We start from the raw sequence: 50,381 nt of genomic DNA on the forward strand, positions 1-50,381 counted from the left end.
CTCGCTCGATCAACGTCACGGACAGCCCGCCGTTCAGGGCGGCAGTTGCGATCCCTGCCCCCATCAACCCACCTCCGACAACGGCGATCCGTGTTATGTCACGGGCGGCCACGTCTTTGATCAAAGAAGGTTTGGACACGGCCCGTTCAGCAAAAAACGCGTAGCGCAAAGCGCGGCTTTCCGGGCTTTGGCGCAACTCCAGATGGCGCGCGCGCTCTTTCGGTTGTGCGGTGGCAAATGGCTCAACCGACCAACCAAGCGCCGTCAGGTTTTCCAACGGCGACTTCTGCCCCTTGGCGCGTTTCTTCAAAGCCTCGCGGCTCGTCTCCAACAGATCCGGCGCAAATTCCGCCACAGCACGCTGGCTGACGGGTATTGGGCGTTCGGGCAGATCCGCTACCAAGTCCAGAACAGCAGCCTTGGGGTCTTCGGCGACAAGGTCGACACCGCCAAGCTCGGCCAGTGTCTCTGCCTTGAAAATTTTGCCCGAACAAGCCATGTCAATTGCAGCCTGCATCCCGACAAGACGCGGCAATCGTTGTGTGCCCCCTGCCCCGGGGATCAAGCCCACATTGACTTCCGGCAGACCAAAACCCGTTCCCGGCGCTGCGATCCGCCACGCACAGGCCATGGCGATTTCGAACCCACCACCCAGCACGTTGCCATGCATGCAGGCAATGAACGGAACCTCGCTGTCTTCGATTTTCTGAACCACGTCGGGCAAGTGCGGCTCGACCGGCGGCGCATCGAATTCGGACATGTCGCCGCCTGCGACAAAGGTTTTTCCAGCGCAACACAGCACCGCCACCCGCGCCCCCTTGACCGCATCAACGGCGTCAGACAGCCCTTGGCGAACTCCTGTCGACGTCGCGTTTACCGGCGGGTTGTCAACGGTGACCCACGCCACGTCGCCCTTAAATTCAACGCTCACCAGCGACGACTGCGACATTTGCAATCCCTTTGATCGGTTCAGATTCGGTTCGGGTTTATATATTGACCAACCGTTCGGTTAATGCAATGATTAAGTTGAAACGAGACCAGATGAGACAGTCATGAGCGATACGATTCTTGTACAAGACAACGGGAACTGGGCCGAAATCACCCTGAACCGCCCGGACAAGCTGAACTCGTTCAATGAAGAAATGCACCTGGCGCTTCAGGATGCGCTGAAAGCCGCGCGCGACGGCGGGGCCCGCGCGATATTGCTGACCGGTGCCGGACGAGGCTTTTGTGCCGGTCAGGACCTCGGCGATCGCGACCCGTCGAAAATGGATGGCCCGCCGGATTTAAGCAAAACGGTACGCAGATTCTATGCCCCTCTTGTCCGGTTGATCCGGTCAGTGAATATCCCGGTGATCTGCGCCGTGAATGGAGTAGCCGCCGGGGCGGGTGCAAATCTGGCGCTGGCCTGTGATATGGTTCTGGCCGCGGAAAGTGCAAAATTCATTCAGAGCTTTTCCAAGGTGGGCCTGATTCCCGACACGGGCGGCAGTTGGCACTTGCCGCGCCTGTTGGGCGAGGCGCGCGCCAAGGGGCTGGCCCTGACAGCCCAACCCCTTCCGGCCAAGCAAGCCGAAGATTGGGGGCTGATCTGGAAGGCGGTGGCCGATGATCAATTGATGACCGAAGCGCGCGCACTTGCCGCGCAATTGGCAAACGGCCCAACCCTCGGGCTCGGGCTGACAAAACAGTGCATTCAAACCGCTGCCACCACGTCGCTCTCGGATCAGCTTGAGATCGAAGCAGACGCAATGAAGACCTGCGGGGAAAGCGCGGATTACGCCGAAGGCGTATCCAGTTTTCTTGAAAAGCGGACACCGAATTTCCAGGGACGCTGATGATGACACCCAAGGAACGTGCCACGAAATCCGCTGAAGCGATGTGGGCGAATGACCAAGCCAGCAAATGGTTCGGGATGGATCTGGTCGAAGTCGACGAAGGCCGTGCAGTTCTGACCCTGACAGTCGGGGACCATCACTGCAACGGGCATGGCATTTGCCACGGGGGCGTCACTCATGCCCTGGCCGACAGCGCGTTTGCCTTCGCCTGCAACAGCCGCAACGTGGCAACCGTCGGCCAGCATACGATGATGAGCTACCTCGCGCCCGGAAAAAAAGGGGACCATCTGACCGCAACCGCGTCAGAGGTTGCCGTCACCGGCCGCAGTGGCATCTATGACGTGCGCGTCACCAACCAAGACAACACCCTGATCGCCGAGTTTCGCGGAATGTCCCGCGCGGTCGGCGGGCAGAATTTTCAGGAATAGCTTCGCGACTGGAGGAGTGACGCGATGGAAGACCTTTCCCCAAACAAAGCGGATCTGGACCCGATCGAGATCGCCTCGATCGACGAAATCCGCGCGACGCAGCTTGAACGCCTCAAATGGTCCGTTCGCCACGCCTATGAGAACGTTCCGATGTACAAGCAACGGTTTGACGAATCCGGTGTGCATCCCGACGATCTTCAGCAGCTTTCGGATCTGGCGAAGTTTCCGTTCACGTACAAGACTGATCTGCGTGACAACTATCCGTTCGGCCTGTTCGCCGTTCCACGCAGCCAGATCATTCGCCTGCACGCCTCGTCCGGTACGACGGGCAAGCCGACTGTGGTGGGCTACACGAAAAACGACATCGACAATTGGGCGGATCTGGGCGCAAGGTCCCTGCGCGCATCGGGCTTGCGTAAAGGTGACATGGTGCACAATGCCTATGGTTACGGGTTGTTCACCGGCGGTCTTGGTGCACATTACGGGATCGAGCGGCTTGGCGCGACCGTCGTCCCCATGTCCGGCGGGCAAACCGAAAAGCAAGTCAACCTGATTAACGATTTCCGCCCCGACGGGATCATGGTTACGCCTTCCTATATGCTCAATATCCTTGAACAGTTCCACAAGGCCGGACTCGACCCGCGTGAAAGCTCGCTGAAGGTTGGCGTATTCGGTGCCGAGCCCTGGACGGACGCCATGCGTGCCGAAGTCGAGGATGCGTTTGATATGCATGCGGTCGACATCTATGGCCTGTCCGAAATCATGGGGCCCGGGGTGGCCAATGAATGCGTTGAAACCAAGGATGGCCCGGTGATCTGGGAAGATCACTTCCTGCCTGAAATCATTGATCCTGCAACCGGAGAGGTCCTGCCCGATGGCGAAACCGGCGAGTTGGTGTTCACGACCCTGACCAAGGAAGGGTTGCCGATGATCCGCTATCGCACGCGCGATCTGACCTGCCTGTTGCCGGGGACAGCACGATCCATGCGCCGGATGGCCAAAATCACCGGTCGCAGCGACGACATGATGATCCTGCGCGGGGTCAACGTCTTTCCCAGCCAGATTGAAGAACAGGTCATGGCGACGGGGGGCCTTGCCCCTTATTATCAGATAGAGCTGTACAAATCTGGCCGCATGGACGCCATGCGGGTTTATGTTGAATCGTCCCCGGATTCCACCGACGAACTGTCCAAGACGGCCGCGGCACGGATGCTGACCAAGCGGATCAAGGACGTCGTTGGCGTCTCAACGGAAATTGTTGTAGGTGACCCCGGCGACGTCGAACGCTCTCAGGGCAAGGCGAAGCGCGTCGTCGACAATCGCGATAAGGAATAAGCCGTGGCCCGTACAATCGCCAAAGATCACGACCAGAAGCGGAAGCAAATCCTGAAAATGGCCGCCAAAGTGTTCGCCGACCAAGGGTTTGATCGCGCCTCGATGACCCTGTTGGCAAAAGAGTGCGGGATTTCCAAGGCAAACATCTACCACTATTACGACAGCAAGGATGCCATCTTGTATGACATCCTTGAAACCTACCTGCGCGAGCTTCGCGACCGTATCTGCAATGTGGATCTGAACGGTCTTACGTCTGAACAGAAGCTGCGGAAAGCGGTGCGCGAAATCCTGTTTGCCTATCAAGGCGCAGATGACGAACACCGGGTGCAGATCAGCGGCATGAGCGCCTTGACCGAGGAACAGCAGAAACTTCTGCGCGGGTATCAGCTGGAATTGGTAAATTTTGTGCGCGACATCCTGAAAGAGCTGGCCCCGACAGCCTTCAATGATGACAAGGACAAGCTGCGCGGCACCACGATGTCAGTTTTTGGGATGCTGAACTGGTATTACATGTGGAACACCGGCGCGGGCCCCAAAGCCCGCGAAGACTATGCCGATCTGGTCAGTACGCTGACCGTCCATGGTATCCACAAGCTCTAGTTGTGGCCTTTCGGGCAAAACCGTTTCAAATCCAACGCAGGTGTGCCTGCCTTTGTCCTGTTGCCACAGAGCCGGATTCAGGGCCGCAACGTGTTTTCCTCATCCTGACCAATCAATGCGGAACTCTTCCCGAAACGCAAAACGCGCCAGATGAGCCTCGATGACCTGTTGCCATCGGGCCAGATCACCGCGCGCCCGGGTGGCGGCGGTTACGGTCAGGCTGGTATCACCTGCCGAAAGCGTGACGCGGTTCCCGTCCGGAAAGCTCACGCTGCCTTGCGTTTCATCAAATGTTACCTGAGCCTTGCGCGACCAGTGTTTGCAAAGCTGTTGCAGGTATTTCGACGCCGCGCCTGTCTGTGCGCTTCCCGAAGCCACCTGATCGGGCAGCAGGCTGAGCCCATCAGCAGCAGCGGCCCGGATTGCCTTGGCGAACAAAGTCACATCGATGTCCGTGGCCACGAATGTTGCCCCCAGATCCAGGCATTTTCGCTGCATGACCGGGTCCAGTGACAATATCCCTGCCGGCTTGCCTGCCGCAACGATGCGCCGGATCGCATCAAGAACGGCCTCGATCACGTCCGGGTGCCCGGCATCGCCGATATGGCCCATATCTGCGGCCAGATCCGACGGGCCGACGAACACCCCATCGACGTCGGTCGCCAGTATGTCGTCCAGCGCCTCCAGCCCAAGCCTGTTTTCGACCTGCACCAAAAGACAGATCTGCTCGTCCGCCGTTTTCAGATAATCCGGGATAGCCGCAAAACGCGAAGCCCGCGCCAAAGCGGAACCTACGCCCCGAACGCCACGAGGTGGATACTGCACGGCCCGCACCAGTTCGCGCGCCTGATCGCCGCTTTCCACCATCGGCACCAGTATGTTCTGCACACCGGCATCGAGATATTGCTTGATCATCCAGGTTTCGCCAATCGGCAGGCGTGCGACGGGGATACTGCCAGATCCTTCAATCACCCTCACCTGCTCGAGGATCGAGCGCAGATCGTTTGGTGCATGCTCTCCGTCAACCAGCAGCCAGTCAAACTGCGCCGTTGCGGCGATCTCGGCCGTATAGGCATTGGCCAGCCCAACCCAACACCCGATCAAAGGGGTTCCCGCCCTCAGCGCGGCCTTGAACGTATTGCTTGGCGCGGGCATTGGCGTTCCTTTCAGGCGAAACGGATATCGACTGAGCCGAACGGTCCGAAATCAGCTTGGATTTCCGTTCCCGAGGGGCATTCGACCGGGCGGATGAAGCTGCCGGACAGAACGACCTGGCCCGGCGCGATGCTCTGACCGTATTGCGCCATGCGACGCGCCAGCCACACGACGCTTTCGACCGGATCGTTCAGCACCCCCGCGCCCAGACCGGTTTCCTCGATCTCGCCATTGCGGAAGGTGAGTGCCCCGACCCAGCGCAGATCAAAGGCATCCACCCTGTGGCGGTCGTTGCCCAAAACGATACCGGCATTGGCGGCATTGTCACTGATCGTGTCAAAGACCGTGCGCGCCTTGCCGGTTTCGGGATCCACGCGTTCAATCCGGGTATCCAGAATCTCGATGGACGGCGCGACGCATTCCGTCGCCGCGATGATATCTTCGCGGGACACGTTGTCCCCGCCTATGGCAGACTTCATGACAAAGGCAATTTCGGCCTCGATCCGGGGCTGGATGAATCGCCCGGCCGGAACGGTGGCACCCTGTGCAAACACCATGTCGTCAAACAGAATTCCACTGTCAGGAATATCGATGTTCAACGCGTATTGCATGGCTTTCGAAGTCAGGCCGATCTTCCACCCGATCACCTTGCGCCCTTCGGACAGTTTCTGGCGACAGATGGCTTTCTGCACCTCGTAAGCGTCATCCATGCCTATCTCGGGGTGGCGCAGGCTGAGCAGGCCAATCTGTTCATGCGTTCGTTCCGCCTGCAACAGATCAGCGGCCGCGCGCGCATGGTCTTCGGGCGTCATACTATTTCATCCTCAACCGTGTTTCGCAGAGTACCGATACCGTCGACCGAGACCTCGACCACATCACCGGGTGCCAGGTATTTCGGCGGATCGAACCGCGCGCCCGCCCCGGTCGGTGTACCGGTCACAATGATATCGCCGGGCTGAAGCGTCATGAAAGTCGAGATGTATTCAATCTCGCGCCGGATCGGGAACATCATGCGGTTCAGCGTATCATCCTGCCGCAGCTCGCCATTCACATGTGTCTGAATACGAGCGTCATCCAACTGGGCCGCATCCGTGAAGGGAACCAGCCACGGGCCGATGGCCCCAGAGCGGTCCCAGTTCTTGCCTTGGGTGACATTGAACTTGGCGTGCCGAACCCAGTCGCGAATGGTTCCTTCATTGCACAATGTCAGCGCGGCGATGTGATCATACGCGTCTTCCTGTGGAATGCGGCGGCCAGCCTTGCCAATCACGATGGCCACTTCGCCTTCGTAATCCAGCGTATGGTTTTCCGGCGGGCGGATCAGAGGCCGGTCATGGCCTGTAAAGCCACTGGCGAAACGCGGAAACAGGGACATGTATTTGGGTTGCGCGCTGCCATCTTTGTATTCTGCGTTCCGGTCAGGAAAGTTCACCCCGACGCAAAGGATACGTCGCGCGTCCGGCATCACCATGTCGTAGATGAAATCGGGATGGGTGACAGGTTTCCCCCCGGCCGCCTCTGCCAGTTGATCGAACGCCCCGGCCGCGATCACCTCATAAAGGCTGTCGTGTTCCGGGAATTCCTGGTTCAAGGCAATGGCACCACCGTCGGTGATTGCCCCGAAGAAACGTTCTTCGCCCGATACGAAAGTGGCAAACCTCATTTCATGGTCTCCCACACGTCCCGGATCACGTCCGCAGCCATCAACACGTCGTCGCGGGTGGTATCGAACTGCCCGACCTGAAAGCGGATGATCTTGCGGCCGTCGAACATGCCCTGCGTCAGGTAAATCCGGCCATCGTCATTCAGCGCGTCCACCAGACGCTGCTGCTGAGCATCGTCCCCTGGGCAGCGGAAGGAAAACAGGCTGAGGATAGGGCCGGTTGTGATCTCGAACCCCTCGATCGCACCGATCTTCTCCGCCAGTTCGCCGGCCCATGTCACGTGATTGCGGATGCGTTCGCGCAATCCCTCCAACCCGTATGACCGCAACAGGAACCAGATTTTCAACGCCCGGAACCTGCGGCCCAGCGGGATAGTCCACTCTGAGTAATTCGTCACCTCGGCTCCGGTCGTCTTGAGGTATTCCGGCTCGATTTTCAGCGTATCGAGCTGCGGCGTGGCGTCCCTCAGGAACTGGATCGCACAATCGAATTGCGCACCCATCCACTTGTGCGGGTTGAAGACGATGCTATCATAGCGGTCGGCGCCCTGCCACAAAGCCCTGCGGAATTCGGGGCAGATCATGGCCGAACCCGCCCAGGCGGCGTCAAGATGGGTGTAGAGGTCGTATTTTTGGGCGATATCAGCCGCGGCCATCAGATCATCGCAGGCCCCCACACCTGTGCCACCGGTAATTGCAACAATTCCGGCCGGGATATGTCCGGCGGCGACGTCATTCATAATGGCGGCCTCAAGCGCCGAGGGAACAATCCCGAAATTCGGCCCCTGCGTGGGCAACTTGACCAGATTGTCCTGACCGATCCCGGCAACCCAGCATGCCCGGTCAATCGACGAATGCACCTGATCGGAACAATAGATCCGCAGCGCCCCCTTGGCGTTCAGGCCTTCCCGGTTGCCGGTAAAGCCGGTGGCCCGTTCCCGCATGGTCAGTACCGCCGACAAGGTGGCCGAAGAGGCGCTGTCCTGTATGACGCCGGTCATACCCTCGGGCAATCCGACGGCCTGCCGCAGCCAGTCGACCATGACGCCCTCGACCTCGGTCGCGGCAGGCGAGGTCTGCCACAACATGCATTGGGCCGCGATGGTCGTCACCAGCATCTCGGCCAACATGGACGGGGGTGCAGCGTTGGCCGGGAAATACGCAAAAAAGCGCGGATGCTGCCAATGGGTGATGCCCGGCATCACGATCTGTTCGAAATCGGCCATGATGGCGTCCATCGGCTCGCCTGTCTCGGGTGGAGTTGCAACAAGCTGGGCCGCGATTTCCCCCGGCGCGGTCTGCGCCCGCACGGGACGTTCAGCAAGTGTCTTGTGATAATCCGCCGCCCATTTCGAGATGTGCTGACCCCAATGCGAAAACGTGTCCCAGTTCATCTGCTGACTTTCCTTTGTGACGGGATCACCGCCAAACCCTTTTGTTCCGTTGCGTGCGTCACACCGAAAAGCTGACATTGGCCTGACCGGTGCCAGAGCTGCCGAAATACGGGGTGTAAATGTCGATCTCACCCTTGTAGCTTCCCCACCCCAACGCACCAAACAGCAAAGCAGTGTCATTCATGGCGCATTCACCGGTGCATTTTTTTGCATAGTCCGGCAGCATTTCCAGAAACTCTTCAAATCGGCCCTGCTGCCACAGCTCAAGAACGCGCATGTCCATCTGGCGGTTGAACTCGCCATTCACGGCATTCAGCCCGTCGACCGAGCGTTCATTCGGCGTAAAGTCGTGGCTGAGCGAGCCGGACGCCAGAATGGATACATTGCAGTCCGAACGTCGGATACCCTCGGCAATGGCCTCGCCCCAGGCCCGGTTTTCCGCAATCGACGAGAATTGATTGACCGCCACCGGCAAAACCCGGGCATTCACGCCATCATTGATGAAATGCATCGGCAGCAGGGTGCCGTATTCCATGCCCATGTCGGGGTGCGAATGGCCCAGCGCCCGCTCTCCCCGTTCGCGCAGAACGTCAAGGATGGTTTCCCCAAGTTCATGATCGCCGCGATAGTCGAACTCCATATCCGCCAACATATGCGGCAGTTCGTGACTTATGAACCGGCCCTTGTGATGTTCCTTTGTGTTCAGGTGAAACCCTTGATTGGTGATCCAATGGGTGTCGAACACGATGAACGTCTCGACCCCGCGGTCGATCGCGTCCTGACGCAGGCGTGCATATCCATCAATGGCGGATTGCCGGATGCCCTTGTACTTTGGCATCGTGTGGGACATCCAGATGCTGGGCACATGCGTGATCTTTGCGGCCTGTACTATCTTTCCCATGGCAATTCCTCCTCGTGTAATGGGGTTGCCCCAGCCGGGGTCGACCTGCGTGATCTATTTACCCAACTGCATGATCTTGTGATGACCGGTGGCAAGGCCGATATGTTTCTGTTCCATATAGAATTCAAAGCTCCAGTCACCGCCATCCCGGCCGATGCCGGACGCCTTGACCCCACCGAACGGCGTGGGCAGGTGACGCACGTTCTCGGAATTCACCCAGATCATTCCAGCCTCCAGCCTGTCTGTAAACCGAAGCGCGCGGGTCAGATCATTGGTCCAGACATAGCCGGTCAGGCCATACGGCGTGTCGTTGGCGATCTCCAGCGCCTCATCCTCGGTCGAGAACGGGATCGAGGTCAGGACAGGGCCAAATATCTCCTCACGCGCGATGCGCATCTGGTTGGTGGCATTGGTAAACAGGGTCGGCCGGACGAAATAGCCCGCATCCCCCACCGTGACGCCGCCAGCGGCGACAGTTGCTCCATCTTCCTTGGCGATGTCGAAATAGCTCGTGACCTTGGTGTAGTGTTCTTCGGTCACCAACGGCCCGATCTCGGTCTCGGGGTCCAAGGGGTGCCCCACCTTGATGTTGTTGACGCGCTCAATCAATCGGGCTTCGAAGTCTTCCTTGATCGTGTCCTGCACCAAAAGCCGCGAAGACGAGGTGCAGCGCTCGCCATTGATCGAATAGATCATGAAGATCACGGCATCCAAAGCACGGTCCAGATCCGCATCATCAAACACGACAACCGGGTTTTTTCCACCCAGTTCCAAATGGTTGCGCTTATGGGAATCTGCGCCTTGCTTGACGATCAGACTGCCGGTACGGCTTTCGCCCACAAAGGCAATGGCCTTGATCAGCGCATGCTCGCACAAAGCCTTGCCAGCGTCGGGGCCAAACCCGTTGACCGTATTCAGCACACCTTTGGGCAGCCCTGCCTGCTCGGCGATTTCCACCAGAAGACGGGCCGTCAGAGGGGAATCCTCGGCGGGTTTGTGAACCACCGTGCAACCCGCAGCCAGGGCCGGTGCTATCTTCCAGGTCGACAGCATGAACGGCGTGTTCCACGGGGTAATCACGCCAACCGGGCCAATCGGCACACGGGTCGTCACATTCATCAGCGTCGGAGACTTCAGGTGCTGCCCATCCCGCGCCTGAATCACCTGATCCGCGAAATACCGGAAGTTCTCTGCCCCGCGCAAAGCTGCCTTTGACATGAAACGCAGGGTCTGCCCCGTGTCCCAGCACTCGCACAGTGCAATTTCCTCGGCGCGCGCTTCAATGGCATCAGCCACATTCAACAAGATGCGACGGCGTTGGGTGGCGGGCATGTCTCGCCACTCTGCAAAGGCTGCGTGGGCGGCCTTGGCTGCCGCGTCGATGTCATCTGCCGTGCCATGGGCAACATCACAGATCACGGATTTGTCGACGGGTGAGACCGACTGAAACACTCCGGCGGATCCGTCCCGGTCTTCACCCGCTATACGGTTGTGGATGCCCGTTTCCCGGAACCGGTCCAGAAAGCCGTTCAGCTTTTCGATGTTTGTGTCCAGTGCGCTCATGCGTCAGGTCTCCTGCGTGGTCGCCGACAGGTGGTCGCGGATCGTACCGGCCTTGGGCGACAGCTTGGGGTCGATGTCACGCATCTCAAGCGAGAGCGCGATGGAATGCTGTGAAAAAACCGGCGCCAGATATGTTTTGACCGCCTCGAATATGCGCTGTGTCGCATCTTCCTTGACATCCGCGGATCGGCCTGCCCGCAGGCGGATCGAGATATCAATGAACCCGTGCGCCGGGTTGCCGTCCGCTATGGCGTAATGATCGACCCGTGTCGCGCGCACACGAATACCGGGCATGGGAAAGGTCTCGATCCCGGCCGCCGTTGACCGAATGCACTCGCACAGGCCATCCATGTCGATCCTGTCTTCAAGATTTCCGGAATATTCGACATGGAAGTGAGGCATAGTCTCTCCTTTATTAGTTAACATGTTTAGTTTTTAATGCGCCCCCTGTCAAGAGATTGCTTTGTTAATCTTTGCAATTCCCAAAACGGCGTTCTAGAAGGCCGCATGAACACTCAAAGCCACTCCAAAAGCACTGCCCGGTCCCTTCCGATCGCGTTGCTGCGTGCCCGCGAAACCGTCATGGCTCCGATCCGGGATATGCTGCAAGGCATTCAACTGACCGAGCAGAAATGGCGCATCCTGCGCGTTCTGGACGAGTTGGGCGAAGTGGAGCAAAGCACCATCGCGCACGAGGCGTGCCTGTTGCTGCCCAGCGTGACCCGCATTTTGCGCACGATGGAGGCCGACGGCCAGATTACCCGCCGTCAGGATAGCGAAGACAAACGCCGCACCATGGTCAAGATCACCGAAGCAGGCCGCACCATCCTCAGGGAAAACCTGGCCACTTCACTTGCGATCTCCAGCAATATCGAAGCGCAGATGGGCAAGGAGAAACTGGATCAGTTGCTGGACCTGCTCGAGGATCTGCAAGCTATCAAAGTCTGACCCCGCCAGGTTCCGAAGGGGTCGGTTGACCGCCTACAAAGTGGCAAGACCGGTATCCAGCGCCGACAGAATTTTGGCCACGTCTTCCGAAGTGACGATCAGCGGCGGCGACAGAATGATGTTGTTGCCAGACACACGCACCATCACGCCATCTTCATATGCGGCTTTCTGAACCTGAAGCGGCAGGTATTTTGCGACAGGCGCCTTGGTCGCCCGGTCCGAAACCAGTTCCAATGCGCACATCAGTCCCTCGCCGCCCCGCACGTCCCCGATAGCGTCATGCTTGTCGGCCAGCTTTTGCAAGCCGTCAAACAACTCATCCCCACGCGCAGCAGCGTTTTCCCAGATCCTCAGCCGGTTGATCTCGGACAGGGCGGCCAAGGCCGCGGCCGCCCCGACCGGATGGCCAGAATAGGTGTACCCCTGATCCACGGATGCCAGGCCCGTGGTATCGCTTTCAAATACCTCTGCGACCGCACCGGAAATCATGGCCGCGCCAAAAGGGAAATACCCGTTGGTGATCGCCTTGGCCGTCGTCATGATATCGGGCTGAACACCCCAGTGCCGCGCACCGCTTTCGCTGCCGGTGCGACCAAAAGCGGTGATGATCTCGTCCGAGATCAGCAGGATGCCATGTTTCGAACAGACCTCGCCCACCATGGGCATGAAGCTCTTGTGTGGCGGGATCACACCGCCCGCGCCCAACACCGGCTCCATGATGAAGGCGGCAACAGTGTTTGCACCTTGAAAAGCGATCTCGGCCTCAAGCGCCTTGACGCAAAGCTGCGCCAGACGCTCGGGGTCGGTTTCGTCAAACGGGTTGCGATAGGTCCACGGCGCCGGCACGTGAAAACAGCCGGGCATCATCGGCTCATACACCGCGCGGAATTTCTGGTTGCCGTTGACGGAAGCGGCGGCAAAATGGGTGCCGTGATAACCCTGCTTCAGGCTGATGAACTTGGTGCGCCCTGCTTCACCCCGAACCTTGTGATATTGACGCGCAAGCTTCAGCGCAGTTTCGACGGAATCCGACCCGCCCGACGTAAAGAATGAACGGGTCAGCCCGTCGGCCTCGAAGAACTGGGCCAGCTCATAGGACAGCTCGATCGCCTTGTCGTTGCTGGTGCCGCGAAAGGTCGAGTAATAGGGCAGCGCGTTCAGCTGATCCGCTATGGCCTGTTTCACCGGTTCACAGGAATAGCCCAGATTGACGTTCCACAGCCCCCCTACGGCGTCCAGCGCCGTGTGACCATCGACATCAGTGATGTTGACCCCTTCACCACCGCTGAGAATGGTCGGCGGGTTCTTCCGGCTGTCGGCGGGGTGCGCCATCGGGTGCCAGAAATACCGGGCGTTGTTTTCCTTCAGAAAGTTGGAGTCTTTCATGTCGCGGGTCTCCGAGTATTGAATCCGCCCCGGGTCACGGGTGGAATCCGGTTGGAAAGGAGTCGGGCAACTGGCCGCCAAAACCAGCAGTCAGATCAACCGAAAGTGAATGCAACGTGGACAGTATTGCCGGAAGGCGGTCGCTGGTTGCCCGGGTTTCCGGGACAGCTATCGCGATGGTTCCCAATGCGACCTGATCGATGCCGAAGATCGGCGCGGCATATCCAAAAACACCTTCTTCGTAACTGCCACGGCTGTCGGCCCAGCCTGAAACTCTGATCTTTGCGACCCGTTCCCTGATAAGCTTCGGATCAGTAAGCGTCGCTTGCGTAAACCGTGCCTGCACGTGCTGATCCAACTGCTCCAAAAGGTGAGCCGGCCCGAAACTGAGCATGCAAAGACCTGATGCCGTTGCATTGAGCGGAAGCATCTCGCTGGGATCCAGACTGACGCGGACACTGTGCTGCGTTGTTTCCACCACAAGCGCCGTCTGCAACCCCGTTTTCTCAAGCAAAGACAGATGCAGGGATTCACCGACCACCTGCATAGCGGCCTGCATCTTTTGGCGCGCGCCCTCAATGCCGGGCCTGGCGATCTCTCGCAGCGCGGCCAAACGCAAAGCCGCCGGCCCGATCGCATAGGATTTCGTCATCGGATTCTGTTCGATCAACCCGAACTCCTCAAGCGCGCGCAGGTGACGCAATGCCGTTGCTTTGTTCAGCCCGGACAACCGCGCAAGGTGACTCAACCCGATCTCTGGGCGGGCATTGGAAAAGTAGTCCAGCATTTTTAAGGCGTTAAGGGCTGTACCCATGTGCGTGTGGTCCTCTTGCTCAGGTATTACTTGACAGAACTAACTTAACAAAGCAACATTATTATTGTTAACGCGGTTCAATTAATGAACCAGTATCGGGAGGTGTCAATGAAGAAATTTCTAACAGCCGCCGCTTTTGCGGCTTCGGCCACTGCCGCACTGGCTGAATACCCTGAAAAGCCGGTAAGTTTTGTCGTCCCCTGGCCTCCGGGTGATCTGGAAGATGTCCTTACCCGGATGATCGCCGACGAATTCCAGGCCATGTACGGTGTGCCTGCCGCTGTCGTGAACAAACCCGGCGGCGGAGGCGGCCCATTCCCCGGCGCGGTCGAGGTGGCAACCGCTCCGGCGGATGGCTACACCATCGGCTCATTCGTCATCGGCGTACCTGTCATCGGCCCCGAAATCGGAATTCCCGAACTCAACCCGAATCCTTTTGATCCAATTGGTATCTTCCTGACCTATCCCTTCGTCATCGCGGCCAGCAAAGACGCGCCGTTTTCAAGCTGGGAAGAACTGGCCGAACACGGCAAGGAAAATGACGTAGCGCTTGGCCATTTCGGATCGGTTCTGCCCCCCACTCAGGTCACATTTGCAGCTGCGGTCAGCAGCGGGTTCGACTTTGCCAGCGAAGCGGCTTTCGACGCCCTGGATTGCAACACGCTGGCCTCAGGCGACGTGGATGTCATCAATACGACGCTACAGCTTATCCTTCCCTGCCTTGATCAGGTGAACGTCCTTGCCAGCATCGGCGGCGAGCGGATTTCACTGGTTCCGGATACGCCGACGATCGTGGAACTCAATCCGGATCTGCCATTGGCCCTTTGGAACGGGCTGTTCGTGCACAAGGACACGCCCGCCGACGCGCGTGAAAAGATCTCGGCTGCCGCGCAGAAAGCGTTGTCCTCGGACAAGGCCAAAAAGCTGGCTGAGGAAACGGGCGCCCTGATCTACTGGCAGGACCCGGACGCTTCGAATGCTCAGATCGAGCAGGACAAAGCCTCTTTCGCCAAGATCGAAGAGATTCTGGGCGAATAATCCGAAACAGGCCCGGCCAGATCGAACAACGCCGGGTCTGTTTGATTCAAACAGGAGGCCAAGATGATAGCAAAGACGCTGCAAGACATGTTCCGACGGTATCGACGTCCTGGCGATATTGTCTTTGCCTTCCTTTTCTTCGGCTTCTCCCTGTTCCTTCTCAGCCAGATCGGCGCTGAGACTCAGGCCGTCAAACGAACCAAGTGGTTTGCCCAGCCCGCCCTTTGGCCCAAGATCGCGATCTGGGGCATGGTTTTGTTCAGCGGCCTCCACTTGCTGGGCTCCTTCCTGTCCCCACGCATTCCCGGACGGTTGCGAGAGGTGACGTTCTGGTTGATGTCCCTCGAATACGTTGCCTACTTCCTGATCTATGTCGTGGCGGTTCCGTGGCTTGGATACCTGCCATCGACCATGCTTTTTGCAGCCCTGCTGACGATACGATTGGGGTTTCGATTGCCCGGGGCTTTTTGCGTTGCACTTGGCTTCGGCGCGGTCGTGGCAGTCGTTTTCCGCGCGTTGCTTCAGGTGAACATTCCTGCGGGTCGGATATACGAATATCTGCCCGACGGGCTGCGCGCCTTTGCGCTGACCTACTTGTGAGGCCAAGATGGACAATCTGATTTCCGGCTTTGCAATTCTGGCACAGTGGCAGGTCGTCGTGGCACTGATCATCGGATCGGTGGGCGGGGTCATCATCGGCGCGTTGCCCGGCGTCGGCGCCGCTGTCGCAATTGCCATCCTGCTGCCCGCCACCTTCGCGTTCGAGCCCATCGTCGGCCTGACCCTTCTGTTGGGCATCTACGGGTCGTCCATGTATGGCGGCGCAATCCCCGCCATCCTGATCAACACGCCCGGTACGGCCGTCAACGCACTGACCACCTATGACGGCTATCCCATGACCAAGCGCGGGGAGGGCCACCGGGCCCTGTCGCTGGCCTATTCAGCGTCGTTTTTCGGCGGCATCTTCTCGATCCTCTGTCTGATCATCCTGTCGCCCGTATTGGCTTGGGTTGCCCCGCATTTCGGCAGCCGCGAGATTTTTCTGGCCGCACTCATGGGCATCCTTCTGGTGATCCTGGCCCATCGCGGGCAAACCTTCTCGGCCGCGATGCTGGCGTTCTTCGGCATCTTCCTCAGCACCGTCGGTCTGGAACCCGTCAAATACACCAAACGTTTTACCTTTGACCAAACCTGGCTTTCGTCAGGTGTCGATCTGATCGTGGTCGTTCTTGGGCTGTTCGCCATCAGTCAGGCGCTGCTGTTGCTGGTCGACAAAGAACACGCGCCGGGCGAAGCCCATGTGCGCGGCAGCATCTTCGCGGGCCTCAAAGAGCTGCTGGACCTGAAACGCATCGCGACGGTTTCGTCATCGCTGGGTGTGCTCATGGGCATGATACCGGGCACAGGCGAATTCACATCACAGTTCCTGTCATACACATACGCACAGAAAACCTCTCAGGACCCGGACAAATTCGGCGATGGATCACCCGAAGGTCTGGTGGCGTCCGAGGCGGCCAACAATGCCGTTCCCGGGGCCGCGATGATTCCACTGCTGGCGCTGGGTATTCCGGGCGAGGCGCTGACCGCGATGATGCTGTCCGTCTTCTACGTTCACAACGTGATCCCCGGACCGCAGCTTTTTGCCGATCAGATGGATTTTGTCATGGCGCTGTACATGTCGCTGATCCTGCTCAACGTGATCGTTCTGGTCTTTCTTTTGTTCTCGACCAACCTGCTGCTGAAGATCATTCAGATCCCGACGCGCTTTCTGGGGATCATGATCCTGACGCTGTCCTTTGTCGGGGTATTCAGCCTGCGCAACTCAGTCACGGACTGCGCTATTGCCGCCGGGTTCGGCGTGTTCGGGCTGATCCTGAAGCGCCTGAACCTGCCCATTGTTCCGATCATTCTGGGCATGGTTCTGGGCGGGATCATGGAAGTCAAACTGCGCAGCGCCATGGCGCGGGTGAAGTCGCCACTTGATTTCATCGACCGACCGATTGCAGCAATACTTTTCATCATGATCCTCGGGATCCTTCTGCTGCACGTTCGCTCACTGATCAAGGAACACAAGGAACGTATCAGACCGCAGCCGGTTCTCGACGAAGACTCAACTCAGCAAGGATAACCCCATGGACCAATCCTCGATTGATGCGCTGCGTGCGCAGGACATTGCTCCGCGCGGGCATTTCATAAACGGCCGCAGTCAGGATGGCGAAACCGGGGCCCGGCATCAGGTTCTGTCTCCGATCAACGGCCAACCTCTGGCGCTGATCGCCGAAGGCACACCGGCCGATGTCGACATGGCCGTGCGCGCGGCACGCAGTGCTTTCGAGGACGGGCGATGGTCGCGCATGGCCCCTGCCGGCCGCAAGAAAGTGCTTCTGAAGCTGGCCGACCTGATTGAAGCCCGCGCGCTTGAACTGGCCGTGCTGGGCGTGCGCGACAACGGAACCGAAATCACCATGGCCTACAAGGCCGAGGCGCTCTCGGCGGCGGCCACTTTCCGGTACTATGCCGAGGCGATCGACAAGATCTACGGACAAATCGCCCCGACAAGCGGTGACGTCCTGGGTCTTGTGCATAACGCTCCGGCCGGGGTTGTCGGGGCCATCGTGCCCTGGAACTTTCCACTGATGATCGGCAGCTGGAAAATTGCACCGGCACTGGCCGCAGGCAATTCCGTCGTGCTGAAACCTGCCGAAAGCGCCTCACTCAGCCTGCTCAAGATTGCCGAGCTTGCCGCAGAAGCCGGAGTGCCCGATGGGGTGTTCAACGTCGTGACCGGGCGTGGCTCGGTCGTGGGTGAGGCGCTGGCCCTGTCGATGGATGTCGACATCATGGTGTTTACCGGGTCGGGTACAACCGGGCGGCGGCTGCTGGAGTATTCGGCGCAGTCGAACCTGAAACGCTGCTATCTTGAACTGGGCGGCAAATCCCCGAACATCGTTTTTGCCGACGCCCCTGATCTGGCCGAAGCGGCCAAGGTTTCCGCGGCGGGCATCTTCCGCAACTCTGGTCAGGTCTGCGTCGCCGGATCGCGCCTGTTGGTCCAGCAAGAGATCTACGAGGACTTCGTGACCGAGATCAGCCGCCACGCCGAAGGCTTTCGCGTCGGCGACCCGCTGGATCTGAACAGCCAGATCGGTGCGGTCCACAGCCTGCCAGAGCTTCAGGCCAATCTGGATTTCGTCACCAAGGCCGAGGCCGAAGGCGCCGAGCGCCGGACCGGCGGAAACCGCATTCTGACAAAGACCGGAGGCTATTACATGGCGCCGACCGTAATGGCCAACGTGAAAGAGACCGACACCCTGTTCCAAAATGAGGTCTTTGGCCCTGTTCTGGCCGTCACACCCTTTGCGGACGAAGACGAAGCGCTGCGCCTTGCCAATGCCACCGTTTATGGGCTGGCCGGTGGTGTCTGGACCTCGAACCTCAGCCGCGCGCATCGCATGGTGGGCGGCATTCGCGCCGGCGTTGTGCATGTCAATACATATGGCGGTGCCGACCTGACCGTTCCGCTGGGCGGCGTTCGCCAATCCGGAAACGGGCACGACAAATCGCTGCACGCGATCGAGAAATACTTCGATCTGAAAACCGCATGGATAAAACTCTGAGAAAAGGCCGCCCGCATGACCCTTTCAGCGAAATCCGCGGAACTCATTGAACGCAGGGCCCGGTTGCTGGGGCCCAATGTATCGACCTTCTATGACGAACCCGTTCATTTCGTGAAAGGGGAAGGCGTCTGGCTGTGGGATGCGGACGGGCGCAAATATCTGGATTGCTACAACAACGTGCCTCATGTGGGGCATTGCAACCCGCGCGTGGTCGAGGCGATCTGTCGTCAGGCGCGCACACTCAACACGCACACCCGGTATCTGCATGACGGGATTCTGGACTACGTGGAAAAACTGACCGGAACGATGGACGAATCCCTGGATTCGGCCATCCTCACCTGTACCGGCTCCGAGGCAAATGACATTGCTCTGCGAATGGCCGAGGCGATGACCGGAAAACGAGGGATCATTGGCACCGACGCCACCTATCACGGCAATACCGCGCTGGTCAGCCAGTTGAGCAGATCGAACATCCCGACAGTCGGCTTCGGTCTGGGCCGGTACTTCCGCTTTGTCAGCGCGCCCGACAGCTATCGCCATCCCGACCCGGACGGGTCAAAATTCGCCGATGCGGTGGCGGAACAGATTGCGGAACACGAAAAGGCCGGCATTGGTTTTGCCGCATTGATCCTCTGCCCTTACTTTCTGAACGAGGGGTTTCCCGACAACCCGGACGGTTGGCTGGCACCCACGGCCAAGGTCGTCCGCCAGGCCGGGGGCCTGTTGATCTGCGACGAGGTGCAATCAGGCTTTGGCCGAACCGGCACCCACATGTGGGCGCATCAGAAGTTGGGCGTTGTGCCGGATGTCATGACCTTGGGCAAACCCATGGCCAACGGCCATCCAGTGGGCGGCGTGGTCACAGGTTCCGAGATCATTTCGGCATTCCGCAAGGGATATAGGTACTTCAACACGTTTGGCGGAAACCCTGTTTCCTGTGCCGCTGCGATGGCGGTTTTGGAAGAGATCGAAGACCAGAGCCTGGTCGCACATGCCAGATCCGTTGGCGATCACGCGCGAAAACGGCTGAATATTTTGAAAGAAAAGTATGACGTCATCGGAGACATACGCGGCTCGGGGCTGATATTCGGGGCTGAAATGGTCCTTGATCACGACAGCAAGGAACCCGCCGGTGAATTCACTGACCGTATCATCAATGCCATGCGCCAGCGCGGGATCATTCACTCCAAGCTTGGGCGTCACAAGAATACTCTGAAAATTCGCCCGCCCATGACATTCTCTGTCGAAAACGCGGATCTTCTTTTCGACACGCTGGACGACGTGTTGGCGGAAACGCCACGGGTCGCATGAAGCAGATCGTGGAACATGCGCTGTCCCTTTGGGGGCTGGCTGATGGCCAGGCGTCTCTCGTGGCGGCTCGGGAAAACCGTGTCTATCGCGTTCAGGCAGGCCAGACCGTCTATGCCCTCAGACTGCATCGCAAGGGCTTGCGAACGGATGCCGAACTCCGGTCAGAGCTACAGTGGATGGCCGTTCTCGGCAAAAACGGGGTCCGGGTTCCAACGCCCGTCGCGGCCGCGGATGGGCGCTATCTGCATCTGGTGGACGGCTTTCAGGTCGACATGCTCGACTGGCTGCCGGGCCGCCCTCTGGGTGCGACCGAAAAGGCTTTGACGCATCAGGACCGGACAGGCGTCTTTTGTTCAATTGGCCGGGAAATGGCACGGCTGCACCACATCAGCGACCAATGGGCACCCCCTCAGGGCTTCGTGCGTTGGTCATGGGATCGCAGCGGGCTGCTTGGAGCCGCCCCTGTCTGGGGTCGTTTCTGGGAAAACCCAACGCTTGGAAAAACGGACCGGGCCCTTTTCCTGGCGTTTCGGGATATCGCAGATCGTGACCTTCGGCGCGTGGAAAATCAGTTGGATTACGGGCTGATCCACGCCGATCTTGTCCGCGAAAACGTCATGGTTGACGGTGACAAACTGTGGCTGATTGACTTCGACGATGCCGGGTTCGGTTTTCGCCTGTTTGATATCGCAACGACGCTTCTCAAGAACCTGCACGAACCTGATTTCAACCGGCTGCGCGGTGCTTTGCTGGCGGGGTATCGATCTGAACGAACGATCTGTACCCAACAACTCGACCTGTTCATGGCACTGCGCGCCGTAACCTATGTGGGATGGGTTGCATCCCGACTGAACGAAGATGGATCGGGCTTACGCAATGAGCGGTTCATTGAAACCGCCCGGGCGTTGATGTCCCAATACCTTCAACAGCACATCTAGACAGGAGGCACCGATGGCCGAAAAGACAATCCTGCTGATTGGTACGTATGATACGAAAGAGCCCGAAATGCGGTTCATCGAAAAGGCGGTCAGAGCGCAGGGCGCTGACGTGCTGACCATGGATGTATCGGTTCTGGGTGATCCGTCCGAACCGACGGATATCTCGAAACACGACGTTGCCGCTGCCGGTGGCATGACAATAGAACAGGTCATCGCGCAAGGAGACGAGAACAAAGCCTTTCGCGTGATGTCCGCAGGGGCCGCAAAAGTTGTTGCACAGGCCTATTCAGAAGGTCGATTTGACGGGTTGCTGGCCACGGGCGGGACCATGGGCACAGACCTTGCACTTGATTGTGCACAGGCTTTGCCGATGGGGGTTCCCAAATATATCGTGTCAACGGTCAGCTTCTCGCCTCTGATCCCTCCGCACCGGTTGGCGCCGGATGTTCAGATGATCCTGTGGGCCGGCGGCCTGTATGGCATGAATTCGATCTGCAAATCGTCGCTCAGCCAGGCTGCCGGGGCCGTCGTGGGCGCAGCCAAGGCGGCGACCGCCCCCGATCGCAGCAAACCTCTGATCGGGATGACCAGCCTTGGTTCGTCCTGCCTGCGCTACATGAAAATTCTGAAACCGGCACTGGAAGACCGCGGCTTTGAAGTGGCCGTGTTCCACTCTACCGGCATGGGCGGCATGGCCTATGAAAAACTGGCGGGCGAAGGCGCGTTTGCCTGCGTGATGGACTTCTGCATGCAGGAATTTGGCAACCTGATGGCGGGCTCTGTCGTATCCAGCGGCGATGACCGGGTCACCAATGCCGGGCGCGTAGGAACGCCCCAGATGGTGGCGCCCGGTGCGCTGGATCTATTGGATTTTGCGGGTTGGCAGGACATCCCCGAACAATATGCCGATCGCCCGTTCCACGAACACAACCGCCTGATCAAAAGCTCGGTCTTCAACGGCGCCGAACGGCGCGCCTGGATTCGGGAACTCGCCAAACGGCTGGAAGCCGCAACCGGGCCGGTGCATTTCTTTTTGCCCGTTCAGGGTGTCGAGGCCTGGGACAGGGAAGGCGAAGAGGCGCATGATCCAGAGGCTCTGGCCGAAATGGTGGACGAGGCGCGCAAGGTCATGCCCGGCCGGGTGCCGATGACCGAGCTGGATGTTCACATCAACGACGCGGCTTTCTGTCAAGCTGTTCTGTCGCGATTTGACACGTGGGTGGAAACCGGCGTCATCCGAACAGACTGAACGCCATTGGCAGCATCGGGAAACGGAAAATCTCCCTGCGCTTTGTCTGACAGCGAATTGTGGCACCTGTCCGGGTTGTGCATGTCGGTTCCGTGAACCTTGGGCACCCAGTCTTCTGGCGGACGGTTCCAGAACGTGTTGGGGTTGTCTTCATCCATCCTGGCCCGGTGCAAGCTGCGCCACGCGGACCGGATCAGAATGACCGGTTCTTCATGCGGATGTTGCGTAAAAAGCGTCTCCACAACGTTTTGAACGATTGGATCATCGGCTTACCGCCACCCCCAAGACGATCAATCAGCCAAGGGCGTTTCTTGAACAATTGATCCATGCTTTAGCCGGGTACGGGCCCGTGTCCGTTGCCGGTGGAATTTTTTTATGGATGTTGGATCCAATATCCTTTATTCGTGATCGCATCTTTGATTCAGGGAGGATCACATGCTCAAGAAACTCGTCGCTTTGGCGGCCTTCACCACTTTCACAACAGGTCCTGCGATGGCGGACACGCTCGACGATGTCGTGGATCGCGGTACTCTTCGCTGCGGCGTTGTTCTGGACTTTCCGCCGATCGGGTATCGAGACGCCAACAACGAACCGGCGGGTTTTGACGTGGATTACTGCAATGATCTGGCCGCGGCGCTTGAAGTCGAGGCGGAAATCCTGCCTTTGACCTGGGCCGAACGCCTGCCAGTCATCGTGACCGGGCGCGCCGACGTCGTGTTCGGCGCAACCTCGGACAGCCTTGAACGGGCGCGGACCGTGGGCTTCAGCATTCCCTATGCAATCTACTATGCGCAGGGCGTCGTGAACGCGGACAGCGGGATCGAAACCTTCGAAGACATCCGCGGCAAACGCGTCGCCGCCGCGATTGGCACCGTGCCGGAACAGGAATGGCTGAAGATTGCCGCCGAATGGGGTGAGGAAGGCAATTATCAGGGCTATCAGTCGGAAAACGAGGTGTTTCTGGCGGTCGCGCAGGGCAAGGCCGATATCGGCATCACCACCAACACCGCTGTTCTGCCGATCACCCAGCAGTATGAAACGGTGCTGGCCGGCCCCCGTATGCCCTGGACGACCGACTATACCTCGGTGGTGGGCAAACGACAGGACGTCACCTGGCTGAATTTCCTGAACCTGTTTGTCACCCATCAGGTGCGTTCGGGCCGGTATCAGGAACTGTGGGGCAAATATGTCGGTGGCGAAGCACCCGAGCTGCGCATCCCCGGCGTGATGTACTGATTTCACCCCCCAGTGCTCTTTCGTCGGGTTTCGGCCGGGCGAAAGAGCCGGTCAATTCGGAAAAAACCTGTGTTCGATTACAACTTCCACTGGCGGCCGGTCATGAAAAGCCTGCCGGACTTGCTTGAGGCATCGCTGCTGACTCTGCAAGTCGCGGTTCTGGCGATGATCCTGGGCATCCTCATCGGCCTGTGCCTTGCACTGACGCGGCTGCACCTGAAGGGGCCGCTGTGCTGGTTCGCCTCGGCCTGGGTCGAACTGGCCCGAAACACGCCCGCCTTGTTTCAGCTGTTCTTTTTCGGCTTCGGGCTTGGCGCATTCGGCCTGCACCTGTCGCCATATTTCATCGTGCTGGCGGGTTTGACCTTCAATTGCGCCGGCTATCTGGCCGAAAACTTTCGCGGCGGTTTTCAGGCCGTCCCCGAGACGCAGTTGCGGGCCTCTCGCTCTCTGGGCATGACTGCGTGGCAGGCTTACACACGCGTGGTGATCCCGCAGGTGTTTCGCATCGTCTATCACCCGATCACCAATCAGATGGTCTGGGCCGTGCTCATGTCCTCGCTGGGCATGCTGGTCGGTTTCCGCGAGCTGTCCGGCGAGACGCAGTTCTTTGCCTCGCGCACCTTCCGCATCTTTGAATATTTCGCCGTCACCGCGGTCATTTATTACGTGATCGTCAAAATCATCCTTCTTGCCTCGCGCCTGCTGGCGTCCCGGCTTTTCCGCTATTGAAGGAGGCACAGATGCAACCCACTGTCAGCTTTTTCAGCGGCTTCACCATCAATGATCTGTGGTTCCTGGGCGAAGCTGCCCTGCGGACACTCTGGATTTCGGTTCTGTCGATATCCATCGGAACGCTTCTTGGCGTGGTATGCGGGTGGATCCTGTACGAGGGCAAGCTGGCCGCAGCCCTGACAGTGGCCCCGTTTCTGGATGTTTTCCGTTCCGTCCCGCTGATCATCCAACTGGTGCTGTTCTACAACTTTGCGCCCATCGTCGGGCTCAATCTGGACCCCTTCGCCTCGGGCGTGGTGATCCTGTCGATCTACACGGCCGCTTTGGTTGCGAATGTCGCACGCGGAGGGATCGAGGCCGTCGGTGCGCCGATGCGCCGTGCCGCGCGCAGTCTGGGCATGACCTATTGGCAGGATCTGCGCTATGTCGTCTTCCCGATTGGCGGGCGCGCGGTGTTCCCGGCCTGGGTCGGTGTCGCACTGGGAGTGATGAAGGACAGCGCGTTGGTTTCGGTGCTGGGCTATGTCGAACTGCTCAAGGCCAGTCAGATCCTGATCACCCGGACGCAGGAACCTTTCCTGATCCTGACAATCGCGGGCGCGTTCTATTTCGCGCTCAGCTATCCGATTTCGCGCTATTCCGCGTCTCTTGAAAAAAGGTGGGCCCAATGATCGAAATTCGCGACCTGCACAAGTATTTCGGCGCGCTGCATGTGCTGAAGGGCATCGATCTGGATGTGCAGAAAGGAGAGGTCCTGTCGGTGATCGGCGCATCGGGCTCCGGCAAATCGACCCTGCTGTATTGCATCAACGGGCTGGAACCGATCCAGCAAGGCTCGGTCAGGGTCGATGGCACAGATGTTCATGCCAAAGGCACCGATATCAACAAGCTGCGCACAAAGCTGGGAATGGTGTTTCAGCAATGGAACAGCTTTCCTCACCTGACCGCATTGGAAAACGTCGCGCTGGCCCCCAAGATCGTCAAAGGACTGTCAAAATCAGAAGCCCGCGATATCGCCGCCCGCCAACTGACCCATGTTGGCCTGGGCGAAAAGCTGGGCGTCTACCCATCTGCCCTTTCGGGTGGCCAGCAACAGCGTCTGGCCATCGCCCGCGCGCTGGCGATGGAGCCGGAATACATGCTTTTTGATGAGGCGACGTCAGCGTTGGATCCCGAACTGGTGGGCGAGGTTCTCGACACGATGCGCCTTTTGGCCGAAGAAGGGATGACCATGATCTGTGTCACGCACGAGATGGGTTTTGCACGCGATGTGTCGGACCGGGTTGCTTTCTTCCATCAGGGCGTGATGGAAGAGATCGGCCCGCCCAGGCAGATATTCGGTGCTGCGCAATCCGAACACACCCGTAAATTCCTGGCCAACGTGCGCTGAGTGCACTGGCCCCCAGAAACAACGAGGAAGATCACCTTCATGTCCAAGAATATCTTCACCGGCACCATGCCAGCCCTGATGACCCCGTGCAAAGCCGACCGGACCCCGGATTTCGATGCCCTGGTGAAAAAGGGCAAGGAAATGATCGAGGCCGGCATGTCGGCCGTGGTGTATTGCGGTTCGATGGGCGACTGGCCGTTGCTGTCGGATGCCGAACGTATGCAAGGTGTCGAACGCCTGATCGACGCCGGCCTTCCTGTCGTCGTCGGCACTGGTGCGATAAACTCGAAATCTGCCGTAGCGCTGGCCGCACATGCGCAAAAGGTCGGCGCGGCAGGGCTTATGGTCATCCCACGTGTGCTGTCGCGCGGATCGTCCATCCCGGCACAGCGCAACCACTTCAAGGCAATCCTGTCAGCCGCGCCGGATATCCCGGCCATCATATACAACAGCCCCGTCTACGGCTTCGCCACCCGCGCTGATTTGTTCCTGGAATTGCGTGCAGATCATCCGAACCTTGTCGGGTTCAAGGAATTCGGAGGCAAAGGCGACCTGCGCTACGCCGCGGAACACATCACCTCGAAAGATGATCAGGTCACGCTGATGGTGGGCGTGGACACCGAGGTTTATCATGGCTTCGTCAACTGCGGTGCCACGGGTTCGATTACCGGTATCGGCACCGCCCTGCCCAAAGAAGCATTGCTGCTGGCCGCCCTGTGTCAGAAAGCGGCGGCGGGCCATGCCGAAGCGCGCCTGCGCGCGCGCGAGCTTGAAGAAGCCTTTGGCGTGCTGGCCAGCTTTGACGAAGGCACCGATCTGGTGCTGTACTACAAGCACCTGCTGGTCTTGAACGGTGAAGAGGAATACCGCTTGCACTTCAACGAAACCGACGAGCTGACGGATGCCCAGCGCAACTATTGCGAACAGCAATACAAACTGTTCCGCACCTGGTTTGCCGACTGGTCCAGCCAGGGCGGGGTCATCGCTGAATGCATGTGATCGACAGCCACACCGGAGGCATGCCCACGCGGGTTATCCTGAACGGCGGCCCCGATCTGGGGTCGGGACCGCTGGCCGAGCGCGCGCAACGCCTGGCCACCGAGCACAAGGCTTTCTACAAATCGGTCCTTCTGGAACCACGCGGTCAACCCGGCATGGTCGGGGCGCTTCTGGTCGCCCCGGAAACGTCTGGCTGCGAAACCGGCGTGATCTATTTCGATGCCGACGCCGTTCTGGGCATGTGCGGTCATGGCACCATCGGCCTTGGGGTCACTCTGGCCCATCTGGGCCGGATCGGTCTTGGGACGCACAGGGTCGAAACGCCGGCCGGCGTCATCTCGGTTGACCTGTTGGACGCCAATACGGTGCGCGTCACCAATATCGAAAGCCGCCGGGTCAAGGCTTCGGTGTCGGTTGACGTCGAAGGCCATGGAAAAGTGACCGGCGATCTGGCCTATGGTGGCAACTGGTTCTTCATTGTCGATCCCAGCCCGATGGACGTGACGCCCGGCAACATCCGTGCCCTCACCGATCTGACCATTGCAATTCGCAAAGCCTGCATCGACCAGAACGTGCGTGGCGAGAACGGGGAACCGGTGGACCACGTGATCTTGCAGGACAAATCCCCGGACAAAGACGTTCACAGCAGGAATTTCGTCCTGTGCCCGGACGATCAATATGACCGATCGCCGTGCGGGACCGGCAGTTCGGCGCGTCTGGCCTGTCTGGCGGCGGATGGGGTTCTGGTTCCGGGGCAAGAGATCGTGCAGGAAAGCGTGATCGGCAGCTCTTACCGGCTGAGCTATCAGCCCGGTCCCAACGGCGGCGTCATTCCGACCCTGACCGGGCAGGCGCATATCATGGCCGAGGGCACATTGATTTTCGCGCAGAACGATCCGTTTCGCGGTGGGATCCTTCTTTGACAAAATTATCGGGGACTGGCGCAATCCAGCCCCCGGAACCGAGCCACAGTTTGAGAAGATCTGGCCATGCTGCAAGACAACCCGACGGATATCGTTGTGATCGGTGCCGGTATCATCGGCATCAGCACCGCACTTGAATTGCAAAAACGCGGCCGGCGCGTGCTGGTGCTGGATCGCGAAGGCGTTGCAGCCGGGGCGTCAAAGGGCAACGCCGGAGCCTTTGCCTTTACCGACATCGTGCCATTGGCCACCCCCGGGATCATGCGCAAGGCTCCGAAATGGCTGTTTGATCCGCTGGGTCCGCTTTCAATTCCACCCTCCTACGCTTTGAACATCGCGCCGTGGATGCTGCGGTTCTGGCGGGCCAGTTGGCAGGATCGCTATGCTGCGGCCTTGTCTGCGCAGGCTGCTTTGATGGATCACAGCCGCACGGCGCTGGAACGCCAGATCGCGGATGTCGACGGCCAAGCGCTGATGCAACGCGACGGCCAGTTGCAGGTGTTCGAGGGTGAAGGTGAATTCCGCGCCAGTCTGCCCACATGGGACAGGCGCAAGGATCACGGCATCCCCTTTGACCTGCTGGACAGCCCCGACGCGATTGCGGAAATCCAGCCCGGGCTTGACCCACGATTTACCCATGCGGGTTTTACGCCCACCTGGATGAACACGGTCGATCCGGCCAGTTGGACAAGACATTTGGCCACCCGGTTCACCGCCCGTGGCGGTCAGGTCGAAATCGCGACAATCAGCGCGCTCACGCCCATGGATGCGGGCGTTCGCCTGACGACTTCGATCGGTGAAATTGATGCAAGACAGGTGACCGTGGCTGCCGGGGCGTGGTCTCATCACTTGGCGAAAACCCTGGGCGATCGCATCCCTCTGGAAACCGAGCGCGGGTACAACACGACCCTGCCCCAAGGGGCCTTTGATCTGCGCACCCATCTAACATTCGGTGGCCACGGCTTTGTGGTGACGCGGATCAACGGCGGCGTGCGCATCGGTGGCGCGGTCGAGTTGGGCGGGCTGGAACTGCCACCCAATTACAAACGCGCCGACGCGCTTCTGGCAAAGGCCGGGCGCTTCATGCCTGGCCTGAACTTGGAAGGCGGCACGCAATGGATGGGCTTTCGGCCGTCACTGCCCGACAGTTTACCGCTGATCGACCGCTCGGCGCGTGCGCCACAGGTATTTTACGCCTTCGGACATGGCCATCTGGGTCTGACGCAATCCGCAGGCACGGCGGAACTGGTCGCGGATCTGGTCACGGACACAAAGCCCGCGCTCGACATGAAGCCTTTCGCATCCACACGCTTCTGATCAGGAGAACACCTTATGAAAATCACTGCACTGAACGTATATCAGGTGGATCTGCCGCTGAAGGAAGGCCGCTACAGCTGGTCCAATGGCAACTATGTCGAGGTCTTCGACAGCACCGTTCTCGAGATCATCACGGATGAAGGTCTCAAGGGGTATGCCGAATGCTGCCCGCTGGGATCGGCTTATCTTCCGTCCTTTGCCCTGGGCGTCAGGGCCGGGCTGGCGGAATTGTCGCCACATCTGATCGGGCAGGATCCGCTGAATATCGGCCAGATCAATCGCACCATGGATGCAGCCCTGCGTGGCCACCCTTATGCCAAGGCGCCTGTTGATATTGCCTGCTGGGATCTGCTGGGCAAGGCGACCGGGCAACCCCTTTACACCCTGTTGGGCGGCGACGCGCAACAGGACGTGGTGCTGTATCGCGCGATCAGCCAGGAAGCACCGGAAATCATGGCGCAAAAGATCGAAGGTTATGCGGCCGAAGGCTATACGAAGTTTCAACTGAAAGTGGGCGGCGACGCCAATGACGACATCGACCGCATTCACGCCACCCGCGCGGTTCTGAAAAAGACCGACCTGCTGGTGGCGGATGCCAACACTGGCTGGACCCGGCACGAGGCCGCGCGTGTCGTAGGCGCCATCGCGGGCATGGATGTCTATGTGGAACAACCCTGTTTGACCTATGAGGAATGCGTGTCGATCCGCCGGCGCACCGCGCTGCCCTTCGTGATGGATGAGGTCATCGACACGCCCAACACATTGGTCCGCGGCATAGCCGAAGACGCCATGGACGTGATCAACCTGAAAATCTCCAAGGTAGGAGGTTTGAGCAAAGCAAGGCTGATGCGCGATCTGTGCGTCGCGCATGGTATCCCGATGACCATCGAAGACACCTGGGGGGGCGATATCACCACCGCCGCCATCGCTCATCTGGCGCGGTCGACACCGTCCGAGTTCACGTTCTCGGCCACCGATTTCAATTCCTATGGTACCGTGGACATCGCCGAAGGCGCGCCAAAGCGTGTCAATGGCCAGATGACCGCAGCAGATCGTCCGGGTCTGGGCGTGACACCGATCTTCGACGCGCTGGGTGCCCCCGTCGCGCAATATAGCTGAGGTAAACATGCGCAGCAGAAAAACCGTACATGTGATCTCGGCCCATGCCGAAGGTGAGGTTGGAGATGTCATCGTTGGGGGTGTCGCCCCACCGCCGGGCGACACTCTCTGGGAACAGCGAAGCTTCATTGCGCGGGACCAGACCCTGCGCAACTTTGTTCTGAACGAACCACGCGGCGGTGTGTTCCGGCATGTCAACCTTCTGGTTCCGCCAAAACACCCCGAGGCAGACGCCGCCTGGATCATCATGGAACCCGAAGACACGCCGCCCATGTCGGGGTCCAACTCGATCTGTGTCTCAACCGTGTTGCTGGATGGCGGGATCATTCCAATGCACGAGCCGGAAACCCACATGGTGCTCGAGGCACCGGGTGGGCTGGTCCGGGTACGTGCGGAATGCCGCGATGGCAAGGCACAACGCATCTTTGTCCAGAACCTGCCCAGCTTCGCCGACAAGCTGTCCGTCCCGCTTGAGGTATCCGGACTGGGCACGATCACGGTAGACACCGCCTATGGCGGTGACAGTTTCGTGGTCGTCGATGCGCAGGCGCTTGGGTTCACAATCCTCGACCACGAGGCCCGCGACATAGCCCGGCTGGGGGTAAAGATCACAAACGCCGCCAATGAGCAGCTTGGATTCTCGCATCCCGAGAACCCGGACTGGGATCATATATCGTTCTGCGCCTTTTGCGGCCCGTTGAATGAAACGGAAACCGGTCTGAGCGGCAAGTCCGCCGTGGCAATCCAGCCGGGTAAGGTCGACCGTTCGCCGACGGGCACCGCAGTGTCCGCGCGCATGGCCCTGATGGCGGCCAAGGGGGTGATGAAACCCGGCCAGACCTTCGAGGCTGTCTCGATCATCGGATCACGATTCACCGGGCGGATCATTGACACTGCGCAGGTCGGTGGCCGCGCGGCGATCGTTCCTGAAATCAGCGGTCGCGGTTGGATCACCGGAATTCATCAGCACATGTTGGACCCCGCAGATCCATGGCCCGGTGGATATCGTCTGTCTGACACCTGGGGTGTTTGATGTCAGCAGGCACGTTTTTTAAAAATGGAGAAGTCTGAAGATACGCGTCCTCGTTACGGTTTCATCATCAGATTCAGGCTTTTTCCAAATCTCGGACAGGATTCGAACATGGGTCGAAATCCAAGTTCGGCTTGGAAAAGTTGGTGATTACGGGTAATTGTATCCAAAAAACCGTGGCGGGATATTGGAAATGGCAGGAAAACGCGCGATCACGAAACAAAGCCTACCGGACGTCATCGCAAATGATCTGCGTGAACGTATCCTGAGCGGCGAACTCGCCGAGGGTGAAACGATCCGGCAGGAAGCACTGGCCGAGGAATATGATGTCTCTCGCATGCCGATCCGCGAGGCGCTGAAACGCCTGAATGCCGAAGGTCTGGTGCAATGGGCCAACAATCGCGGCGGCTCGGTGACCAAGCATTCCCTCGACGAAATCGGTGAAATTTTCGATCTTCGCATCCTGATCGAAGTCGATCTGTTCCGCAGGGCCATCCCGAATATGGGCCCAAGGGAATTTGCGCGTTGCGACGAAATCCTCAAGCAGATGGAAGCGTCATATGATGAAAATGACGTCGGCAAGTGGGGGATATTGAACTATCAGTATCACTCGGCGCTTTATGCGGCATCACAGCGGAAGCTGACCAACGAATTGCTGGACCGCGTCAACCTGCAATCGGATCGCTATGTCAGGATGCACCTGAGCGTGATGAAACAGCGCGAACCCGCAAAAAAGGAACATCGTGATCTGTTGCGGCTAGCCCGGGAAGGCAATGTGGACAAAGCCTGCGAGGTCTTGGCGCAGCATATTCGCCGGACCAAGGAACAGCTTCTGGAAATGATCGCCTCGAAGCGCGGGACAGACGAACCCTAGGGCGGTCTTGCATGTCCTGTCATTTTGGATACATTATCCATTAATCTGGACATCCCGAAATACGAGGCCCAAATGACCTTTACTCCGCATGGCAAACATCTGATCGCCGGCAACTGGCTTGCCGGTGACGATTTCTTTGCATCACAACCCGCACATGGGCCATCGCATGACTTTTCGAAAGGTCGAATTTCAGACGTCGACGCCGCTGCGCAGGCCGCGGAAGAGGCGTTTTGGAGCTATGGCTATTCCACTCGGGAAGAACGCGCCGTCTTTCTGAACGCCATTGCCGACGAGATCGAAGCGCGCGCCGATGAAATCACCGAGATTGGCACTCAGGAAACCGGCCTGCCCGAGGCTCGGCTGCAAGGTGAACGGGGCCGCACGTCGGGGCAGCTGAGGCTGTTCGCAACGCATATCCTCAGCGGCGATTATCTGGACCGGCGCCACGACAGCGCGTTGCCGAACCGTGCACCCCTGCCCCGGCCCGATCTGAAAATGATCCAGCGCCCGATCGGCCCGGTCGCTGTGTTCGGCGCATCAAATTTCCCGCTGGCATTTTCCACCGCCGGGGGGGACACGGCCGCCGCACTGGCTGCCGGCTGCCCGGTCGTCGTCAAAGGCCACGGCGCCCATCCGGGCACCGGCGAGATCATCGCCGAAGCCATCCTTGCGGCCATTCGCCATTGCAACATTCATCCCAGCGTTTTCAGCCTGATCCAGGACGGCGGCTTGGCTGTGGGTTCTGCCTTGGTGCAGCACCCTCTGATCAAGGCGGTCGGGTTCACCGGATCGCTTGCGGGCGGCCGCGCCCTGTTAGACCTGTGCGCCGCGCGCCCCGAACCGATTCCGTTTTTTGGTGAGCTTGGATCGGTAAACCCCATGTTCATTCTGGACGCGGCACTGGCAAACCGGGGTGAAGATATCGCCAAAGGCTGGGCCGGCTCGCTGACGATGGGCGCTGGTCAGTTCTGCACCAACCCGGGCGTCGTTGTGATGCCGGCAGGTGAAGCAACGGACCGTTTCGCCGAGATCACACAGACCGCATTGACCGAAGTTCCGGCGCAGACCATGCTGACCGACGGCATCGCCAAAGCCTATCGCAACGGTCAGACCCGTGTTGCTGAAACCGCTGGCGTTCACGAGGTTCTGGCTTCGACATGCGATCAGCGCAATGCGACCCCTTTCCTTTACCGAACAAGCGCCGCAAACTGGCTGGCCAACACATCCCTCGCGGAAGAGGTGTTCGGCCCGCTGGGCATCATCGTGACCGCCGAGACACCCGACGAAATGTACGACGTCGCGCGCGGATTGCACGGGCAGTTGACCTGCACCCTGCATATGGACGAGGCCGACTTGGGCATGGCGCGGTCCCTGTTGCCGATCCTTGATCGCAAAGCCGGGCGCGTGTTGGCCAATGGCTTCCCCACAGGGGTCGAGGTATGTGACAGCATGGTCCATGGCGGCCCCTACCCGGCTTCGACCAATTTCGGAGCCACATCCGTGGGCACATTGTCGATCCGGCGTTTCTTGCGTCCTGTCTGCTATCAGAATCTGCCGGATGCATTGCTGCCAGAACACTTCTCATAGGGAAATCAGTCGACACGCGCCGATACTCTAAAAGCACGATGCGCAGCAGGGTGTCGGCGGGTGTAACTGCCGAGCCTCAGGGGAATGAGGCACACGCCTCTGGATTCAATTGCACAGTTTCATTTGGGTAACAGTGCTTTTGTTCATTCTGTTCAGGGCAACGCAATCACGGCCCCATCCGTTGGCACTTTGGTGAACTGCCTGTATGAAATGACCCGTGTTGCCCAGTACCAAGACCAATTCGCCACGACCCATGAGATGATCGCCTCGTTCGAGATCAATTTCCTCGCTGCATCCACCTCTCTTTTCATATCTCAAGAAAGGTAAACCTGATGGCTAACCCTCTGTATGAAGGCCTGTTCGGCATCCACGCCGGCAAAGGCACACCTTTTTTGCAGTTGCTGGACGGGACAACGATCTCTCACCAGGATTTCCTCGGCAAAGCGGCGCAGATTGCGCATGTGGCCACGCATCTGGGCCTGAATCCCGGTGACCGCGTTGCGGCGCAGGTTGAAAAAACCCCCGAGGCGCTGGCGCTTTATGCTGCCTGCGCCCAGGCCGGTCTGGTGTTCCTGCCGCTGAATACCGCCTACACGGTCGATGAATTGACCTATTTCATCGAAAACAGCGGGGCCTCGCTGATTATCTGCGACACCGAAAGAGAAGGAAAACTCACCCCTGTCGGCGCGCAGCTGGGCGCCCGGGTTGAGACGCTGAACGCGGATGGCACCGGGTCTCTGACAGATTTGGCCGCGACCATGCCGACACGTTTCGAAACCGTCGCCCGCGATGGCGAGGATCTGGCAGCGTTCCTTTACACGTCGGGAACCACAGGCCGGTCCAAGGGCGCCATGCTGACCCAGAACAATCTGCTGTCGAACGCACGGACACTGGTCAAGGAATGGCGCTTCACCTCGCAGGATGTGCTGCTGCATGCCCTGCCGATCTTTCACACGCACGGGCTGTTCGTCGCGACCAATATCATGCTGGCCGCAGGTGGATGCATGATCTGGCTGCCGAAATTCGATCTGGACCAGATCATCGACAAATTGCCCAGTGCCACGTCGATGATGGGCGTCCCAACCTTCTATACGCGCCTGTTGGACGACCCGCGTTTTACCAGGGAACTGGCCACCCATATGCGCCTTTTCGTTTCCGGATCGGCACCGCTGCGGGCGGAAACCCATGTGCAGTTCGAAGAACGAACGGGTCATCGCATCCTTGAACGCTATGGCATGACTGAAACCAACATGAACACGTCAAACCCATATGACGGCGAGCGGCGCGCCGGAACGGTCGGGCACCCGCTGCCCGGGGTCGAACTGAAGATCAGTGATTCAGACGGCAATACCCTGCCTGCGGGCGAGATCGGCATAATTGAAGTGCGCGGGCCCAACGTCTTCAAAGGGTATTGGCAGATGCCCGAAAAAACCGCTGCCGAACTGCGCGACAACGGCTTTTTTATCACCGGTGATCTGGGCCGCATCGACGAGGATGGGTACGTCCATATCGTCGGTCGCAACAAGGATCTGATCATTTCGGGCGGCTACAACATTTACCCAAAAGAGATCGAGATGGTTCTCGATGATCAACCCGGTGTTCTGGAAAGCGCCGTGATCGGCGTGCCACATCCCGATTTCGGTGAAACGGTTGTTGGTGTCATCGTGGCAGAGCCCGGCCAGACCCCTGATCCGGAGGCGATAACGGGCGCGGTCCGCGAAGGTCTGGCCCGGTTCAAGCATCCGCGCAAGCTGATCGTTCTGGATGAACTGCCCCGCAACACGATGGGCAAGGTTCAAAAGAACATTCTGCGTGACCGATACAAAGATCTCTTCATGACCGTGTGAGCGAGTCTCGGCAAAGCGGGGATCAGCGGATGCAGCCCCCTGAAAAGAAAATCAGGCGAGGGTGTCCCCGCCTGATTTACTACATGATTCAGGCAACCAGATCGAACCGGTCGTTGTTCATGATCTTGGTCCATGCCGCCACAAAGTCGCGCACGAACTTCTCGGCGTTGTCGTCCTGGGCGTAGACCTCAGCATAGCTGCGCAGGATCGAGTTCGAACCGAAGACCAGATCTGCGCTGGTTGCGGTGAACTTGACCTCACCCGAGGCGCGGTCGCGCAGTTCAAAGGTGCCTCCGTCAACCGGATGCCAGCTCAGCGACATATCCGTCAGGTTGACGAAAAAGTCGTTTGTCAGTTGGCCCAACCGGTCGGTGAAGACGCCATGCGGCGATCCGCCATGGTTGGCACCCAGCACACGCAGACCACCGACCAGAACGGTCATCTCGGCCGCGGTCAGACCCAGCAGTTGCGCACGATCCAGCATCATCGCCTCTGGCGAGACCGCGTATTCCTTCAGCTGCCAGTTGCGGAACCCGTCCGCCAGCGGCTCAAGTACCGAGAAGCTGTCCACATCGGTCTGCTCGATCGACGCGTCGCCGCGACCGGCCGAGAACGGAACCGCCACGTCAAAGCCTGCGGCCTTGATCGCCCGCTCAAGCCCGACATTGCCCGCCAGAACGATCACGTCGGCAACCGAGGCGCCGGTTTCCGCCGCGATCGGCTCCAGCACACCCAGTACTTTCGCCAGACGTTCGGGTTCGTTGCCCGCCCAGTCCTTTTGCGGCGCCAGTCGGATGCGCGCCCCATTTGCGCCGCCACGCTTGTCCGAACCGCGGAAGGTTCGGGCACTGTCCCAGGCGGTGGTGATCATCTCGGCGATGGTCAGACCGCTGTCTGCGATCTTGGCCTTGACGGCATCTATGTCGTAATCTGTCGAACCAGCCGGGATCGGATCCTGCCAGATCAGATCTTCTGACGGCACGTCCGGGCCATAATAGTTGACGCGCGGACCCATGTCGCGGTGAGTCAACTTGAACCAGGCACGTGCAAATGTATCGGCAAAATAGTCCGGATCCGCCATGAATTTCTGACAGATCGCGTTGTAGGTCGGGTCGACCTTCATCGCCATATCCGCATCGGTCATCATCGGCATGCGACGAACAGTGGGGTCGGTCGGGTCGACCGGCTTTTCGTCTTCGGGCATGTCGACGGGCTGCCACTGATGGGCACCTGCGGGTGATTTTCCCAGTTCCCACTCGTAACCGAACAGGTAGTCGAAATAGCCCATGTCAAATTTCAACGGCTCTTTCGTCCACGCCCCTTCGATCCCCGAGGTAAAGGCGTTGGCCGCTTTACCGTTCTGATCAGGGTTTTCCCATCCCATACCCTGGCTGGACACGGGGCAGGCTTCGGGCTCGGCGCCGATATTGTCACCGGGCATCGCACCATGGGCTTTGCCGACGGTATGACCCCCGCAGGTCAATGCTGCGGTCTCTTCGTCATTCATCGCCATACGCGCAAAGGTTTCACGGATATGCAGCGCGGTTTTGGCCGGATCCGGATTGCCGTTCACGCCTTCGGGGTTCACATAGATCAGGCCCATATGCACCGCACCCAGAGGGTTTTCCAGCGTGCCGGGGGTTTCCAGATCGCCATAGCGATTCTCGGACGGGGCCAGCCACTGGTTTTCAGAACCCCAGTAAACATCTTTCTCGGGGCCCCAGATGTCTTCGCGACCAAAACCGAAACCAAAGGTCTTCAATCCCATGGATTCATAGGCCACCGTGCCCGACAGAACGATCAGATCGGCCCAGGACAGCGCGTTGCCGTATTTCTTTTTCACCGGCCACAGCAGACGGCGGGCTTTGTCCAGGCTTGCATTGTCCGGCCATGAATTCAGCGGCGCGAACCGGATGTTGCCCGAACCGGCGCCACCTCGACCATCCCCCAGACGGTAAGACCCGGCCGAGTGCCACGCCAGACGGATCATCAGCCCGCCATAGTGACCCCAGTCAGCCGGCCACCAGTCCTGGCTGTCGGTCAGCAACGCCTCGACATCGGCACGAACTGCCTTGAAGTCCAGCCCCTTGACCGCTTCTCGGTGATTGTAATCCGCATCCATCGGGTTGGTGCGCGTGTCGTGCTGGCTCAGAATGTCCAGGTTCAGCGCATCCGGCCACCACTTGGTGACGGAATTGCCCGTACCAGTATTGCCGCCATGCATGACAGGGCAGCCGCCGGATTGATGATTGTGGGGGGTACCGTCCATTGTAAATCTCCTGAGTATTTACCTAGGGGTTCAGATATCTTGACTCGTACCCCACGGCTTCGATAATTGGAAATTTGTAATTACTATCGTTGTGATTAATTTTTCATATGAAGGCACTCACCCTCAAACATCTGCGCTATTTCGAGGCGCTCGCCACGCACGGCCACTTTGGCAAGGCCGCCGCGGCCAGTGCAATATCGCAGCCCGCGCTTTCCATACAAATCAAAGAGCTGGAGGCAATCATGGGGGGGCCGCTGGTCGAACGCGCGGCCCGGCAAACCCGCCTGACAGCACTTGGCGAAGACGTGCTGAAACATGGCCGCGAAATCCTGACCCGGGTCGAGGATTTGGGGAAATTGGTGCAATCTCCCTCGGGCGCCCTGTCCGGCCGCATCAGAATCGGGGTCATTCCCACGGTCGCGCCCTATCTGCTGCCCTCGATCATCAAAGCTCTGTCGCAGCGTTTCCCACAACTGACCATCGAACCCAAGGAAACGATAACCAAGACGTTGATCGGCGAAATTCTGGATTCCAAACTGGATTTCGGTGTCGTTGCCCTGCCCGTCTCGGAACCCAAACTCCGAGAGTTCTCGCTGTTCAACGAAGATTTTCTGCTGGTTCGCCCGGCGCAGGATGCCAACCTGCCGATGCCAAGTTCCTCGCAGCTCAGAACCATGCGCCTGCTGTTGCTGGAAGAAGGGCATTGCTTCAGGGATCAGGCCCTGTCCTTCTGTTCGATCCGCAACATCGAACCGCAGCACATCATGGAGGGCAGTTCGCTTTCCACACTGGTTCAGATGGTCGGCGCCGGCATCGGTGTGACCCTGATACCGGAAATGGCGGTCGGGCTGGAAACCCGATCCGCGGATGTGTCCATTGCCCGGTTTCAGGACACGCCGCCGACACGGACGATTGGTCTGATCTGGCGAAAGACCAACCCGCTCAGCGAAAACTTGTTGAAGATCGGTGCGATCATCCGCAAAACAGCCGAAGAAAACACGTGGGGCGTGAAACCGCCACAGCCTGAAATAACAGGCTGACCCGCCCGAAACGATGTTCCTCGGCACGAAGGCCAGACCCGGCGTAACCCGTCAGTCGTCACCTTTGTAATAGCCGATCACATCATTCTCGGTCGTTGCACCCAACCCGTTCAGCAACCGGTTTGAATAGTTGAAATAGGCGCAGACCTGATTGACCTCCAGGATCTCGCCATCCTCACAGCCTGCAATCTTGAGCGCTTCGAAGTCGGACTTGACCATTTTGCCAACATCCGTCGTCAGCTTGGCGGCATAGCGCAGCAGCGCCAGTTCCTTGCCCTCGAATTCATCCTCGGGCCGATGCGCCTTGAGCGCGACGAAAATCCGGTCGCTGCGCGGCTGGTCCTTCAGCAGGTTGCGCACGTTCATGAAGTGATGGGTCAGTGAATAGGTGCAATCGTTCAGGATCGAGGTATAGCTGGCGACAACCTCGAGAAACCAGAATGGCAACCGGTTGTCATCAGAATGCAGGACCGAACGGTACAGCGTCACATGCCCGTTCATCGTTTCGGGCCGCAATGAATGCACACGCATAACCGTGTCCACGGTGCCATGAGGGGTGCGGGCCTTGTCCAGCAGCTCTTTCAGGCGGCCGTTGGCCTTGTCGTCCGAGATCATCTCGATCCAAGCGCTCATTGCTGTGTCTCCTGTCCTGTTCGGGCTCAGCTTATGTACAAAGCCCACAGGCATGTCAGTTAATTTTTTTCTTAAGGTGAAATTTTTCTGGATCACAGAAACGTGAAAGATGTAAAATATCAGCGCGAGGGATTTGTTGAGGATCGACGCGAATGCACAGTCCAGAGCTTATGGCGGGTGCCGAAAACCTGTTGTTCAGATGCGCTGGCCTGACGGCGGGCGACCAGTTGCTTGTGGTCTGCGAAGATGCGGCCAACGGGTATTACGATGCCGAGATCACCGAGGCTATCGTGGACTGCGCCCGGGAAAACCGGATCAAGACCGCAGTTCGAAGCCTTGCATTTGATCCCATGGGTGCATCGCTGCCAGCGGATCTGAAAACGGCGATGGAAACGGCGGATCGCACCTTGTTTCTGTCCCGCACCGGCGATCAGATTCGTTTCGACGCGGGAATGAGGGACGTTCGACCCATCATGTCATATGCGCTGGACGCCGGAATGCTGGCCTCGGGTTTTGGGCGCGCCAACTACACCGGGTTCGTTGAACTGAAAAACGCGGTCAACCGGCTGCTGGCCAGTGCCGGGCACATCCACGTAACCTGCCCATTGGGCACCGACTTCGCTGGCCCCGGCGCCGCCTTCCCCCCAGCAGGTGCCGCGGATGTCAGCGTGGCGCGTTTTCCGATGTCGGTCTTTGCCCCGGTTCCCGTGCAGGGGTTTTCCGGAGTGCTGGTTCAGGACGGGTTTCTGGTCGGCACCGGTTCGAAATTCTACGAACCATACGGCTGTGATCTGCGCGAACCGCTGACCATACGGTTCGAAAACAACCGCCTGACCGGCTTTGAGGGCCATCCCATGGATGTGCATTGCGCGCAGATGCATTACGAAAAAGTCGGCAAGATGTTCGACCTTGACCCCCTGACCATGCATTCCTGGCACGCAGGCATCCACCCGGGCTGCGCCTACACGACCCCGGCCCGAAGCAATTTTGAACGTTGGAGCGGGTCGGCCTTTGGCAATCCGCGTCTGCTGCACTTTCACACATGCGGGCATTACGCGCCGGGTGAGATTTCGCTGAACGTTCTGGACCCGACGATCCGGGTGGATGGCGTTGCGATCTGGGATGCCGGTGTTCTCCGGGCCGATCTGTTGCCCGGTGGGGCTGAAATTCTCGACCGGTATCCCTGCATCAAAGCGGTGTTCGACGCCCCGGCCCGACACGTGGGCCAGGGCGCGAACGGGCGCTTGTCGGCCTGATGATCAGCCGGCCTGCTGCGCGATCAGCTTTGCAACCCGTGCGCGAAACCGCATCGCGCCTGCGTCCAGCCCGAGGTTGATATAGCCGGTCTTGCGCCGCGCCATGCCGGTTTGAACGTGTTCCAGAACCTCTTTGTCCTCGTTGAAAGCCATGACCGCGCCTTCGAACATGCGCTGCGACATGGCTGTGTCATCCGCGTGCATGTTGCGGTGCTGGAACCAGAAATACCGAGATGTTTCCGCATCTACCGGTGTGATGAAGTTGTACGAAATATTGACAAAGGCATTGGGCGACATCGGCCGGTCCGCCCCTCCTTCTCCGGCCGGAGTGTAAATGGACATGTTGATCGCAGTGGACGGCAGACGGCATTCGTAATGCTGCTTGCGGTCGCAGCTTGGCCCGAACGGCAGTATCGGCGCATAGTAGGGCGGCGCGGGTTCATCCGCGATCCAGCGCGAAACAGTGACGCCGCTTTCGGTTTCTTCAAGATCCAGCGGGCGGTTGTCGGTTCCCGCCCCGGCAAACGAGGTCAGATGCACCCAGGCCACATGGCTTGGATCCAGCAGGTTATCGATAATGTAAAGGTAGTGGCACGCCATCTCCATCGCACCGGTCCGGGTCCTGGCCCAAGACGGGTTGTCGAAATTGGGGATGTCGATGATATCGTCTGTGCTGGCTTTGTCCGAATCCCCCATCCAGAGCCAAAGAAATCCCCAGCGGTCTTCGGCCGGGTATGCATGCACGGCGGCGCGGCGCGGAGGATTGTCCAGCTGTGTCGGGGCGCTGACACATTCACCGCCGCAGCCGAATGTCAGACCGTGATAGCCGCAAACCACATGATCCCCTTCGATGGTGCCCCGAGACAGCGGCAGCTTTCTATGCGGGCAAGCATCCTCCAACGCGATCGCTTTGCCCGCTGTGTCACGATAGATTACGATCTCATCGCCCAACATTCGCACGGCGCTCAGGCTGCGGCCAAAATCCTCGGACCGTCCGGCGACGTACCAGTTGTTGCGAATAAACCCCTCTGCTCCGGCCAGATCAGGACGCATGTTTCTTACTCCGAAAACTCATCAAAAGCCTTGAGCGCCTTGGCGCTGTAGGCATAGGACGGCCCCCCGCCCATATAGGTGGCCATGGCCAACGCCTCGCACATTTCTTCGCGGTTGGCGCCCAGCCGAACCAGCGAACGCACGTGGAATCCGATGCAGCTGTCGCAGCGGGTCGCGATCGCAATGCCGAGCGCCATGAACTCTTTGGTTTTCTCGCTCAGCGCCCCGTCAGTCTTGGCCGCCTTGCCCATGATGCCAAAGCCGCGCACGGTTTCCGGCACTTCTTTCGAGTAGGTTCCGATATTGGCCTCGGTCTCGGCCATGAAATCTTTCCAGTTCATTTCTTCACTCCTTATCCGCGCTCGTCCGCGCCCATGCGACGCTCCAGCCAGCGCACTCCGGCTGAGATGATCAAAACCAGAATCAGGTATTCGAAAATCAGCAGGGTATAGATTTCCAGCGGGCGGTATTCCGTCACCACCAGTTCATTCGCGCGGCGGGTCAGTTCCTGCATCCCGATGACGCTGGCAAAGGCGCTCATCTTGACGATGTAGATGAACTGGTTTGCCAAAGGCGGCAGAATGCGCCGGATCGCCTGCGGCAGGATCACATAGCGCATGGTCTGCACATAGTTCAGCCCGATGGTCTGCGCCGCCTCGCGTTGTCCACGCGCAATGGATTGAATACCTGCGCGATAGATCTCGGCCGTAAAGGCGCTGTCTGAAATCGCCAGCGTTATGATTGCCCCCCAAAAGGGATCGATGGGGATGTTCAGACCCATCGACTGAAACACGATGGGCAAGCCGTAAAACACCCAGAACAGCATCGGCAACAGGGGAATGGCGCGGATGAACTCCACGTAAACCCGGTTCACAACCCGCCAGCCACGTTTTTCGGACAATCCCGGCAGGGCGACCAGCAATCCGATGACGATCGACAGAACGGCGGCGATCAGGGAAATCTGGATCGTCGCGCCCATCCCCGAGATCAGGAATTTCACATTGGTCCACCCCGAGGCCGTGGTCGGATCGATAACGTACCAGCCCCAGGTCTGTGACGACGAACAGCCTGCCAGCAGAAGCAGAGGCAATATGAGAAGAAGTTTTTTCATCGGCCGCTCTCAGTGTTGCAGGATCTGGGACAGGAATTTGCGACACCGATCGGACTGAGGATTGGTGAAGAAATGTTCGGGGTTGCCTTCTTCGACGATTTCACCGGCATCCATGAAGATCATCTTGTCGGCCACCTTTCGGGCAAACCCCATCTCATGCGTGACAACCACCATGGTCATCCCCTCATTGGCCAACTCGACCATCACGTCCAACACTTCCGAGATCATCTCGGGGTCCAGTGCCGAGGTCGGCTCGTCAAACAGCAGCACACGCGGCTCCATGCACAGCGACCGGGCGATGGCGACGCGTTGCTGCTGACCACCCGACAACTGAATGGGCTTTTTGTCGGCCTGATCGGGAATGTGCACCCGGTCCAGATAGTGACGTGCTTTTTCCTCTGCCTCTTTGCGGCCGAGACCGCGCGCCTTGATCGGGCCCAAAGTCAGGTTTTCCAAAACGGTCAGATGCGGGAACAGGTTGAACTGCTGGAACACCATTCCAACCTCGGACCGGATCCTGGCCACGGATTTCTCGTCATCCGTCAACTCGATCCCGTCTACGCGGATGGTTCCTTTCTGATGTTTTTCCAACTGGTTGATACATCGCACAACGGTGGATTTTCCTGACCCGGAAGGCCCGCAAATCACCACCTTTTCGCCGCTGTTGACCGTCAGATTGATGTCCTTGAGAACGTGAAACGTGTCGAACCACTTGTTCACGCCCACAAGTTCGATTGCGGCGTCTGGCATAAGATGAACTGCCCCTGTTTTTAGTCCCAGTATAATATTTTCTTGAGGTTATCTTTCCCTTTGGGCTTAAATCAATGAAGAATACGGCCACAAGGTAGAAATGCCACCAACGGGAGAAACCGATGAACACATTTTGGAAAGCTGCGGCAGCCGCTGCGCTTGGACTTGTCTTGTCAGGCGCTGCGCAGGCGCAATCTGCACTGAACGAGGTGCTGGATTCCGGCGTGCTCAAGGTGGGCACCACGGGCGATTGGAATCCCATGTCGCTCCGCGACCCTGCAACCAACAGCTACAAAGGGTACGACATCGACATCATGAACGAGTTGGCCGCCGATCTGGGGGTCGAGGTCGAATATGTCCCCACCGACTGGAAAACACTGGTCAACGGTGTGGTGGCAGGCAAGTATCACCTGACCGGATCGGCATCGATTTCGCCACCGCGCATGAAGGTCGCGGGCTTTTCCGACAGCTATATTTCGGTGGAACTCTTCCCCTATACGACCAAGGACAAGGCCGACCAATTCGACGGTTATGACTCGATCAACCAGCCCGGAGTAAAAGTCGCGACCACCCTGGGCACAACGTTCGAAAAGCGCGTCCGCGAATGGTTCCCGAACGCAGAAATCAAGGTGGTCGAGGCCCCGGCCCGCGGTTTTCAGGAAGTAATCGCAGGACGCGCGGATGTCTTCATTACGTCGAACATCGAAGGTTCGACCCTCGAGGCGAAATTTCCGGTGGTACGCGTGAAGAACGCAGGCCCGCGTTCGCCGTCACCCATCGCGATGATCCTGCCACAGGCCGATCAGGTGTGGATCAACTATGTAAACAACTGGATCGAAGTCAAAAAGGCGCAAGGGTTCTTCGAGGAAAACCGCAAGAAATGGGGTCTCTGACTCTTCTCGGATCACCTTGATTCCCAAACGCCCGGCCCGGTCGCCGGGCGTTTTTCAGTTGTCGCCCGACACGGCCTTGGCAACCACGGTGACAAAGCTGACCGTGTCAGTTTTCAACTCCAACGGCCCATGAGTGGCGTTTGAATCAAAACTCAGACTGTCGCCCGGCCGCATGTGATAAGCGGCTTCACCGCAGCCATAGACCATCTCGCCGGCGGTGACGTGGATGAATTCTACACCCTGATGTTGGTAAAGCGGGCGTTCGTCCAGCGGACCTTCCAATGTAACGCTGAAACTCTCGAAACTGACATGTTTCGCTTCCGCCCGACCGATCAGCTTATAACTGTGCCCGAAACCGGTGCCCAACCGTTGCACGGATACACCTTCACCCGCAGCCACAAATGACACATCCGTGCGTTCGACCGTGCCGGCAAAGAAGTTGATCAGCGGAACGCCGATTCCGCCGGCCAAGGCCTCAAGTGTCGCCAGTGAGGCTGACACCTGACCGCGCTCGATCTTGGAAATCATCGCCGTGGACACGCCGGACCGCTGAGACAGTTCGGCCAGAGTCAATCCGGCCAGCGCGCGATGCGTTTTCACTGCGGCCCCGACCAGGTGATCCAGCGGCGGTTTTTCGGCGGAAAGCACAGGTGAATCTTCCATTTGCGAAGCCTATCGACACGTATGAAAAAGGCAAAAGAAATGTCACCGAACCACTCGCACCAGTTCGGCGGCAAACACTCAGCGTCCGTTCAGGATGTCTCCTGTAAGATCATTCAACTTTGCCAACCCGTTGCGCAGATGATCTTCGGGCAGGGCCGAGCTGAACCGAAAATGGTTCTCGACCCCGAACCGTGACCCCGGAATGACCAGCACATCTTTTTCGCGCAACAGGCGCATGCTGAACGCCTCGGATGCGATCGGTAGATTGAACCGCACGAACGACATGGCCGACGCCTGAGGTGGTACAACGGAAAACACCCCCTGATGCCGCGCCAGTTCTTCCGTCAGAACGTCGAACCCCGTGCGGATCAGACGGCGCGCGCGGGCCTTCAACTTGGACCGTGCCGGTTCGGCAAGCGCATTGTCCGCCAGCTCCATCGACAACATGGATGCCGCGATCGAGGCATATTCGTGCCGCCGCCAACAGTGCTGAATGATGTCTTCGGGCCCAACCAGCCATCCCAGCCTCAGCCCCGGAAGCCCATAGGCCTTGGACATGGAATTCACCACAAGAACCCTGTCCGTACTTCCCCAGAACGAAGGGGTTTCTGTGTCACCTTCCCGCTCGGTTCCGGCATAAACCTCGTCTGAAACGATCCAGGCGCCAACGCGCTCGGCAGCCGAAACGATACGGGCGCGATCCGCTTCGGTCAGAATACGGCCCGTTGGATTGTTCGGGTTCACCACATGGATGATGCGGGTCCTGTCATCGACCGCCCGCTCAAGCGCCTCTGCGTCTATGGCCCACTCTTCGGATTCGATCAGATCTACCCAACGCACTTCGTTGCCTAGATTGGCGGCGTTTCCTGAAATCTGTTCATAGGTCGGTCGGAAACACACAACATTGTCGCCGGGCTCCAACAAGGTGTTGGCCACCAGAGTGTTCGCTTCGGTTGCGCCGACCGTGACCAATACCCCATCTGCCGAGGCCCCCGGATACAAGCCTGCGACGGTGTCGCGCAGGGATTGCTTTCCATTGACTTGCGGATAGTCGATCATCGTCTTCAGCAGAGCGCCGAGATCAATCCCGGCCAGTTCTACCAATCCCTGCAACGACATGGGATGAACGCCGCTTTCCGAGAAATTGAAGACCACCCCGTGTTCCGTCTCGGACAGGAACTGTTCGACCCGAAATGGTTGAAAATTTCGGTTGATCATGATGCATCCTTTGCTGGGCCGTGCTGCGCACCTGACAGCCTCAATCGGCTGCGTTTACATGAACCGTTCTGATACTGGGATCGACGCGGCTATAGGCGGCCAGCAAACGTGCCGTCCACTTCTGTGCAATGTAATCAGCCATGAACCGCGAGGGGGCAACCAAAATGACGCGCCCCCCTGCCCTTTCCGACTCGGACAGATGCTGGAACCAACTTGCCCACAACTCGGGATCGCGCCCGTGAAGGATTGATTGCACCTGCGACCAGACATCCTCGGGCTTGGCTTCGGGGGTGTTGATTTCAGGCCCCGGGGGTTTTGCCGCGAAAGGCACGACATTTGTAACGGGTTCGGAATCCTCGCTCATCCGGGCCTGGAAATCGGAACCTATGATCGACCAGACCTCCTGTGTATCGATCATGATCTGTTTGAGGTCGATTTCATAGACCGCGACCCGACCCCGTGCAGCAGGCCGTTTGACCGTTACCCAACCTAATGCGCGAAATCTGGCCATTTCGCGCTTTACAGTCCTTTCATTCACTGACCAAAGGCGCGAAATTTCTTCGCGCCCAATCGATACTTCGTTGTTTCGCCAGTTATATCGTGTCGTAATCAATGCGATGATACGAAGTACGCTGCGTTGCCGATGCTTGTCGCCTGACAACGCATATATGGTGAGCGCAGAAAGTATATCGTATTTCAAGGCCGCCGCGTTTCGCCCGACCGGTTTAGCCAGCTGCATACCCGTTCTCACCGCTCTGTCTGCCTCAGACGGGTGTGTCCCGCCGTTCTTGCGCTGTTTGCCAACGCTTTTCGTCATCTTGGCCTAATTAGCGTCCAAAGCTTCGATTCTGTCAAGAAGAGTCTGAAACAGGTCAGAAAATTGCGCCAATCCAGATCAAAAAATAAAAGAAATCTGGTGAAGTATTGGTGATGGGGGACATTCTGTATGACCCCTTATTTGCCTGTTATGTCCCCCTATATGTCGCCGGTCCTGGAAGAATGCCCCCCTAAATACGGTTGAGGACGTTTTGCGAATCGTCACCCTTCTTCTTCTGCACTGCCGAATCGGCGATGGCCTTGCAGGGCCTTGTTTTCTTACCCACGGGTAAGATTTGAGTTTCATCATATTTTCTTTTGCGTAAAGCGCAAATCGGGCGTAAATAAGAAACGAACATAAATTTACGTTCCAAACAAAGAGACATGAGGCATGTACACGCACGAAGACCTGAATGCATTGCGCAATCAATCTCTCAAACTCCAGGGGTGGATTCGTCAGCAGACCTTTAGCCCGGAGATGGAGAAGACACTCCGCCGGTTTTCGAGCTGGGAAGTGTCCGAGCTGATCTTCCGGGTCAACCAGTCAACCTTTCGCGGAAAGCTGGCCGCTGATCCGTCTCTGCCCGGAGGCGAGGTTGAGCCCGAGGGGCGGCAGCGCTGGTTCAGCCTGGAAGAGGTGAATGAGTTGCGGCGGCGGCTCAAGGTGAACCGCAAGTCCCTCATGCCGCCGCGTCCCGAGGGCAAGCGGGCTATTCGTGCAGCCGTGGCGAACTTCAAGGGCGGGGCGGGCAAGTCAACGGTGGCATTGCATCTTGCGCATGCCGCCGCGCTTGATGGGTACCGTGTTCTTGTCGTTGACTTCGACCCGCAGGCCACGCTGAGCCATTCAATGGGCCTGACCGATGTCGCCGAGGATTACACTGTCTGGGGGATCATGGCGCGTGACCTGATCCGCGAGACCGAGCGCATGAACAACCGGCCTGCCGCGGCCGAGTCCGGCACCGCCCTGCCCCGCCGGGAATTGCCCCCGGCGATCACCGATATGGGGCTTGGAGATCTGCGGATCAGCGATTTCATCAGACGGACGTCTTGGTCCACCATCGATGCGATCCCTTCCTGCGCGAACGCAGCCTTCGTCGAATTTGCCTCGGCACAGTATCGCCACTTGAACCCTGAATGGTCTTTCTTTGCCGCAGTGTCCCGGTATCTGGATCAAATTCCCGACGACGCCTATGACCTGATTCTGTTCGATTGCCCGCCGGCCATTGGGTATCAGTCCATGAACGCGGTGTTCGCGGCAGACATGTTGTACATCCCGTCCGGACCGGGATACTGGGAATACGACTCGACCACGTCCTTTATAGGTCAGCTGGCAGAAGCGTTGGAGGACCTGGCCTACGGGTTCGACAAAACCTTACCCACGGGTAAGATTGGTCTTCCCAAAACCTTCTGCGAGCTGCGATTCCTGCTTACACGGTACGAGCCCGGAAACGCGTTGCATCTGGCGATGTTCGACGCGTTTCAGAAGGTTTTCGGAGACCACGTCGCCCAGCACCCTGTTGAAATGACCCGCGCGGTCGAACAATCCGGCCGTTTTCTGAGCTCGGTTTACGAGATGGATTACCGAGAGATGACCCGTGAAACCTGGCGTCGGGCCCGCTCGACATTCGACAATGTTTACGAAGAATTCCGGGGAGTGATGCTGTCTGCCTGGGACAAGCTGGAGGATGACGCATGAGCCGCAAGCGCAGAATGTTTGATATCGACCTGCCTGCAATGGATGACATTCCTGTCGGCAAGGTTCCGGACAAGGTTCTTGAAAAGCGGCGGGGCCCGATGGCTGCGGCCATTTCGGAAAATGCCGATGCGCTGCGCGACCAGCAATCGACGGAAGAAACCATTCGCGCAGAAAACGATCGTCTTGCGCATGAACTTGTGCGCCTGCGTTCCGAAGGTCTTGTGACCGAACGCGTAGCACTGGATGACATTCTGTTTGAAAAGCTGACGCGGGATCGCAAACCAGGGCCGGATCCGGAACTGGACGAGCTAAAAGCGTCAATTCAGGAAATTGGATTGTCCAACCCCATCCGACTTGAGCGACGCTCAGATGGACGATTTGAACTGATCCAGGGGATGCGGCGCCTGTCTGCCTATCGGGCGTTATATGAAGAAACGGGCGATGAGTCCTATGCCGGAATTCCAGCGGGAATTTCAGAGGCGGGCGATCTCGACAGCAGCTACCGGCGCATGGTGGATGAGAACCTGATCCGCAAGGATATCTCGTTTGCGGAAATGGGTGCTTTGGCACGCGCGTATGCCGAGGACCCGGCAAATGATTGCCCGGATGTAGACAAGGCGGTGTCCACGCTGTTCAAATCCGCCAGTTACACAAAGCGGAGTTACATTAGGTCATTTGCCAGTTTGCTGATGATGTTGGACAAGGTTCTGAAACATCCGAACGACGTTCCGCGCAACGTAGGCGTAGAGCTGAAGCGCAAACTGGATGCAACGCCCGGTTTGGTGCGCCAGGTGAGTGCTGCGGTCATGAGCGAGCCGGACCGTGACGGAGCGCGTGAGGTTGCTATCCTCAGGTCATTTCTGGGCGCGCCGGAAACAAGCGTGGCGAAGAAGGCTCCGGTTGAAAGCGCCGATAAACCACGACGTGCAAAGACCACGTTTCAGGTATCAGGGCGGGCAGGGATCGCCAAGTGCTCGGCATCCAGTGGTCGAATTGAGTTGAGATATGATTTGGACTTTACGCGTGTTGATCGCAGCAAACTTGAGGCGGCAATAGCTGCTTTCATCGATGCTCTTCCCGAGGAAGACGATCTTACCCACGGGTAAGGTTTGGTTTGAAGGTCTGAGAAAAGGCGCCGGTCGAATCCGGCGCCGTTGTCTTGTCGCAAATGCCAGGGCGTTCTCAGCAGTGGATTCCTGCCATATGTCTTCTTGCCTTGAAGCTGTGACCTGAAACCGGCGGGGCAGGGGCTTGAGGTCGAGGCATGTGGAGTCAGCCATTAACGTTGGTTCTGGAACAGTCGGTTTCGCGGAGTGCTGTCGGGGCCTAACATCACGGCGTCTTGTCCGGGTTCGTACGTTCAGGTCACGGTAGGAGCCTCGATTCTGGCTCGAGATTGCAATTTGCAATATGTGACGCGAGAACACGGGTGACATGGCGGCCACTCTGCGCGCAAATCGGCGGGAAATCAATCACATTTGATAAGCGATACTTATCAAGTTTAATTGAAATTTGATGGCATGACGAAAGTAACGATCAAAATAGTCTGTTTTTGCACGTAAAGCAGGTATGGGGATTGCGACACGATAATTTTTGGGAAACGGTTTCTTGGGTATTGCCAAGTTGTTGACCCGAGCATGGGTTCTGTCGCAAACTTTGTTCCCACCTGTCAGGTCAAGCTTAGTTTTGCTAGCGCATGCTCTAAATGACAGGAGCAGACTGTGACAATCTCATTCAAAGGCGCA

At 58.6% G+C, this 50,381-nt stretch carries 48 protein-coding genes (1 of these 48 cut by a window edge); 29 read left to right on the forward strand and 19 right to left on the reverse strand.

The window, feature by feature from the left end; translation table 11 throughout:
- On the reverse strand, positions 1 to 949 hold the 5' portion of the coding sequence (locus tag GS605_RS16005) for an FAD-dependent oxidoreductase (RefSeq protein WP_171724615.1). The gene continues 1,085 nt to the left of window position 1, outside the view; the window shows 949 of its 2,034 coding nt (coding positions 1-949); the start codon lies at positions 947 to 949; the stop codon falls past the left edge of the window.
- A 103-nt stretch (positions 950 to 1,052) separates the two neighbouring features.
- Here GS605_RS16005 and paaG point away from each other — a divergent pair, with 103 nt between their 5' ends.
- Genes paaG through GS605_RS16025 form a run of 4 tightly spaced genes read left to right on the forward strand, consistent with a single transcriptional unit; the run spans position 1,053 to position 4,201 of the window.
- On the forward strand, positions 1,053 to 1,838 hold the full coding sequence (gene paaG, locus GS605_RS16010) for a 2-(1,2-epoxy-1,2-dihydrophenyl)acetyl-CoA isomerase PaaG (protein WP_171636510.1): 786 nt from the start codon (positions 1,053 to 1,055) through the stop codon (positions 1,836 to 1,838).
- A gap of 2 nt (positions 1,839 to 1,840) precedes the next feature.
- Entirely contained in the window at positions 1,841 to 2,266 is a 426-nt protein-coding gene (gene paaI / locus GS605_RS16015; protein WP_171229484.1) for a hydroxyphenylacetyl-CoA thioesterase PaaI, read from the forward strand.
- 24 nt (positions 2,267 to 2,290) lie between these two features.
- A complete protein-coding gene (gene paaK / locus GS605_RS16020; protein WP_171724616.1) occupies positions 2,291 to 3,601 on the forward strand; it encodes a phenylacetate--CoA ligase PaaK in 1,311 nt (436 codons plus the stop codon).
- A gap of 3 nt (positions 3,602 to 3,604) precedes the next feature.
- Entirely contained in the window at positions 3,605 to 4,201 is a 597-nt protein-coding gene (locus tag GS605_RS16025) for a TetR/AcrR family transcriptional regulator (protein ID WP_171636514.1), read from the forward strand.
- 99 nt (positions 4,202 to 4,300) lie between these two features.
- Here the strand turns inward: GS605_RS16025 and GS605_RS16030 are convergent, their stop codons facing one another.
- The 7 genes from GS605_RS16030 to GS605_RS16060 are packed head-to-tail and all read right to left on the reverse strand — an operon-like array spanning position 4,301 to position 11,279.
- Entirely contained in the window at positions 4,301 to 5,356 is a 1,056-nt protein-coding gene (locus GS605_RS16030) for an aldolase/citrate lyase family protein (RefSeq protein ID WP_171724617.1), read from the reverse strand.
- An 11-nt stretch (positions 5,357 to 5,367) separates the two neighbouring features.
- Complete coding sequence (hpaH, locus tag GS605_RS16035; RefSeq protein ID WP_171724618.1) at positions 5,368 to 6,168, reverse strand: 2-oxo-hept-4-ene-1,7-dioate hydratase; 801 nt, start codon at positions 6,166 to 6,168, stop codon at positions 5,368 to 5,370.
- Positions 6,165 to 7,019 carry a fumarylacetoacetate hydrolase family protein gene (locus GS605_RS16040; RefSeq protein WP_171724619.1) on the reverse strand — a complete coding sequence of 285 codons (855 nt, stop codon included), beginning with the start codon at positions 7,017 to 7,019 and terminating at the stop codon, positions 6,165 to 6,167. The genes hpaH and GS605_RS16040 overlap by 4 nt, the downstream gene beginning before the upstream one ends.
- Positions 7,016 to 8,413 (reverse strand): pyridoxal-dependent decarboxylase, encoded by a 1,398-nt coding sequence (locus GS605_RS16045; RefSeq protein ID WP_171724620.1) that lies wholly within the window; start codon positions 8,411 to 8,413, stop codon positions 7,016 to 7,018. The genes GS605_RS16040 and GS605_RS16045 overlap by 4 nt, the downstream gene beginning before the upstream one ends.
- 58 nt (positions 8,414 to 8,471) lie before the next feature.
- Complete coding sequence (gene hpaD, locus GS605_RS16050; RefSeq protein WP_171724621.1) at positions 8,472 to 9,314, reverse strand: 3,4-dihydroxyphenylacetate 2,3-dioxygenase; 843 nt, start codon at positions 9,312 to 9,314, stop codon at positions 8,472 to 8,474.
- 54 nt (positions 9,315 to 9,368) lie between these two features.
- Positions 9,369 to 10,877 carry a 5-carboxymethyl-2-hydroxymuconate semialdehyde dehydrogenase gene (gene hpaE, locus GS605_RS16055; protein WP_171724622.1) on the reverse strand — a complete coding sequence of 503 codons (1,509 nt, stop codon included), beginning with the start codon at positions 10,875 to 10,877 and terminating at the stop codon, positions 9,369 to 9,371.
- 3 nt (positions 10,878 to 10,880) lie between these two features.
- Positions 10,881 to 11,279, reverse strand: a complete 399-nt coding sequence (locus GS605_RS16060) for a 5-carboxymethyl-2-hydroxymuconate Delta-isomerase (protein WP_171229363.1) — start codon at positions 11,277 to 11,279, stop codon at positions 10,881 to 10,883.
- 105 nt (positions 11,280 to 11,384) lie between these two features.
- Between GS605_RS16060 and hpaR the strand changes: the two genes are divergently transcribed.
- Entirely contained in the window at positions 11,385 to 11,825 is a 441-nt protein-coding gene (hpaR, locus tag GS605_RS16065) for a homoprotocatechuate degradation operon regulator HpaR (protein WP_171724623.1), read from the forward strand.
- A gap of 33 nt (positions 11,826 to 11,858) precedes the next feature.
- Here the strand turns inward: hpaR and GS605_RS16070 are convergent, their stop codons facing one another.
- Positions 11,859 to 13,211 (reverse strand): aminotransferase class III-fold pyridoxal phosphate-dependent enzyme, encoded by a 1,353-nt coding sequence (locus GS605_RS16070; protein WP_171724624.1) that lies wholly within the window; start codon positions 13,209 to 13,211, stop codon positions 11,859 to 11,861.
- Positions 13,212 to 13,245: 34 nt separating this feature from the next.
- Complete coding sequence (locus GS605_RS16075; protein ID WP_171636532.1) at positions 13,246 to 14,025, reverse strand: IclR family transcriptional regulator; 780 nt, start codon at positions 14,023 to 14,025, stop codon at positions 13,246 to 13,248.
- A 108-nt stretch (positions 14,026 to 14,133) separates the two neighbouring features.
- Between GS605_RS16075 and GS605_RS16080 the strand changes: the two genes are divergently transcribed.
- From GS605_RS16080 to GS605_RS16170, 19 genes are all read left to right on the forward strand, one after another.
- Positions 14,134 to 15,063: a tripartite tricarboxylate transporter substrate binding protein gene (locus GS605_RS16080; RefSeq protein ID WP_171724625.1), complete on the forward strand. Its 930-nt coding sequence runs from the start codon at positions 14,134 to 14,136 to the stop codon at positions 15,061 to 15,063.
- Positions 15,064 to 15,126: 63 nt separating this feature from the next.
- On the forward strand, positions 15,127 to 15,663 hold the full coding sequence (locus GS605_RS16085) for a tripartite tricarboxylate transporter TctB family protein (RefSeq protein WP_152460588.1): 537 nt from the start codon (positions 15,127 to 15,129) through the stop codon (positions 15,661 to 15,663).
- A 7-nt stretch (positions 15,664 to 15,670) separates the two neighbouring features.
- Entirely contained in the window at positions 15,671 to 17,191 is a 1,521-nt protein-coding gene (locus GS605_RS16090; RefSeq protein ID WP_171724626.1) for a tripartite tricarboxylate transporter permease, read from the forward strand.
- 4 nt (positions 17,192 to 17,195) lie between these two features.
- Positions 17,196 to 18,680, forward strand: a complete 1,485-nt coding sequence (locus tag GS605_RS16095; protein ID WP_171724627.1) for an aldehyde dehydrogenase — start codon at positions 17,196 to 17,198, stop codon at positions 18,678 to 18,680.
- Positions 18,681 to 18,695: 15 nt separating this feature from the next.
- Complete coding sequence (locus tag GS605_RS16100; protein WP_171724628.1) at positions 18,696 to 19,991, forward strand: aspartate aminotransferase family protein; 1,296 nt, start codon at positions 18,696 to 18,698, stop codon at positions 19,989 to 19,991.
- Positions 19,988 to 20,929: a phosphotransferase enzyme family protein gene (locus tag GS605_RS16105; protein ID WP_171724629.1), complete on the forward strand. Its 942-nt coding sequence runs from the start codon at positions 19,988 to 19,990 to the stop codon at positions 20,927 to 20,929. Before GS605_RS16100 ends, GS605_RS16105 begins: the two co-directional genes overlap by 4 nt.
- 13 nt (positions 20,930 to 20,942) lie before the next feature.
- Positions 20,943 to 22,178 carry a Tm-1-like ATP-binding domain-containing protein gene (locus tag GS605_RS16110; protein ID WP_171724630.1) on the forward strand — a complete coding sequence of 412 codons (1,236 nt, stop codon included), beginning with the start codon at positions 20,943 to 20,945 and terminating at the stop codon, positions 22,176 to 22,178.
- A gap of 435 nt (positions 22,179 to 22,613) precedes the next feature.
- Complete coding sequence (locus GS605_RS16115; protein ID WP_171636548.1) at positions 22,614 to 23,414, forward strand: transporter substrate-binding domain-containing protein; 801 nt, start codon at positions 22,614 to 22,616, stop codon at positions 23,412 to 23,414.
- Positions 23,415 to 23,483: 69 nt separating this feature from the next.
- Complete coding sequence (locus GS605_RS16120) at positions 23,484 to 24,146, forward strand: amino acid ABC transporter permease (RefSeq protein ID WP_171724631.1); 663 nt, start codon at positions 23,484 to 23,486, stop codon at positions 24,144 to 24,146.
- An 11-nt stretch (positions 24,147 to 24,157) separates the two neighbouring features.
- Entirely contained in the window at positions 24,158 to 24,820 is a 663-nt protein-coding gene (locus tag GS605_RS16125) for an amino acid ABC transporter permease (protein WP_171636552.1), read from the forward strand.
- Positions 24,817 to 25,539: an amino acid ABC transporter ATP-binding protein gene (locus tag GS605_RS16130; RefSeq protein ID WP_171724632.1), complete on the forward strand. Its 723-nt coding sequence runs from the start codon at positions 24,817 to 24,819 to the stop codon at positions 25,537 to 25,539. The genes GS605_RS16125 and GS605_RS16130 overlap by 4 nt, the downstream gene beginning before the upstream one ends.
- A gap of 39 nt (positions 25,540 to 25,578) precedes the next feature.
- Positions 25,579 to 26,538: a dihydrodipicolinate synthase family protein gene (locus tag GS605_RS16135; RefSeq protein WP_171118193.1), complete on the forward strand. Its 960-nt coding sequence runs from the start codon at positions 25,579 to 25,581 to the stop codon at positions 26,536 to 26,538.
- Positions 26,529 to 27,461: a proline racemase family protein gene (locus GS605_RS16140; protein WP_171724633.1), complete on the forward strand. Its 933-nt coding sequence runs from the start codon at positions 26,529 to 26,531 to the stop codon at positions 27,459 to 27,461. The genes GS605_RS16135 and GS605_RS16140 overlap by 10 nt, the downstream gene beginning before the upstream one ends.
- 66 nt (positions 27,462 to 27,527) lie before the next feature.
- Positions 27,528 to 28,778, forward strand: a complete 1,251-nt coding sequence (locus GS605_RS16145) for an FAD-binding oxidoreductase (RefSeq protein ID WP_171724634.1) — start codon at positions 27,528 to 27,530, stop codon at positions 28,776 to 28,778.
- Positions 28,779 to 28,793: 15 nt separating this feature from the next.
- Entirely contained in the window at positions 28,794 to 29,897 is a 1,104-nt protein-coding gene (locus tag GS605_RS16150; RefSeq protein WP_171724635.1) for a cis-3-hydroxy-L-proline dehydratase, read from the forward strand.
- Between the two features lie 7 nt (positions 29,898 to 29,904).
- On the forward strand, positions 29,905 to 30,930 hold the full coding sequence (locus tag GS605_RS16155) for a proline racemase family protein (protein WP_171724636.1): 1,026 nt from the start codon (positions 29,905 to 29,907) through the stop codon (positions 30,928 to 30,930).
- Positions 30,931 to 31,120: 190 nt separating this feature from the next.
- Entirely contained in the window at positions 31,121 to 31,801 is a 681-nt protein-coding gene (locus GS605_RS16160) for a GntR family transcriptional regulator (protein ID WP_171636564.1), read from the forward strand.
- A 72-nt stretch (positions 31,802 to 31,873) separates the two neighbouring features.
- Positions 31,874 to 33,388, forward strand: a complete 1,515-nt coding sequence (locus tag GS605_RS16165; RefSeq protein ID WP_171724637.1) for an aldehyde dehydrogenase (NADP(+)) — start codon at positions 31,874 to 31,876, stop codon at positions 33,386 to 33,388.
- Positions 33,389 to 33,720: 332 nt separating this feature from the next.
- A complete protein-coding gene (locus tag GS605_RS16170) occupies positions 33,721 to 35,235 on the forward strand; it encodes a malonyl-CoA synthase (protein WP_171724638.1) in 1,515 nt (504 codons plus the stop codon).
- Between the two features lie 88 nt (positions 35,236 to 35,323).
- On the opposite strand, the gene katG is transcribed toward GS605_RS16170, so the two are convergent.
- Entirely contained in the window at positions 35,324 to 37,504 is a 2,181-nt protein-coding gene (katG, locus tag GS605_RS16175; RefSeq protein WP_171724639.1) for a catalase/peroxidase HPI, read from the reverse strand.
- Positions 37,505 to 37,611: 107 nt separating this feature from the next.
- Between katG and GS605_RS16180 the strand changes: the two genes are divergently transcribed.
- Entirely contained in the window at positions 37,612 to 38,544 is a 933-nt protein-coding gene (locus GS605_RS16180) for a hydrogen peroxide-inducible genes activator (protein WP_171724640.1), read from the forward strand.
- Positions 38,545 to 38,595: 51 nt separating this feature from the next.
- Here the strand turns inward: GS605_RS16180 and GS605_RS16185 are convergent, their stop codons facing one another.
- Complete coding sequence (locus GS605_RS16185) at positions 38,596 to 39,177, reverse strand: carboxymuconolactone decarboxylase family protein (RefSeq protein ID WP_171636574.1); 582 nt, start codon at positions 39,175 to 39,177, stop codon at positions 38,596 to 38,598.
- 152 nt (positions 39,178 to 39,329) lie between these two features.
- Between GS605_RS16185 and GS605_RS16190 the strand changes: the two genes are divergently transcribed.
- Positions 39,330 to 40,433 carry a hypothetical protein gene (locus GS605_RS16190; protein ID WP_171724641.1) on the forward strand — a complete coding sequence of 368 codons (1,104 nt, stop codon included), beginning with the start codon at positions 39,330 to 39,332 and terminating at the stop codon, positions 40,431 to 40,433.
- Between the two features lie 3 nt (positions 40,434 to 40,436).
- On the opposite strand, the gene GS605_RS16195 is transcribed toward GS605_RS16190, so the two are convergent.
- The 4 genes from GS605_RS16195 to GS605_RS16210 are packed head-to-tail and all read right to left on the reverse strand — an operon-like array spanning position 40,437 to position 43,347.
- Positions 40,437 to 41,486 (reverse strand): aromatic ring-hydroxylating dioxygenase subunit alpha, encoded by a 1,050-nt coding sequence (locus tag GS605_RS16195; protein ID WP_171724642.1) that lies wholly within the window; start codon positions 41,484 to 41,486, stop codon positions 40,437 to 40,439.
- Between the two features lie 5 nt (positions 41,487 to 41,491).
- Positions 41,492 to 41,827 (reverse strand): carboxymuconolactone decarboxylase family protein, encoded by a 336-nt coding sequence (locus GS605_RS16200; protein ID WP_171724643.1) that lies wholly within the window; start codon positions 41,825 to 41,827, stop codon positions 41,492 to 41,494.
- A gap of 11 nt (positions 41,828 to 41,838) precedes the next feature.
- Positions 41,839 to 42,597 (reverse strand): amino acid ABC transporter permease, encoded by a 759-nt coding sequence (locus tag GS605_RS16205; protein WP_171118222.1) that lies wholly within the window; start codon positions 42,595 to 42,597, stop codon positions 41,839 to 41,841.
- 9 nt (positions 42,598 to 42,606) lie between these two features.
- Positions 42,607 to 43,347: an amino acid ABC transporter ATP-binding protein gene (locus GS605_RS16210; RefSeq protein ID WP_171614720.1), complete on the reverse strand. Its 741-nt coding sequence runs from the start codon at positions 43,345 to 43,347 to the stop codon at positions 42,607 to 42,609.
- A gap of 122 nt (positions 43,348 to 43,469) precedes the next feature.
- On the opposite strand from GS605_RS16210, the gene GS605_RS16215 reads away from it, so the two are divergent.
- Positions 43,470 to 44,240 (forward strand): transporter substrate-binding domain-containing protein, encoded by a 771-nt coding sequence (locus GS605_RS16215; protein ID WP_171636582.1) that lies wholly within the window; start codon positions 43,470 to 43,472, stop codon positions 44,238 to 44,240.
- A gap of 54 nt (positions 44,241 to 44,294) precedes the next feature.
- Here the strand turns inward: GS605_RS16215 and GS605_RS16220 are convergent, their stop codons facing one another.
- From GS605_RS16220 to GS605_RS16230, 3 genes are all read right to left on the reverse strand, one after another.
- Positions 44,295 to 44,903 carry a helix-turn-helix domain-containing protein gene (locus GS605_RS16220; protein ID WP_171724644.1) on the reverse strand — a complete coding sequence of 203 codons (609 nt, stop codon included), beginning with the start codon at positions 44,901 to 44,903 and terminating at the stop codon, positions 44,295 to 44,297.
- Positions 44,904 to 44,981: 78 nt separating this feature from the next.
- On the reverse strand, positions 44,982 to 46,121 hold the full coding sequence (locus tag GS605_RS16225; protein ID WP_171724645.1) for an aminotransferase class I/II-fold pyridoxal phosphate-dependent enzyme: 1,140 nt from the start codon (positions 46,119 to 46,121) through the stop codon (positions 44,982 to 44,984).
- Positions 46,122 to 46,161: 40 nt separating this feature from the next.
- A complete protein-coding gene (locus tag GS605_RS16230) occupies positions 46,162 to 46,632 on the reverse strand; it encodes a DnaA N-terminal domain-containing protein (protein ID WP_253283328.1) in 471 nt (156 codons plus the stop codon).
- Between the two features lie 696 nt (positions 46,633 to 47,328).
- Here GS605_RS16230 and GS605_RS16235 point away from each other — a divergent pair.
- Positions 47,329 to 48,636 carry an AAA family ATPase gene (locus tag GS605_RS16235; RefSeq protein ID WP_171118234.1) on the forward strand — a complete coding sequence of 436 codons (1,308 nt, stop codon included), beginning with the start codon at positions 47,329 to 47,331 and terminating at the stop codon, positions 48,634 to 48,636.
- Complete coding sequence (locus GS605_RS16240; RefSeq protein WP_171724647.1) at positions 48,633 to 49,742, forward strand: ParB N-terminal domain-containing protein; 1,110 nt, start codon at positions 48,633 to 48,635, stop codon at positions 49,740 to 49,742. Before GS605_RS16235 ends, GS605_RS16240 begins: the two co-directional genes overlap by 4 nt.
- The last annotated feature ends 639 nt before the right edge of the window (positions 49,743 to 50,381 follow it).

The organism is Ruegeria sp. HKCCD7559, assembly GCF_013110575.1.
In the GTDB taxonomy this organism is placed as follows: domain Bacteria; phylum Pseudomonadota; class Alphaproteobacteria; order Rhodobacterales; family Rhodobacteraceae; genus Ruegeria.

What these genes read in the sequence shown, in the direction of transcription:
- GS605_RS16080 (WP_171724625.1), top strand. Translation starts at nt 14,134, where the DNA reads ATGAAGAAATTTCTAACAGCCGCCGCTTTTGCGGCTTCGGCCACTGCC.
- GS605_RS16200 (WP_171724643.1), bottom strand. Translation starts at nt 41,827, where the DNA reads ATGAACTGGAAAGATTTCATGGCCGAGACCGAGGCCAATATCGGAACC.
- GS605_RS16135 (WP_171118193.1), top strand. Translation starts at nt 25,579, where the DNA reads ATGTCCAAGAATATCTTCACCGGCACCATGCCAGCCCTGATGACCCCG.
- GS605_RS16090 (WP_171724626.1), top strand. Translation starts at nt 15,671, where the DNA reads ATGGACAATCTGATTTCCGGCTTTGCAATTCTGGCACAGTGGCAGGTC.
- GS605_RS16230 (WP_253283328.1), bottom strand. Translation starts at nt 46,632, where the DNA reads ATGGCCAGATTTCGCGCATTAGGTTGGGTAACGGTCAAACGGCCTGCT.
- GS605_RS16105 (WP_171724629.1), top strand. Translation starts at nt 19,988, where the DNA reads ATGAAGCAGATCGTGGAACATGCGCTGTCCCTTTGGGGGCTGGCTGAT.
- GS605_RS16115 (WP_171636548.1), top strand. Translation starts at nt 22,614, where the DNA reads ATGCTCAAGAAACTCGTCGCTTTGGCGGCCTTCACCACTTTCACAACA.
- GS605_RS16100 (WP_171724628.1), top strand. Translation starts at nt 18,696, where the DNA reads ATGACCCTTTCAGCGAAATCCGCGGAACTCATTGAACGCAGGGCCCGG.
- GS605_RS16095 (WP_171724627.1), top strand. Translation starts at nt 17,196, where the DNA reads ATGGACCAATCCTCGATTGATGCGCTGCGTGCGCAGGACATTGCTCCG.
- GS605_RS16225 (WP_171724645.1), bottom strand. Translation starts at nt 46,121, where the DNA reads ATGATCAACCGAAATTTTCAACCATTTCGGGTCGAACAGTTCCTGTCC.
- GS605_RS16180 (WP_171724640.1), top strand. Translation starts at nt 37,612, where the DNA reads ATGAAGGCACTCACCCTCAAACATCTGCGCTATTTCGAGGCGCTCGCC.
- katG (WP_171724639.1), bottom strand. Translation starts at nt 37,504, where the DNA reads ATGGACGGTACCCCCCACAATCATCAATCCGGCGGCTGCCCTGTCATG.
- GS605_RS16155 (WP_171724636.1), top strand. Translation starts at nt 29,905, where the DNA reads ATGCGCAGCAGAAAAACCGTACATGTGATCTCGGCCCATGCCGAAGGT.
- paaG (WP_171636510.1), top strand. Translation starts at nt 1,053, where the DNA reads ATGAGCGATACGATTCTTGTACAAGACAACGGGAACTGGGCCGAAATC.
- paaK (WP_171724616.1), top strand. Translation starts at nt 2,291, where the DNA reads ATGGAAGACCTTTCCCCAAACAAAGCGGATCTGGACCCGATCGAGATC.
- GS605_RS16190 (WP_171724641.1), top strand. Translation starts at nt 39,330, where the DNA reads ATGCACAGTCCAGAGCTTATGGCGGGTGCCGAAAACCTGTTGTTCAGA.
- GS605_RS16185 (WP_171636574.1), bottom strand. Translation starts at nt 39,177, where the DNA reads ATGAGCGCTTGGATCGAGATGATCTCGGACGACAAGGCCAACGGCCGC.
- GS605_RS16030 (WP_171724617.1), bottom strand. Translation starts at nt 5,356, where the DNA reads ATGCCCGCGCCAAGCAATACGTTCAAGGCCGCGCTGAGGGCGGGAACC.
- GS605_RS16170 (WP_171724638.1), top strand. Translation starts at nt 33,721, where the DNA reads ATGGCTAACCCTCTGTATGAAGGCCTGTTCGGCATCCACGCCGGCAAA.
- paaI (WP_171229484.1), top strand. Translation starts at nt 1,841, where the DNA reads ATGACACCCAAGGAACGTGCCACGAAATCCGCTGAAGCGATGTGGGCG.
- hpaH (WP_171724618.1), bottom strand. Translation starts at nt 6,168, where the DNA reads ATGACGCCCGAAGACCATGCGCGCGCGGCCGCTGATCTGTTGCAGGCG.
- hpaE (WP_171724622.1), bottom strand. Translation starts at nt 10,877, where the DNA reads ATGAGCGCACTGGACACAAACATCGAAAAGCTGAACGGCTTTCTGGAC.
- GS605_RS16070 (WP_171724624.1), bottom strand. Translation starts at nt 13,211, where the DNA reads ATGAAAGACTCCAACTTTCTGAAGGAAAACAACGCCCGGTATTTCTGG.
- GS605_RS16220 (WP_171724644.1), bottom strand. Translation starts at nt 44,903, where the DNA reads ATGGAAGATTCACCTGTGCTTTCCGCCGAAAAACCGCCGCTGGATCAC.
- GS605_RS16125 (WP_171636552.1), top strand. Translation starts at nt 24,158, where the DNA reads ATGCAACCCACTGTCAGCTTTTTCAGCGGCTTCACCATCAATGATCTG.
- GS605_RS16195 (WP_171724642.1), bottom strand. Translation starts at nt 41,486, where the DNA reads ATGCGTCCTGATCTGGCCGGAGCAGAGGGGTTTATTCGCAACAACTGG.
- GS605_RS16040 (WP_171724619.1), bottom strand. Translation starts at nt 7,019, where the DNA reads ATGAGGTTTGCCACTTTCGTATCGGGCGAAGAACGTTTCTTCGGGGCA.
- GS605_RS16165 (WP_171724637.1), top strand. Translation starts at nt 31,874, where the DNA reads ATGACCTTTACTCCGCATGGCAAACATCTGATCGCCGGCAACTGGCTT.
- hpaD (WP_171724621.1), bottom strand. Translation starts at nt 9,314, where the DNA reads ATGGGAAAGATAGTACAGGCCGCAAAGATCACGCATGTGCCCAGCATC.
- GS605_RS16240 (WP_171724647.1), top strand. Translation starts at nt 48,633, where the DNA reads ATGAGCCGCAAGCGCAGAATGTTTGATATCGACCTGCCTGCAATGGAT.
- GS605_RS16130 (WP_171724632.1), top strand. Translation starts at nt 24,817, where the DNA reads ATGATCGAAATTCGCGACCTGCACAAGTATTTCGGCGCGCTGCATGTG.
- GS605_RS16205 (WP_171118222.1), bottom strand. Translation starts at nt 42,597, where the DNA reads ATGAAAAAACTTCTTCTCATATTGCCTCTGCTTCTGCTGGCAGGCTGT.
- GS605_RS16235 (WP_171118234.1), top strand. Translation starts at nt 47,329, where the DNA reads ATGTACACGCACGAAGACCTGAATGCATTGCGCAATCAATCTCTCAAA.
- hpaR (WP_171724623.1), top strand. Translation starts at nt 11,385, where the DNA reads ATGAACACTCAAAGCCACTCCAAAAGCACTGCCCGGTCCCTTCCGATC.
- GS605_RS16140 (WP_171724633.1), top strand. Translation starts at nt 26,529, where the DNA reads ATGCATGTGATCGACAGCCACACCGGAGGCATGCCCACGCGGGTTATC.
- GS605_RS16210 (WP_171614720.1), bottom strand. Translation starts at nt 43,347, where the DNA reads ATGCCAGACGCCGCAATCGAACTTGTGGGCGTGAACAAGTGGTTCGAC.
- GS605_RS16075 (WP_171636532.1), bottom strand. Translation starts at nt 14,025, where the DNA reads ATGGGTACAGCCCTTAACGCCTTAAAAATGCTGGACTACTTTTCCAAT.
- GS605_RS16045 (WP_171724620.1), bottom strand. Translation starts at nt 8,413, where the DNA reads ATGAACTGGGACACGTTTTCGCATTGGGGTCAGCACATCTCGAAATGG.
- GS605_RS16085 (WP_152460588.1), top strand. Translation starts at nt 15,127, where the DNA reads ATGATAGCAAAGACGCTGCAAGACATGTTCCGACGGTATCGACGTCCT.
- GS605_RS16060 (WP_171229363.1), bottom strand. Translation starts at nt 11,279, where the DNA reads ATGCCTCACTTCCATGTCGAATATTCCGGAAATCTTGAAGACAGGATC.
- GS605_RS16215 (WP_171636582.1), top strand. Translation starts at nt 43,470, where the DNA reads ATGAACACATTTTGGAAAGCTGCGGCAGCCGCTGCGCTTGGACTTGTC.
- GS605_RS16145 (WP_171724634.1), top strand. Translation starts at nt 27,528, where the DNA reads ATGCTGCAAGACAACCCGACGGATATCGTTGTGATCGGTGCCGGTATC.
- GS605_RS16110 (WP_171724630.1), top strand. Translation starts at nt 20,943, where the DNA reads ATGGCCGAAAAGACAATCCTGCTGATTGGTACGTATGATACGAAAGAG.
- GS605_RS16150 (WP_171724635.1), top strand. Translation starts at nt 28,794, where the DNA reads ATGAAAATCACTGCACTGAACGTATATCAGGTGGATCTGCCGCTGAAG.
- GS605_RS16160 (WP_171636564.1), top strand. Translation starts at nt 31,121, where the DNA reads ATGGCAGGAAAACGCGCGATCACGAAACAAAGCCTACCGGACGTCATC.